Source organism: Acidovorax sp. JHL-3 (assembly GCF_000526295.1).
In the GTDB taxonomy this organism is placed as follows: Bacteria; Pseudomonadota; Gammaproteobacteria; order Burkholderiales; family Burkholderiaceae_C; genus Acidovorax; species Acidovorax defluvii.
The window spans coordinates 3,062,599-3,117,417 of record NZ_JAFU01000001.1 but is presented as its reverse complement, the minus strand read 5'-3'; the positions used below and the strand labels follow the sequence as shown (position 1 = coordinate 3,117,417).

58 protein-coding genes and 1 pseudogene (1 of these 59 only partly in view) are annotated in these 54,819 nt (G+C 63.1%); 30 read left to right on the top strand and 29 right to left on the bottom strand.

What is annotated here, in order from left to right; genetic code table 11:
* The first annotated feature begins 147 nt into the window (after positions 1-147).
* Both K226_RS0114540 and K226_RS19585 read left to right on the top strand, forming a co-directional pair.
* Positions 148-768: a class I SAM-dependent methyltransferase gene (locus K226_RS0114540; protein ID WP_024815519.1), complete on the top strand. Its 621-nt coding sequence runs from the start codon at positions 148-150 to the stop codon at positions 766-768.
* A 54-nt stretch (positions 769-822) separates the two neighbouring features.
* Positions 823-1,380: pseudogene (locus K226_RS19585) on the top strand (chromate transporter); the annotation flags it as partial.
* On the opposite strand, the gene K226_RS0114530 reads toward K226_RS19585, so the two are convergent.
* From K226_RS0114530 to K226_RS0114505, 6 genes are all read right to left on the bottom strand, one after another.
* Complete coding sequence (locus K226_RS0114530) at positions 1,350-4,514, bottom strand: efflux RND transporter permease subunit (protein ID WP_024815517.1); 3,165 nt, start codon at positions 4,512-4,514, stop codon at positions 1,350-1,352. The pseudogene K226_RS19585 and the gene K226_RS0114530 overlap by 31 nt on opposite strands.
* 11 nt (positions 4,515-4,525) lie before the next feature.
* On the bottom strand, positions 4,526-4,867 hold the full coding sequence (locus K226_RS0114525) for a P-II family nitrogen regulator (RefSeq protein WP_024815516.1): 342 nt from the start codon (positions 4,865-4,867) through the stop codon (positions 4,526-4,528).
* 14 nt (positions 4,868-4,881) lie between these two features.
* The gene (locus K226_RS0114520) at positions 4,882-6,405 is read right to left on the bottom strand and encodes an efflux RND transporter periplasmic adaptor subunit (RefSeq protein WP_024815515.1); all 1,524 of its coding nucleotides are present in this window, start codon (positions 6,403-6,405) and stop codon (positions 4,882-4,884) included.
* Between the two features lie 16 nt (positions 6,406-6,421).
* A complete protein-coding gene (locus K226_RS0114515; protein ID WP_255346699.1) occupies positions 6,422-7,681 on the bottom strand; it encodes a TolC family protein in 1,260 nt (419 codons plus the stop codon).
* 107 nt (positions 7,682-7,788) lie between these two features.
* Complete coding sequence (locus K226_RS0114510) at positions 7,789-8,187, bottom strand: hypothetical protein (RefSeq protein ID WP_024815513.1); 399 nt, start codon at positions 8,185-8,187, stop codon at positions 7,789-7,791.
* 41 nt (positions 8,188-8,228) lie between these two features.
* On the bottom strand, positions 8,229-8,564 hold the full coding sequence (locus K226_RS0114505; protein WP_024815512.1) for a hypothetical protein: 336 nt from the start codon (positions 8,562-8,564) through the stop codon (positions 8,229-8,231).
* A 157-nt stretch (positions 8,565-8,721) separates the two neighbouring features.
* On the opposite strand from K226_RS0114505, the gene K226_RS0114500 reads away from it, so the two are divergent.
* From K226_RS0114500 to K226_RS0114490, 3 genes are all read left to right on the top strand, one after another.
* A complete protein-coding gene (locus tag K226_RS0114500; RefSeq protein ID WP_024815511.1) occupies positions 8,722-9,408 on the top strand; it encodes a heavy metal response regulator transcription factor in 687 nt (228 codons plus the stop codon).
* Positions 9,405-10,739, top strand: coding sequence for a heavy metal sensor histidine kinase (locus tag K226_RS0114495; protein WP_035241113.1), 1,335 nt, complete (start codon positions 9,405-9,407; stop codon positions 10,737-10,739). Before K226_RS0114500 ends, K226_RS0114495 begins: the two co-directional genes overlap by 4 nt.
* Before the next feature lie 420 nt (positions 10,740-11,159).
* A complete protein-coding gene (locus K226_RS0114490; RefSeq protein ID WP_024815509.1) occupies positions 11,160-11,510 on the top strand; it encodes a DUF4148 domain-containing protein in 351 nt (116 codons plus the stop codon).
* A 67-nt stretch (positions 11,511-11,577) separates the two neighbouring features.
* Here the strand turns inward: K226_RS0114490 and K226_RS0114485 are convergent, their stop codons facing one another.
* The 9 genes from K226_RS0114485 to K226_RS0114440 form a co-directional block, all read right to left on the bottom strand.
* Entirely contained in the window at positions 11,578-13,563 is a 1,986-nt protein-coding gene (locus K226_RS0114485; RefSeq protein WP_024815508.1) for a relaxase/mobilization nuclease and DUF3363 domain-containing protein, read from the bottom strand.
* A 446-nt stretch (positions 13,564-14,009) separates the two neighbouring features.
* On the bottom strand, positions 14,010-14,609 hold the full coding sequence (locus K226_RS0114480) for a S26 family signal peptidase (RefSeq protein ID WP_024815507.1): 600 nt from the start codon (positions 14,607-14,609) through the stop codon (positions 14,010-14,012).
* Positions 14,606-15,151 (bottom strand): DUF2840 domain-containing protein, encoded by a 546-nt coding sequence (locus K226_RS0114475; protein ID WP_024815506.1) that lies wholly within the window; start codon positions 15,149-15,151, stop codon positions 14,606-14,608. The genes K226_RS0114480 and K226_RS0114475 overlap by 4 nt, the downstream gene beginning before the upstream one ends.
* The gene (locus K226_RS0114470; protein WP_024815505.1) at positions 15,148-15,420 is read right to left on the bottom strand and encodes a hypothetical protein; all 273 of its coding nucleotides are present in this window, start codon (positions 15,418-15,420) and stop codon (positions 15,148-15,150) included. The genes K226_RS0114475 and K226_RS0114470 overlap by 4 nt, the downstream gene beginning before the upstream one ends.
* Complete coding sequence (gene parA / locus K226_RS0114465) at positions 15,417-16,055, bottom strand: ParA family partition ATPase (RefSeq protein ID WP_024815504.1); 639 nt, start codon at positions 16,053-16,055, stop codon at positions 15,417-15,419. Before parA ends, K226_RS0114470 begins: the two co-directional genes overlap by 4 nt.
* Positions 16,056-16,308: 253 nt before the next feature.
* Positions 16,309-17,166: a replication initiator protein A gene (locus K226_RS0114455; RefSeq protein WP_024815503.1), complete on the bottom strand. Its 858-nt coding sequence runs from the start codon at positions 17,164-17,166 to the stop codon at positions 16,309-16,311.
* Between the two features lie 26 nt (positions 17,167-17,192).
* Positions 17,193-17,474: an AlpA family transcriptional regulator gene (locus tag K226_RS0114450; RefSeq protein ID WP_024815502.1), complete on the bottom strand. Its 282-nt coding sequence runs from the start codon at positions 17,472-17,474 to the stop codon at positions 17,193-17,195.
* Between the two features lie 83 nt (positions 17,475-17,557).
* Positions 17,558-18,319, bottom strand: a complete 762-nt coding sequence (locus tag K226_RS0114445) for a DUF2285 domain-containing protein (RefSeq protein WP_024815501.1) — start codon at positions 18,317-18,319, stop codon at positions 17,558-17,560.
* A gap of 338 nt (positions 18,320-18,657) precedes the next feature.
* A complete protein-coding gene (locus K226_RS0114440) occupies positions 18,658-19,005 on the bottom strand; it encodes a DUF2958 domain-containing protein (protein ID WP_024815500.1) in 348 nt (115 codons plus the stop codon).
* Between the two features lie 218 nt (positions 19,006-19,223).
* Here K226_RS0114440 and K226_RS0114435 point away from each other — a divergent pair, with 218 nt between their 5' ends.
* Complete coding sequence (locus K226_RS0114435) at positions 19,224-19,517, top strand: helix-turn-helix domain-containing protein (protein WP_024815499.1); 294 nt, start codon at positions 19,224-19,226, stop codon at positions 19,515-19,517.
* A gap of 367 nt (positions 19,518-19,884) precedes the next feature.
* Here the strand turns inward: K226_RS0114435 and K226_RS0114430 are convergent, their stop codons facing one another.
* Positions 19,885-20,199 carry a DUF736 domain-containing protein gene (locus K226_RS0114430; RefSeq protein WP_024815498.1) on the bottom strand — a complete coding sequence of 105 codons (315 nt, stop codon included), beginning with the start codon at positions 20,197-20,199 and terminating at the stop codon, positions 19,885-19,887.
* A 1,012-nt stretch (positions 20,200-21,211) separates the two neighbouring features.
* Positions 21,212-21,637 carry an Hg(II)-responsive transcriptional regulator gene (gene merR, locus K226_RS0114420; protein ID WP_024815497.1) on the bottom strand — a complete coding sequence of 142 codons (426 nt, stop codon included), beginning with the start codon at positions 21,635-21,637 and terminating at the stop codon, positions 21,212-21,214.
* A gap of 71 nt (positions 21,638-21,708) precedes the next feature.
* On the opposite strand from merR (K226_RS0114420), the gene merT reads away from it, so the two are divergent.
* The 3 genes from merT to merA all read left to right on the top strand — a co-directional run bounded on the left by merT (position 21,709) and on the right by merA (position 24,107).
* On the top strand, positions 21,709-22,059 hold the full coding sequence (gene merT, locus K226_RS0114415) for a mercuric ion transporter MerT (protein ID WP_024815496.1): 351 nt from the start codon (positions 21,709-21,711) through the stop codon (positions 22,057-22,059).
* Between the two features lie 15 nt (positions 22,060-22,074).
* Entirely contained in the window at positions 22,075-22,350 is a 276-nt protein-coding gene (gene merP / locus K226_RS0114410) for a mercury resistance system periplasmic binding protein MerP (RefSeq protein WP_024815495.1), read from the top strand.
* 71 nt (positions 22,351-22,421) lie between these two features.
* Positions 22,422-24,107: a mercury(II) reductase gene (merA, locus tag K226_RS0114405; RefSeq protein WP_024815494.1), complete on the top strand. Its 1,686-nt coding sequence runs from the start codon at positions 22,422-22,424 to the stop codon at positions 24,105-24,107.
* A gap of 49 nt (positions 24,108-24,156) precedes the next feature.
* On the opposite strand, the gene K226_RS18990 is transcribed toward merA, so the two are convergent.
* Positions 24,157-24,516: a mercuric ion transporter MerT gene (locus tag K226_RS18990; protein WP_155886553.1), complete on the bottom strand. Its 360-nt coding sequence runs from the start codon at positions 24,514-24,516 to the stop codon at positions 24,157-24,159.
* 64 nt (positions 24,517-24,580) lie between these two features.
* Here K226_RS18990 and merR (K226_RS0114395) point away from each other — a divergent pair, with 64 nt between their 5' ends.
* From merR (K226_RS0114395) to K226_RS0114380, 4 genes are all read left to right on the top strand, one after another.
* Positions 24,581-25,003 carry an Hg(II)-responsive transcriptional regulator gene (gene merR / locus K226_RS0114395; RefSeq protein WP_024815492.1) on the top strand — a complete coding sequence of 141 codons (423 nt, stop codon included), beginning with the start codon at positions 24,581-24,583 and terminating at the stop codon, positions 25,001-25,003.
* Positions 25,004-25,117: 114 nt separating this feature from the next.
* Positions 25,118-25,723 (top strand): disulfide bond formation protein B, encoded by a 606-nt coding sequence (locus tag K226_RS0114390; protein ID WP_238324232.1) that lies wholly within the window; start codon positions 25,118-25,120, stop codon positions 25,721-25,723.
* A 29-nt stretch (positions 25,724-25,752) separates the two neighbouring features.
* Positions 25,753-26,376, top strand: coding sequence for a thioredoxin domain-containing protein (locus tag K226_RS0114385; protein WP_162150981.1), 624 nt, complete (start codon positions 25,753-25,755; stop codon positions 26,374-26,376).
* 48 nt (positions 26,377-26,424) lie between these two features.
* The gene (locus K226_RS0114380; protein WP_081739387.1) at positions 26,425-28,596 is read left to right on the top strand and encodes a protein-disulfide reductase DsbD; all 2,172 of its coding nucleotides are present in this window, start codon (positions 26,425-26,427) and stop codon (positions 28,594-28,596) included.
* Between the two features lie 592 nt (positions 28,597-29,188).
* Here the strand turns inward: K226_RS0114380 and fdxA are convergent.
* From fdxA to K226_RS0114365, 3 genes are read right to left on the bottom strand one after another with little or no spacing between them, the layout of a single operon-like run.
* Positions 29,189-29,536 (bottom strand): ferredoxin FdxA, encoded by a 348-nt coding sequence (gene fdxA / locus K226_RS0114375; RefSeq protein ID WP_024815488.1) that lies wholly within the window; start codon positions 29,534-29,536, stop codon positions 29,189-29,191.
* Between the two features lie 59 nt (positions 29,537-29,595).
* The gene (locus K226_RS0114370; RefSeq protein WP_369795472.1) at positions 29,596-30,069 is read right to left on the bottom strand and encodes a TlpA family protein disulfide reductase; all 474 of its coding nucleotides are present in this window, start codon (positions 30,067-30,069) and stop codon (positions 29,596-29,598) included.
* A 35-nt stretch (positions 30,070-30,104) separates the two neighbouring features.
* Positions 30,105-30,506 (bottom strand): DUF3703 domain-containing protein, encoded by a 402-nt coding sequence (locus K226_RS0114365; RefSeq protein ID WP_024815486.1) that lies wholly within the window; start codon positions 30,504-30,506, stop codon positions 30,105-30,107.
* 243 nt (positions 30,507-30,749) lie between these two features.
* On the opposite strand from K226_RS0114365, the gene nadE reads away from it, so the two are divergent.
* A complete protein-coding gene (nadE, locus tag K226_RS0114360) occupies positions 30,750-31,568 on the top strand; it encodes an ammonia-dependent NAD(+) synthetase (RefSeq protein ID WP_024815485.1) in 819 nt (272 codons plus the stop codon).
* Positions 31,569-31,624: 56 nt separating this feature from the next.
* Here the strand turns inward: nadE and lpdA are convergent, their stop codons facing one another.
* Positions 31,625-33,070, bottom strand: a complete 1,446-nt coding sequence (gene lpdA, locus K226_RS0114355; RefSeq protein WP_024815484.1) for a dihydrolipoyl dehydrogenase — start codon at positions 33,068-33,070, stop codon at positions 31,625-31,627.
* A gap of 174 nt (positions 33,071-33,244) precedes the next feature.
* On the opposite strand from lpdA, the gene K226_RS0114350 reads away from it, so the two are divergent.
* The 13 genes from K226_RS0114350 (at position 33,245) to K226_RS0114290 (ending at position 45,727) form a co-directional block, all read left to right on the top strand.
* Positions 33,245-33,880, top strand: coding sequence for a thiol:disulfide interchange protein DsbA/DsbL (locus K226_RS0114350; RefSeq protein ID WP_024815483.1), 636 nt, complete (start codon positions 33,245-33,247; stop codon positions 33,878-33,880).
* Positions 33,881-33,909: 29 nt separating this feature from the next.
* Positions 33,910-34,536, top strand: a complete 627-nt coding sequence (locus K226_RS0114345; protein WP_051463544.1) for a cation transporter — start codon at positions 33,910-33,912, stop codon at positions 34,534-34,536.
* Entirely contained in the window at positions 34,533-35,855 is a 1,323-nt protein-coding gene (ccsB, locus tag K226_RS0114340) for a c-type cytochrome biogenesis protein CcsB (RefSeq protein WP_024815481.1), read from the top strand. Before K226_RS0114345 ends, ccsB begins: the two co-directional genes overlap by 4 nt.
* 473 nt (positions 35,856-36,328) lie before the next feature.
* Entirely contained in the window at positions 36,329-39,103 is a 2,775-nt protein-coding gene (locus K226_RS0114335; protein ID WP_024815480.1) for a heavy metal translocating P-type ATPase, read from the top strand.
* A gap of 5 nt (positions 39,104-39,108) precedes the next feature.
* Entirely contained in the window at positions 39,109-39,717 is a 609-nt protein-coding gene (locus K226_RS0114330) for a phosphatase PAP2 family protein (protein WP_051463491.1), read from the top strand.
* Between the two features lie 87 nt (positions 39,718-39,804).
* Positions 39,805-41,028, top strand: a complete 1,224-nt coding sequence (locus K226_RS18985; RefSeq protein ID WP_081739386.1) for a TRAP transporter large permease subunit — start codon at positions 39,805-39,807, stop codon at positions 41,026-41,028.
* A complete protein-coding gene (gene lspA, locus K226_RS0114320; protein ID WP_024815478.1) occupies positions 41,025-41,522 on the top strand; it encodes a signal peptidase II in 498 nt (165 codons plus the stop codon). The genes K226_RS18985 and lspA overlap by 4 nt, the downstream gene beginning before the upstream one ends.
* 95 nt (positions 41,523-41,617) lie before the next feature.
* Positions 41,618-42,193 (top strand): SCO family protein, encoded by a 576-nt coding sequence (locus K226_RS0114315; protein ID WP_081739426.1) that lies wholly within the window; start codon positions 41,618-41,620, stop codon positions 42,191-42,193.
* Positions 42,193-42,798 (top strand): TlpA disulfide reductase family protein, encoded by a 606-nt coding sequence (locus K226_RS0114310; RefSeq protein WP_024815476.1) that lies wholly within the window; start codon positions 42,193-42,195, stop codon positions 42,796-42,798. Before K226_RS0114315 ends, K226_RS0114310 begins: the two co-directional genes overlap by 1 nt.
* Before the next feature lie 116 nt (positions 42,799-42,914).
* Positions 42,915-43,478: an MAPEG family protein gene (locus K226_RS0114305; RefSeq protein WP_024815475.1), complete on the top strand. Its 564-nt coding sequence runs from the start codon at positions 42,915-42,917 to the stop codon at positions 43,476-43,478.
* 95 nt (positions 43,479-43,573) lie between these two features.
* The gene (cadR, locus tag K226_RS0114300) at positions 43,574-44,047 is read left to right on the top strand and encodes a Cd(II)/Pb(II)-responsive transcriptional regulator (RefSeq protein WP_024815474.1); all 474 of its coding nucleotides are present in this window, start codon (positions 43,574-43,576) and stop codon (positions 44,045-44,047) included.
* The gene (locus K226_RS0114295) at positions 44,044-44,781 is read left to right on the top strand and encodes a helix-turn-helix transcriptional regulator (protein WP_024815473.1); all 738 of its coding nucleotides are present in this window, start codon (positions 44,044-44,046) and stop codon (positions 44,779-44,781) included. The genes cadR and K226_RS0114295 overlap by 4 nt, the downstream gene beginning before the upstream one ends.
* A gap of 64 nt (positions 44,782-44,845) precedes the next feature.
* Complete coding sequence (locus tag K226_RS0114290) at positions 44,846-45,727, top strand: sterol desaturase family protein (RefSeq protein WP_024815472.1); 882 nt, start codon at positions 44,846-44,848, stop codon at positions 45,725-45,727.
* Positions 45,728-46,415: 688 nt separating this feature from the next.
* On the opposite strand, the gene K226_RS0114285 is transcribed toward K226_RS0114290, so the two are convergent.
* From K226_RS0114285 to K226_RS0114275, 3 genes are all read right to left on the bottom strand, one after another.
* Complete coding sequence (locus K226_RS0114285; RefSeq protein WP_024815471.1) at positions 46,416-46,625, bottom strand: hypothetical protein; 210 nt, start codon at positions 46,623-46,625, stop codon at positions 46,416-46,418.
* A 63-nt stretch (positions 46,626-46,688) separates the two neighbouring features.
* Entirely contained in the window at positions 46,689-48,761 is a 2,073-nt protein-coding gene (locus tag K226_RS0114280; protein ID WP_024815470.1) for a ParB/RepB/Spo0J family partition protein, read from the bottom strand.
* Between the two features lie 68 nt (positions 48,762-48,829).
* Positions 48,830-49,657, bottom strand: coding sequence for a DUF932 domain-containing protein (locus K226_RS0114275; protein WP_024815469.1), 828 nt, complete (start codon positions 49,655-49,657; stop codon positions 48,830-48,832).
* Between the two features lie 1,061 nt (positions 49,658-50,718).
* On the opposite strand from K226_RS0114275, the gene K226_RS19570 reads away from it, so the two are divergent.
* Complete coding sequence (locus tag K226_RS19570) at positions 50,719-50,904, top strand: abortive infection family protein (protein WP_081739385.1); 186 nt, start codon at positions 50,719-50,721, stop codon at positions 50,902-50,904.
* 44 nt (positions 50,905-50,948) lie between these two features.
* On the opposite strand, the gene K226_RS0114270 is transcribed toward K226_RS19570, so the two are convergent.
* From K226_RS0114270 to K226_RS0114260, 3 genes are read right to left on the bottom strand one after another with little or no spacing between them, the layout of a single operon-like run.
* On the bottom strand, positions 50,949-51,290 hold the full coding sequence (locus K226_RS0114270; RefSeq protein WP_024815468.1) for an addiction module antidote protein: 342 nt from the start codon (positions 51,288-51,290) through the stop codon (positions 50,949-50,951).
* A complete protein-coding gene (locus tag K226_RS0114265; RefSeq protein WP_024815467.1) occupies positions 51,287-51,610 on the bottom strand; it encodes a type II toxin-antitoxin system RelE/ParE family toxin in 324 nt (107 codons plus the stop codon). The genes K226_RS0114270 and K226_RS0114265 overlap by 4 nt, the downstream gene beginning before the upstream one ends.
* Before the next feature lie 51 nt (positions 51,611-51,661).
* Positions 51,662-52,999 carry a site-specific integrase gene (locus K226_RS0114260; protein ID WP_024815466.1) on the bottom strand — a complete coding sequence of 446 codons (1,338 nt, stop codon included), beginning with the start codon at positions 52,997-52,999 and terminating at the stop codon, positions 51,662-51,664.
* Positions 53,000-53,249: 250 nt separating this feature from the next.
* Between K226_RS0114260 and K226_RS0114255 the strand changes: the two genes are divergently transcribed.
* Together K226_RS0114255 and K226_RS0114250 are read left to right on the top strand one after the other, a co-directional pair.
* The gene (locus K226_RS0114255; RefSeq protein ID WP_024815465.1) at positions 53,250-53,885 is read left to right on the top strand and encodes a DUF6806 family protein; all 636 of its coding nucleotides are present in this window, start codon (positions 53,250-53,252) and stop codon (positions 53,883-53,885) included.
* A gap of 73 nt (positions 53,886-53,958) precedes the next feature.
* The gene (locus tag K226_RS0114250; protein ID WP_024815464.1) at positions 53,959-54,477 is read left to right on the top strand and encodes a M48 family metallopeptidase; all 519 of its coding nucleotides are present in this window, start codon (positions 53,959-53,961) and stop codon (positions 54,475-54,477) included.
* A 62-nt stretch (positions 54,478-54,539) separates the two neighbouring features.
* On the opposite strand, the gene murI is transcribed toward K226_RS0114250, so the two are convergent.
* Positions 54,540-54,819, bottom strand: the end of a protein-coding gene (gene murI, locus K226_RS0114245) for a glutamate racemase (protein WP_024815463.1). It continues 581 nt past the right edge of the window; 280 of the gene's 861 nt are visible here — the last part of the coding sequence; the start codon falls outside the window, past its right edge; it ends in the stop codon at positions 54,540-54,542.

The following is a 54,819-nucleotide window of genomic DNA, read 5'->3' as shown; positions in this document are numbered from 1 at the left end:
ACAGATTGCTCGCACGCCTGCGAGAGAACAGTAGCGGCATCCCAAGGCATGCAAGCATTTCTTGCTTCGCGAGGTAAGCTTCACCTCCTGACCCATAGCAATCAATGCCAGTCGTAGTTTCACTACCTTCTCGGAGAGCAGCCCATCATGAGCACTCAAACCCATTGGGAATTGGTCTACGGAACCAAATCACCGGAAACGGTGAGTTGGTATGCACCGCATCTCCTGCAGTCCCTGCAGTATGTCCGCACGGCTGCTGGTTCTAAGCAGGCGTCCATCATCGACGTGGGCGGGGGCGAGTCCACGCTGGTCGATGACCTCCTGACCGATGGCTACGGGAACATCACGGTTCTGGATCTGTCCCACACGGCGCTGGAGGTCACGCAACAACGCCTGGGGCCCAAGGCCGCCGATGTAGCTTGGCTGGCGGCGGACATTCTGGAGGTGGAGTTGCCTGCGGCTTCGGTGGATGTGTGGCACGACCGCGCGGTGTTCCACTTTCTGACCACTGACGAGCAGCGTGAGCGCTACGTGGCGCAGGTGGTGCATGCCCTGAGGCCCGGTGGGTTTGCCATTGTTGGCACCTTCGGGCCACAGGGGCCTGAGAAGTGCAGCGGCCTGGCCGTTTCACGCTATGCGCCCCAGGAACTGCACGGCAAGTTCGGAGTACCCTTCGAGCTGATCGAAAGCCATACCGAGATCCACACCACCCCTTGGGGCGCACCGCAGCAGTTTGTCTACTGCTTCTGCCGCCACCACGCGCAGTAGGCGCCATCAGGCCCTGAGATCGCCACGCATCGCGCGTACCGTTTGATCGTCCTTATGTCACTCGATATTGCCCCGGATACCAGCCTTTCCGTACAGGCAGCGACTCGTGGCAGATGCCTGGAAGTCTTTCGGGCCTTCCGGAAACTGGGGTTGACCTCCTTCGGCTGGCCAGTAGCACACCTTGGCTATTTCCGCGCCGAGTTCGTCGAGCGCAGGCAATGGCTTGATGAGAAGAGCTATTCCGACCTAGTGGCTCAGTGCCAGTTCCTGCCAGGGCCCGCGAGCAGCCAGATCGGGATCGCGCACTGGGCCTGGGGCACGCTGGCAGGCTGGGTGGCGTTGGTGGCATGGATAGACTCCACCTTGCCGCCGGCCATCGTGCTCATCCTGCTTGCTTTTGGGATGGCCTGATGGTCCGAGTTCGCTAATTCGGGCGCAGTCCATGGCCTGAAGGTGGCCGCAGTTGCTGTCGTCGCGCAGGCAGTGTGGGGTATGGGCAAATCCCTGTGTCCAGATCGTTTGCGCGCCGGGATGGCAGCTGCTGCAGCCCTGATCATGTTGGCGATTCACTCTACCGTGGGTCAGGCCGCCGCAATGGCTCCCGGCGCTTTACGGTTGGCCTTTTCGCGACGGCGATGCGCCATGCCATAGAGCATGGGAAGTACCAGCAGCGTCAATGCGGTGGAGGACAAAATGCCCCCGATCACCACCGTAGCCAGCGGCCGCTGCACTTCTGCACCCGTTCCGACAGCAATGGCCATGGGTACGAAACCCAGGGACGCCACCAGCGCGGTCATGAGTACAGGTCGCAGTCGCGTCAACGACCCCTCGCGGATGGCCGAATCCAGTGTCATTCCGTCCTCTCGCAGGCTTCGGATGTAGGAAATCATCACAAGTCCGTTAAGCACGGCGACACCGGACAAGGCGATGAAGCCCACCCCTGCAGAGATTGACAGAGGGATGTCACGCAACCACAGCGCTACAACGCCACCGGTAAGGGCGAACGGTATGCCGGTGAACACCAGCAAGCCATCCTTGGCATTGCCGAACATCACAAACAGCAAGGTGAACACCAGCAGCAATGCGACAGGTACGACAATCTGCAGCCGCTTGGAGGCAGACTGGAGTTGCTCGAACGTGCCGCCCCATTGCGTCCAGTAGCCGCTCGGTATTTCCACCTGCTGTGCCAGCTTGGTCTGGGCCTCGGCCACGAAGCTGCCGATGTCCCGTCCGCGCACGTTTGCAGTCACCACTACACGCCGTTTGCCATCTTCGCGGCTGATCTGGTTGGGACCAGGCGCAGAGATGATGGCAGCCACGTCCGACAGGCGGACAAAGCCGCGTGTACTGGAGCCTTCAGCGACCGGCAGGCGGACCGGGAGACGCTCAATGGCTTCGATGTCGCTGCGAAGAATGTCAGGCAGGCGCACCAGAATGTCGAATTGGCGATCGCCTTCAAAGACGCGCCCAGCCTCCTGCCCACCCAGAGCGGCGGACACGCTGTCCTGTACATCGGCCACGTTCAGGCCGAGGCGAGCGGTACCTTCCCGGTCGATCTTGATGGTCAGCATCGGCAGCCCGGTGGTCTGCTCCACCTTGACGTCCGCAGCACCTGCGATGCCTTCAAGCACCTGGGAGATCCGTTCGGCGCTTTCGTTCATCTGGTCCATATCATCGCCAAACACCTTGACCGCCACATCGCTGCGCACGCCGGAGATGAGTTCATTGAAGCGCATCTGGATCGGCTGTGTGAACTCGTAGTTGTTGCCCGGCACTTTGGCGACCGCTGCCTGCATTGCTGCGACGAGGTCTGCCTTGGTCCGCTTCGGATCCGGCCACTGGTCGCGCGGCTTGAGCATGACGAAGTTGTCGGCCACGTTGGGCGGCATGGGGTCCGTTGCAATCTCGGCGGTTCCGAGCTTCGCAAACACCGCATCCACCTCGGGAAACTCCTTGATCGTCTTTTCCAGCTGAATCTGCATGCCAATGGCCTGCGTCAGGCTGGTCCCCGGGATGCGAAGTGCGTGCAACGCAACATCACCTTCATCCAGATTGGGGACGAACTCGCTGCCCATGCGTGTCACCAGCAGCCCGGACAGTAGGACGCAGGCCGCTGCTGCCGTGAGCACCAGTGGCTTTCTGTCCATCACCCAGTCGAAGGTGGGTGCATATCCGCGCTTGGCCCAGAGCATCAACCGACTTTCGGTTTCGCTCACCTTGGAGCCGATGAAAAGCGCGACCGCAGCAGGAATGAACGTGACCGACAGGATCATGGCGCCCAGCAGTGCAATGACCACCGTGAAGGCCATGGGGTGGAACATCTTGCCTTCCACCCCGGTGAGCGCAAAGATGGGGAGGTAGACCACCATGATGATGAGCTGACCGAACATCAACGCCCGCCGAGATTCCTTGGCAGCGGAAAACACTTCGTGGAATCGCTCGTTGCGTGTCAGAGGCCTGCCTGCGGCGGCCTGCGCGTGCGAGAGCCGCCGTATGCAGTTCTCGACGATTACCACTGCACCGTCGATGATGATGCCAAAATCCAGCGCCCCTAAACTCATCAGGTTGGCGCTGACCTTGTTGCTCACCATCCCGGTGAACGTGAACAACATCGCCAGGGGGATCACCAGCGCGGTGATGATGGCTGCTCGGATGTTCCCCAAGAAAAGGAACAGGATCGCGATCACCAGCAACGCACCTTCCAGCAGGTTCTTCTTGACGGTCGCAATGGCTTTGTCCACCAACACGGTACGGTCGTACACCGTCTTGGCAATGACCCCCTTGGGCAGGCTCTTGTTGATCGCCTTGAGACGCTGGTCCACCGCTGTGGACACGTCGCGGCTGTTTTCACCGATCAGCATGAAGACGGTACCGAGAACAACCTCCTGGCCGTTCTCGGTGGCCGCTCCAGTGCGCAGCTCCTTGCCCAGGATGACATCCGCGACATCACGGATACGGACAGGCACACCCTTGGTGGTTGCGATCACCACGTTCTGGATGTCTCCTATTGAACTCACCTGGCCCGGCGCACGTATCAGGTATTGCTCGCCACTGCGCTCGATATAGCCTGCGCCCACGTTGGCGTTGTTGCGCTCCAATGCAGTGACCAGGTCTGCGATCGTCAGTCCGTGAGCCACCAGCTTGTCTGGCCACGGTGCCACCTGGAACTCCTTGGCATACCCGCCGATGGTGTTGATTTCGGTGACACCCGGAACGGTGCGCAGTTGCGGTTTGATGATCCAGTCCTGGATCTCCCTCAGATCCATGGGGGTGTATTCGCCGCCATTGGGCTTGCGCGCACCCGGCTCGGCTTCAACCGTCCACATGTAGATTTCGCCCAGGCCGGTGGAAATGGGTCCCAGCGAAGGCGTCAGCCCTGCAGGGAGTCGGCCACGCGCTTCCTGAATGCGCTCGCTCACCAACTGGCGCGCGAAATACAGATCGGTCCCCTCCTTGAAGACGACGGTCACCTGCGACAAGCCGTAACGTGAGATGGAGCGTGTCTGCTCCAGCTTGGGCAGGCCCGCCATGGCGGTCTCGATGGGAAAGGTGACGCGCTGCTCCGATTCCAGCGGTGAATAGCCGGGGGCCTCGGTATTAATCTGTACCTGCACATTGGTAATGTCTGGTACAGCGTCGATGGGGAGCTTCTGGTAGCTGAAAACGCCGAGCGCGGCCATTCCCAGAACCGCCAGGAGCACAAGCCATCGCTGATCGATGGCAAAGCGGATGATGCGTTCAAACATCGTGGTGTCCCTTAGAGCGCGGCATCGGCGCGTTCACCCGTGCGAGTGCGCACGACATCGATGAGTTCGACCACGCCAATCACGCCGTCGCCGCTCTGGCCCGTACGTGCCGCATTGGCAATGGCGTCCACAATTCCTGGGGCGTCTGCGTCCTTGCAAAAGACGATTAGCACCAGCTCTTGGTGGCTATCGGGATTCCACTCATCGTTGTCGAAACGGTGGTTTTGACCGTGGCCTCGCGCATGACCCTGCGCCGAAAATACTGTGAACCCCGGGAGATGGGGTAGCGCGTGCAGTGCCGCTTCCACGGCGTCAAGGCGGTGCGGCCGGATGATGGCGGTGATCTGTTTCATGTGCATCTCCTTCATCAGTGGTCGTGGCTGGCGCCGGCTTTGCCCAGCTCAGCTTTGACAACGAAACTATTGGTGGCTGCGTAGCGGTCTCCGGCCTTGAGGCCACCTTTCACTTCCACCATGCGACCGTCGCTGCGTCCCAGCTCCAGGGGCCGCGCCTCCAGGCTCTCGCCATAGCGGCCGAACACCACCTTCCAGTCGCGCAGGTCCTGCACCGCCTGCACGGAAACCGCAACCGGCACTTCCTTCTCTTCCAGCAGCACTTCCACCGTGACGGGCAGGCCGGGCCTCCACAGCCCCTTGGGATTGGGCAGCGTGGTGCGTACCATCGCGCTGCGCGTTTGCTCGCCGACGAGGGCGCTGATGTAGTTCACCCTGCTCGTAGCCGTGGCTTCGAATGCATTGGCCCGCACGTGTGTTGGCTGGCCCACGGCCACCCCTCCGAGGTCCTGGACAGACACCGGAGCCTCCACCCAGACAGAAGCCAAGTCCGATACCGTGAAGACAGCACTGTCCTCCTTGACGGCTTCGCCCAGCGAGATGCGCTTCTCTGTCACGACGCCGTCAATGGGTGAGCGCAACTCGTACCGCGCGAGACTACCGCTTGCCGCTGCGCCGCCCAGGGACGCTGACTTGCTCTGTGCGCTCTGCACGGCAATTGCCGCTTCCTGCATCGCGGACCGGGCGCTGAGCATGTCCTGCTCAGCGGTGATTTTTTCTTCCCAGAGCTTCTTCTCGCGTTCGTAGGTAATCCGTGCGAGGGACAGGCGCTGCTGTGCGGCCAGCAACTCGGCGCGCTGGTCTGCCAGCACCTGGCTGCTGAGAACGGCCATCACCTGGCCTTTGAGCACCGTATCTCCCGCACTGACCAGTACCTGCTCAACGAGCCCGGCCAGGCGCGGGACGATCTGCACGGTCCGGTCGCTGTTGTATTTGACCTCGCCCAGGAGGCGCAGGGTGGTACCGATCTTGGCTGGGCCTGCCACTCCCAGTTCCACGCCTGCTGATTTGAGCTGATCGTCCGACATAGCAATCCGAGCCTCCACCTGCCCGTAGCCCAGCTCGTGGGTTTTTCCTGCATAGGTGGCAGCAACCTTGATCTCGAACGAGTGGGGTTCTTCCACCACTGCGTCTCCAAGCAGGTAGTCCTTCTCTTTGCGGAACGTGAAGGCCTGCGGGGACTGCCCAAGCCGCAGCAAGTTCAGCTGGATCTGGCTTTGGGCGGGATCGATGGGTTTGCCGCCCAGGTAGGTGTACAGCCGAAACTGAGGCTCGACCCCAGTCTCGAAGATGGTGACTTCTACGGCGTAGGCACCGGATTTCAGGAGCTTTCCTCCGTGGGGGCCCTTCGCGGGCTTTTCGGCTTCGGCGTGCTTGTCGTCATCCTTGTGTGCCTCGCCAGTTTCTGCTTCCTGGTGGCCGTGCTCGTCACCACCACTGGAACTCTTCTTTCCGCTGACGATGAAGACCCCGAGAACGAGGGTAACGATCAGGACGGCCGCGATGGCCAGCCATTGCTTCTTGGGTTTGGTGTTCATGAATGTGCTCCAGAGTTCAACGCGCACGGGTCAGCGCGTCAGTTCCCAAAATTCGGTTGAGTTCAGCGTTTGCGCGATGGGCCTCGGCAAGGGCTTTCAAGTACTGACTGCGCGCCTGGAGCAATGTGCGCTGGGCGTCCAGGGCTTCCAAGAAACTGAACTTGCCCAGCTCGAACCCCTTGGTGGCCGCGTCATAGGCAGACTGGGCGCCTGGAACAACATCCGCCGCGAGCGACTGTGCTTCCGCGCGGGCACTGGACAGGCGTTCTCGCGCCTGGATCGCCTCACTTTCCAGCTGCACGCGCGTGGATGCGAGTTCCAAGCGCGCTTTGTCTTCGCGCTTGAGGGCTTCCAGGATGTTGCCTTCGTTGCGATCGAACAAGGGCAGGGGGATCGACAGCCCGATGACCGCCTGGGTACGGCCTTGCTCCTGATCGCGTTTGGCGCCCAGGCTGACCGTGATGTCCGAGATGCGCCGCGCGTTCTCCACGGCGGTAAGTGCCTTGCGGCGTCGAACCTCCATTTCTGCGCGCTGCAGCGCGGGGGATCGATCAAGCTGTGCCTGAAACCCCTCATAGTTCTGGATCGGAGGCAAATCGTCGAGCCGCCCCTCCAGCACAAGGGGCCCCAGGGGACTGCCCATCGCGCTGGCAAGACGCGCACGGGCGGCACTGGATTCCGAGCGTACTTGCGCCAGCTCGATGCGCACATTGGCCTCGGAAACGTTGGCCTTGGTTTCTTCGACGGGAGACAATTTGCCCGCCTTCACGCGCTGCGATGTCGCCAGGCTTGACCTCTGGGACAGCTCCAGCGCCGTCTCGGACAGACGCAAGCGCTCCTGGATGATGAGCACGTCAAAGAATGCCGTCACCACCGCTGCGGCAATGGCATGGCGGCGCGCAGACAGGTCTGCCCGGGCTAGCTCGGCGGCACTCTCGACCGCCGTCATGCGCGCCTGCCGCTTCCCGCCCAGTTCAATCGGCTGATTGATCTGCACCGTGGTCGTACGCGATGGGCTTTTGGTGCCCTCCTGCGTGAACGCCAGTTCGGGATTGGGGCGCGCACGGGCCTGCAGGCTCGCACCGCCAAGCGCATCCACTTCTGCATTGGCAACGGCCAGTTCGGGATGGTGCGCCAGCGCCTGCTCTACAGCCTTCCGCAAAGAGAGTTGCCCTACGCCCAAGCTCGACCGCTCAGGTGCTTGGGCTGCTGGAGGTGCAGATAAAGGGGGTGTGCCCTGGGCAAATGCCACGGGCACAAGAAAGGCCGCGCCCATGAACGGCAACAAAAGGTATCGCATCGAATTCTCCGCTGATCACTGAAACAGGAGGAATTCGGCGAGATGGCGGGCGGCGCTCGCCCCCTTGCTAGGTCAAGAAGCGTTTAAACGTGCCCAAGTCCTTCCCGCCGAAGAAATTCGGCGAGAACCTTAGGGGGGCGTTCGAGTCCTAGCGCGGTTGCTGTGGCGAAATCTACGCTCAACTCAGGTGGGGATGCGGATGCCGTGCCTACGATGAACGGCTGCAAGAAGAGTGAGGGGAATGGGTAGACGCCCGGCAGATGGTGGTGATCCACGTTCACTGTGCCACTGCGGTTTTCTGCATCAAGGGAGGCGTGATTGGTCTCTGGCTCGGCGGGTGCCACTTCCACGTGTTCCGCCTCGTGGTGGCCCCAATGAGACGAGCCTTCCAAAGGTTCATGCATGCAGGTAGCTGCCACCGCGCTCCAGGAAAACTGGAAGGGCAGCAGCACCATCAGGCAAATGAGGAAGGCGCGGCGCATCAGGGCAAGTGTACCTGTCGGCGATCACTGCATTTCAATGTTCAGCCGCCTGCGCCGTACATTTCCTGCAAGCGCTGCCTTTCGGCAGCGGACATGCTCAAGTACTCTTGCTGGACTTGGTTACGGGTTTTGGCTGGGCCAGTTGCCTCGACGGGCAGAGCACCGCCTCGCTGGAGGATTGCCAGCGTGCCATCCTTGCGGGCGACGGCTGCTGACTGAAACACATCGTCCCGAGACATCGAACTCTGGAAATGGTCGGTATAGGTGGTAAATCTCACTTCGCCATTTGCGGGATGGTAGAAGGAAGATGCGGATGCGAGGCCCGGAGCCGCGATGGCAAAGGCGATCAGGGAAACGAGAGGTTTGCGGATGATCATGGTATTGGCCCTTGATTGAGGTGAGCCATCGGCGACTTGCGTAGGCGATGCCTTACGACATGCGGCGAACTTTAAAAGTTTCATCGCGACAAGGCGCCAACAGCCAAATGACAAATTCGTAATCTACGAGTTCCCCTCATTCTTCGAAAATGGATCCATGAAAATTCTTCTCATTGAAGACGAGGTCAAACTCGCCGAGTACCTTCGCAAGGGCCTCGGCGAGGTTGGCTACGTGGTGGACGTAGCCCACAACGGCGTGGATGGTTTGCACATGGCGCTCGAAGGCGCGCACGACCTGCTGGTGCTGGACGCGATGCTCCCGGGGATCGATGGCTTCAGCCTCCTCTCCGCTTTTCGGAAATCCAGACAGACACCCGTCTTGATGCTGACGGCCCGGATCAGCGTTGAGGACCGGGTGCTGGGACTACAAACAGGTGCGGACGATTACCTGGTAAAACCCTTCGCGTTTTCGGAACTGAACGCACGTATTCAGGTGCTGCTCAGGCGTACCCATGGAGCGCACGATGCGGTAGAGCCTACACAACTGCGCCTTTCCGATCTCGAACTCGACCTAGTGCGGCGCAAGGCATCCCGCGGCGGTCAGCGGCTGGATCTGACTGCCAAGGAGTTTCTGCTACTCACGCTCTTTCTGCGAAGGAAAAGCGAAGTGTTGTCTCGCACCGAGATTGCTGAGCAGGTGTGGGACATGCACTTCGACAGCGAAACCAACGTAGTGGAGGTCGCAATTCGTCGCTTGCGAGGCAAAATAGATAAGCCCTTTAACACTGCGCTGCTTCACACTATCCGGGGTATGGGCTACATCATGGAAGAACGCAACGGATGAAGGTATTGGACCAACATCGCTCGTTGCGTCAGCGGCTATCCTGGTGGCTGGCGCTGCAGAGTTTTGCCGGATTGGGGTTGGTCTGTCTGGCCGTCTACCTAGTGACGGAGTTCAACTTTCGCGACCGCCAAGAGGAAACGCTGGCGCAAAAGGAGAACGTCATCCGGCATCTTCTGGCGGGTGGCAAGGAGCACCGAGATGCGGAGGACCTTACTCACAAACTCGACGACTTTCTGGTAGGGCACGGAGATCTTTCACTCGAAGTATTGCAGTCCGACGGAGTCGTGCTTTTCATACACACTCGGAATCAGAACGCGCATACGGTGCTGCGCCATCGGCAATTCGAGGTAGAGCGAGTCGATGGCTTGGCGTCAAGGGTATTGCGCGTGCAACTGTCGCTGGACATACAAACTGACAACCAATTGCTGCATCGGCTCGCAGTCACTTTGCTCGTAGCTGCGATCGGAGGCGCGATCGTGGTTTCGCTTGGGGGGGTTTCTCTGGTCAACCTCGGGCTGGCGCCGGTGCGAAGGCTGGCCAGTCAAACACGCGCACTGTCTGCGGGCAGCCTGCATCAGCGGCTCGATGGCGGGGAGCAACCCCTTGAACTCGTGCCACTGATCGACCAGTTCAATGCGCTTCTGGCACGCATAGAGAAGGCATATTCGCAGATGGAGGGCTTCAACGCAGATGTGGCGCACGAGTTGTGCACGCCGTTGGCCACGCTGATTGCCAACAATGAACTGGCACTCAGGCACCTCCACCAAGCTGACATGCAGGAGGTCATTGCATCTAATCTAGAGGAACTGCATCGCCTGACCGGCATCGTCAAGGACATGTTGTTTCTGTCCCAGGCGGATCGAGGCGTGGGTGCACGCCGCGCACCAGTACCAAGCCTTGCGTCTGTAGCTGCAGATGTGTTGGACTACCACGAGGCGTCTCTGGCCGAGGCAAGACTCACGGCCGAAGTGGTTGGTGACGCGCAAGGTGCCTTCGACTCACCACTGCTGCGTCGTGCGTTGTCAAACTTGCTGGGAAACGCCACGCAGTACGCGAGAGAGGGTTCGATCGTTCAGGTTGGTTTCAAGACCATTGGTGAGGACCGCGTGCTCATCACCGTCACCAATTGCGGCGACACCATTGATCCGGAAATACTTCCCCATTTTTTCGATCGATTCTTTCGCGCCGATCCCGCTCGCAGCCATGGGCAAAGCAACCATGGCCTAGGCTTGGCCATCGTCGGTGCGATCGCCCGCATGCACCATGGCAAGCCAGTCGCATGGTCAGAGTGCGGGGTGACAAGTGTGGGAGTGGAGATCCGCGCCCAGTAATGTCGGTTATAGAGTGGCATCTCGTGATGCAATGGATCAGGACGTCAAGAAGTCTGTCATATGGCGAGAGCGTTAGATGGCGGGGTTGAGCCTCGGATGCTGCTCCTCCCACCAGAAGAACAAAACGGCACCAGATATCAGCATCGCAACGATGACAAACCAGAAGGCACTTTCGGCAGGTTCGCGCCGATCCGCTGGTGACTTCTGTCTACTCGTGTGGTCGGTCCTACATCCTCCGCATTGGCCCCCCCGCGCAGGTCCACCAAATCGCGCTCCAGTTCGCGCCGCTCCATGATAAAAATGTCATCGGACTGTCTAGATTCTGTTGGGGTGCGCTCCCTACGATGAACACATCTCCTCAACGCCCAAGCAAGGCATGAGAGATGCAAGTTTTATTCACTATCGCTAGGAGCTTCAACCATGATCCAAAAACGCCTCTCCCTTTCTTCCATGATTGCCGCCGCGGCCGCAGTGGTTACCCTGAGCCTTCCAGGGATTGCTTCGGCAGCGTACGAGCATCCCGCCAACAACGAAAAGGGCGTAATCGTTCACCCGGAACACTTCAAGAGCGATAAAACCCGTGCTCAAGTCAAAACAGAAGCCGAGGCTGCCATGCGGCAAGGCCTCCTTTCTTACGGCGAAAGCAACTACCCTATCCGCACACCTGATGCGGCAGGTCCAGGCAAGACGCGTGAGCAAGTAGTCAACGAGTTGCGGAACGAGTCACCTGCCGAACGCGACGCGCGTCTGCGTCTCTACTACCCGGGTTGATTGCCCACGTTTGGGGTGCGGAAAATTGCTTGGAATCCATTCTGTGGGATTGTTGACGTTGGCCTGACTAACCTCGGGACAGCCCAGGCCGCCGTCCAATTTCCCATGACACCCCGCCGCCGCGCACCGTCGCGGCGAGCTGCTGTCCCAGCCGCTGCTCGATCACTGGCTTCCACGGCACCAGGCTGAATCCCATGCCGTCATCGAGCATGGCGTAGCGCCCACTGGCGAGCATGACGTTGCGCCGATAGATGCCGGCCACTCGGTGGCCATCGGCCACGGGGCGATGCTCCAGGCCGGTATCAGCCGCTATGTCCTGCGCGGCCTGCACCACTTCCCGATTACGCAGCGTCGTCAGCAGATTGCGCACCAGAATCACACGCTGGCCGCGCTTCTCGGCCAGTCCTTGTTCGGCCAGGAAGTCGGCACGTTTCTGTAGCGCCTCCTTGACCTCGCTGCCAAATCCCAAATCGCCCAATCCCTTGCCCCCACCGATCAACTGCTGGTCCAGCCAGGTGGCGCCGATCACGCGGGCCTGCCGCTCGATGGGCAGGTGCGACTTCAGTTCCACCGCCACGCCGCCCAGGCGCTGTGCGTCGTACTGCCGTCCACGCTCGGGCAGATCGTCGGGCACCTTCCATAGCCCCTCGGCCACGCGCTCCACGATGCCGGCGCGGCGCAGGGCTTCCAGCCTTCGGACATGGGCCGCGACTACCTCCTGCGGGTCGCGCCCAGCTTGGGTCTGGCCCTGTGCAATCGCCAGATGATGGTCGGTGCGGTACAGGCCATCGCTTGCCAGCGCAGCGATGTTGTGATCCGCCGTCCGCACCTTGGCGGAACCGCGTAGTTCCACCACCGCGCCGGTCGGGTAGTTGCCGGGTTCGTCGCGGGCATTGAGCCCGACATAGTGCGCCTTGCCGTCCACGCCGTCGATGACCAGATAGCTCCGGTCTCGCAGCTCGTCGGCCAGCCCCTTGGCGGCCACGCGGCCAATGATGGTGCGGCCGTCGTCGCCCGGCTCAAACACCGCCAGTTCTCGCGGCTGGCCGCTCATCGCCCGCTGCATCGTTCGGATAATGTCGTCGCGCTCACCCAGGGCGCGCAAGGTTTTCTCGGCATCGGCATGGATGGCCCAGGTGCCGGGCTGTACCTCGTCGGCCAGGCCCAGGCGCTGCAAGCGTTGCAGGCGGCCGATCAGCAGCAGGCGCTGACGTTGCAGCTTCGGTTCGTTGAAGCGTCCGACCCGCACACGGCCATCGTCGCCAGTCTCGCGTTTCAGCGTGCGATCCAGGCTCGTCCACCGCTCTTGCTCCACCTCGCGCTGCAAGGTCTGCTGGATCTCCAGCTCGGTACGTGGCCCCAGCCATTCGGTCGCCAACTCGGCGGCACGATGGCGGAAACCATCGGCGATGTAGTCGCCCGCGATGATGAGGTCTTTGCCAGTGTCGTCGCGCCCGCGCACGATCAGGTGGGTGTGCGGGTTGTTGGTGTTCCAGTGATCGACAGCCACCCAATCCAGCCGCGTGCCCAGGTCGGCTTCCATGCGGTTCATCAGGTGGCGCGTGTACGTCCGAAGATCATCCAGTTCGGCGCCATCCTCGGGCGACACGATGAACCGGAAATGGTGCCGGTCATCGGCGCAGCGTTCCTTGAATGCCTCCAGATCAGCTTCATCGACCTGCGGCCCGTAGGCTTGGCCTCGCTCGCCATCGCGGCCCGCGCCATCGCGCTCGATGTAGCGCAGGTGCTTGGTGAGTGATCGGGGACTGGCCTGACGCTGGTTGACCAGCAAGGTTTTGATGTTCACGCGCCGCGACATTGGCGTCAGCTTCGCCCCGGCGAAGCGCGCCGCAGTATGGCCGCGCCCCAGGCGCGAGCCGGGACGCTGGCCGACGTGCTTTCCAGTGCCGCCGGTCGATGCCGGGCGACGCATTGAGGACTTGCCGCCACTGGTCTTGCCGACCTGCTTGAGCACCTTGGAAACAAAGCCCTGGCCCCGGTTCTTCGGAGCACTGGGGCGGATGCGGAAATCGTCATCGCGGCGGTTGCTCATGGCTGTTCCTTGGATAGCTGGGGCGTGTCCGGTAGTGCAAAGCACGCGGACATGCCCGTATCGGCGCGGGCCTCGCGCCCCAGGCGGCACGGCGGCGAAGCCGCGCCGTGCCGTCCAACCCCCACGTGCAGGCTGGCTTTGCGGGCGACGAAGTGCCGCCCCCTTTTGTCTTGCCTTCCGCCTTTGCCTCCCGCTTTCGCTCCCGGCAGCGGCGGCCCGGTGGCGCTGCGCTGCTTGCAGCCAGCCCGCCGGTGAACGCGGCCAGGGCCGCAGCCCGGCGCGTTCAAGGCAAGACGCCTGCACGGTGGACGGCTGCGCCGGATGCAGCGCGAAGTGCAATGCGAACGCATTTGCACTGCACGCGCGGCGACACGGCAGAAGCCACTGAAATGACATGCCCGATGGCACGATGCAATGCACGCCTGCGTGCAGCGAATCGGCAGCCATCATGGGCGGGACTCCAGCCAGACCGGACGTGCAATGCCGATCACGGCGGATGCGCTGACCGGCCCGAAATACCGGCTGTCGAACGACGCCGGGTTGGTCGCGCTGAGCAGGAACAACTCGCCAGGCCGAAGCCGCAGGCACTGCGGCCAGGATGGCAGCGTGCGGCCCAGCCGGTCGGCAGCCAGAACGGCGGCCACCGGCACGCCGTCGATCCAGATTAGCGCATCGACGATGCAAACGTGTTGCGGCGCGACCGCGCCCACGCGCTTGAGCAGCGGAACGCGCGTCGGCAGGTAGCCGCGCTGTGCAGCAAGCGCGGCGGCATCGGGCGGCAGCCGGGCCAAGACGATGCTGCCCACGGACAACGGACGTGGCAGCGAGGCGGCGTGATGGTCGAGCGGATCGACGCGATACCAGCCGACCGCCACGCTGTCGGACGGGTTGTAGATCAGGCGCGGCAGCGGCGACACGAAGGACGCCCAGGCCAGCGCGGCGAGGCCACAGGCGGACAGCGCAGCCAGCACGATGCGAACGCGCAGGCGCGAGCGAGGATGCGGCGCGGCTTCTGCGGAATGTACGGCGGTGGAATGAGCCGTCATGGCAGCGCCCTCCCGGCCAGCCAGGCAGCGTGCCGCTCGGCGCTGTAATCGGGCAGCGGCAAGCGTGCCGCGAGCCGGTTGCCCAGCGTGCGCCAGTACGCGGGTGATGCGGCAGCAGGCGCGATGCCCAGCGCCTCGATGGCGTCGATGCGCTCCAGCACGGCGCGCACCGCGCTGTCGCCCTCGGCGTGCAGCAACAGGCGTGCGCCGGGCTGCACACCGGGAATGCGCTGCGCCGCATCCAAGGGCGTGCAAGCCTGCATCACCATGAGCTGCCAGCGAATCGTGCCGTAGTCGTTGGCCTGCCAGCGGATGCGGCAGAACATGGCGTCGGGCACGAATACGGCGACGCTCCGCCAGCGGTCGTACCGCAGAGTGCGCGCCGGCTCGCCAAAGCGCAGATAGAGCTTGAAGCGGTGCTCAAGGAAGGCCAGCGAAACGCGCGTCAGCGGCGTTGAGGCAGGCCGGCCCGTGAGCGCAATGAGTGACGGCGACGGTGCTGCCGTGGCTGCGGTAGCAAAAGGCAAAGCAGATGCGTTCATGGCATGTTCTCCGGGAATTCCCGCTCCAGCAGTGCGCGCAACAGGTCGGCCACCGTCACGCCCTGCGTGAAAGCCGATACCTTGATGCGCGAGCGCATGGCGGGCGTGATGTCCAGGGTCAGGCGGGCGGTGTAGAGATCGCCTTTCTGGAGGTCTTCGGCGCTGCCTTGGCGAATCCACGCCTCGACGTGCGGATTCGCAGGCGGACGCGCGCCGATGCCAACGCGCTTGCCAGAGCGTTTGCTGTTGGATGCGGGCTTCGCTGTCATGACGGCCACCGCAGCAGCTCATCCACCAGCGCGGCGATCTCGCGCGCGGCGGCGCTGTCCGGCGCCGTCTCGCGTGCGACCCGGCCGGCGGCCACGCTGTCGGCGAACACGATGCGCTGGCGCACTTCCGAGCGCAGTGCAGGAAGCGGCTGCTCGGCCAGCGCACCGCGTGCTTCGCGTCCGATCACCGTGGTGCTGACGCGCCGGTTGATGACGAAGGCTGCTGCTAGCTGCGGCCGGAACACCTGCGCCTCCCGAATCAGCGCCACCATCTCGGCGCTAGCCCAGAGGTCGTAGGGACTGGGCTGTACGGGGATAAGCACGCGCTCGGCCGCCAGCAACGCGGAGCGCGCCAAAGCGGCGATCCTGGGCGGCCCATCAATGACGACGTGATCGGCCCGTCTGGCGAATTCTGAGGCTTCCTGATGCAGGGTTTCGCGTGCCAGGCCCACGGCGCTGAACAACCTTGGCAAGCCTTGCTGGCTTCGGCGCTGCGTCCAGTCCAGCGCGGAGCCTTGCGGATCGGCATCCAGCAGGATGACCGATTGCCCGCGCATCGCCAGCTCTCCGGCGATGTGGGTGGCGAGTGTGGTCTTGCCCACGCCACCTTTCTGGTTGAGCAAAGCGACGATCATGGCGCGGCCCTCCAAGCTGGAAAGCTGGGCGTTTGCTGCTGCGTTTGTGGCCGCGTGGTGGTTGTCCACCGCAGCGGCGCTTTCCTACTAAAAGTTAGAGAATCTAAGTTAGGAAAGTTAAGAGAGACCGAAACCGGCGCCGTTATTGGCTTTGCAGCCGATTTTGTTGCCTGATAGCACGAGGATTTGTTGCCTGATAGCACGATACCTCTGTTGCCTGATAGCACGAGTCCGTCCACAGGCTTTGCCGCAGTTATCCCCGTGCCGTCTGCAGCACGGGCCGGAACGTCAGCAGTGGCGAGGAAATGCCCGAGACATGCTCGATGCCCAACTGGTAACCCGGCAAGGCTTGCCGCGCCACCAGCGCGCGCAGGTCGGCAGCGAAGTCGTAGTACCGCGCCACGCTGCCGGATTTGCGGTACAGGTGCTGGAAATCGAATTGCCAGCCGCCCGGCTGCTTGCCCCCGTGCTTCCTCACCAGCCGGTACAGCCATCGCTCGATGCCCCCCGTCAGCCGGAAATACGCCGGGTCGATGGTCAGCACCAAGGCGGCATCCATGACGCCAGCAAAGAACCAGTCCGGCAGGATCAGTTCGAGGCCCAGCGGTGTACCGCGAGCATCGGCCAGTTCCTTCCACTCGTTGATCCACGAGAAACGGTGCAGGCGCCTTCCCGTGGTCTCGCGGATGGACGTTGCCACTGTGGTCGATTGCAGCCGATCCAGCGCGGCCTTGAGGCGCTGATAGTCGCGCAGCGAGGTGCCGCGCCCGATGAAGCGCAGGATCTCGTAAGGCGTGGCCTGCATCAGCCGCGACGGGCGCAAGCCCGCATCGCGCGCTTCTACGATCTGGCTGGCGGCCCAGATCAGGATGTCGGCATCCCAAATCGTGGCGATGCCATGCTCTTGCGTGCCCTCCACGCGAATCGTGACGTTCGCTGCCCTGAAGTCGATCGGCGCTGTGCGCCGCGACTTCGCCAGCGAGAAGAACGGAAAGGCCATCAAGTCCTGGCTGTCGCGCGGCGCCATGTCGCCCGGCAAGGCGCGGAACAGGTCGAGCTGTTCGCGCTCCTGCGATGGTCGCTGCCGCGCTGGCAGCGAGGGGCTGGACATGGCGAAGGCCACCCGCGCGCCGGCGATCAGCGCGCACGGCTGTCCGCCGAGTGCTGCTCGGCGTACTCGGGATCGGACGTGCTCTCGAAGCTGCGTTCTGCGGCCCAGGCATCGAGGTCTGCCACGGCGTACATGACGCGCCGGCCGAACTTGCGAAAGCGCGGGCCGCCGCCGATCACGCGCTGTTTTTCCAGCGTGCGCGGCGACAAGCGGAGGTAGTCGGCGGCTTCGTCGTTGGTCAGGTAGCGTTGGGGCTGCGCAGCAGCGGTCGAGGGTGCGGCGGCAGGCCGCAGGGGAGCAGGACGCATGGTGAAAACCTCCATCGGTGTCAAAGCTCCGGCCACACAGCGCAACCGGATGGAGGCAGTCTCAGAAAACGAAGCTCTCTTGCTCAGGGTCGTTTTGCGTCCCCTGCAAAACGACCCTTCTCAAGCGGCGGCAGTTGTGCTAGGCGGCGGTAGCCGCCACGCATCAACGCCTCGCCGCGATGCACCAGGCGGCGCACCTTGGAGCGCAGGCCGCCGTCGCTATACCAATCGGCCACGGCATCCTCACCGAACAGCCCTTCGCCCACCTCGCGCAAGGACGCGCCCGTGAGGGTCGCGTCGAGCGCCTGCAAGGTGTGCAGTTCCAGCAGCGCGGCCGGCGTTGGTCTGGGCTTGGCATCGGCCAGAGCCGCATCGGGCGCATGGCTGCGCGCAGGCGCAGCAGCACCGTCGCGATGGGCATAGACCACGGCCATGCCGTCTTCCAGGCCAGGGGCCAGCACGAAGCGCAGGCAATGGCCTGGGCTGCGCGCGATCAGCGCCAGCCCCTTGCCGTCGTGGATCAGTTGCTTGTGGCCAGGGATGTGCCAGAACGCGAAAGCCACGGCATCGGGCGGCGGGTCTGCATCCGGGTAAAGCTGCGCCACGGCCGCATGGCCGGGCAGCCAGGCCGGTTGTGCGTCCCGCGCATCCAGGGCCGGGTCTTCCAGCAGGCGCAAGCCCCAGCGATGCGCGGCATCGGGGCGGCGCGCACGGCGCAGCCAGTCGAGCCGGTAATCGGGATGCCTGCGCAGGTACTCCCAGGCCAGTGCGAGGGCATCCAGACCCAGGACATAAAGGTAAGCGGCGGTGGGATACCAGTGCGCGAGATGATGAGGATCGACCATGACGCAAGCTCCTGTCGAAGATCAGGAACGTCGTCACGGGCGTTCAACACAGGGCTATCGCAGACGACCAATTGCCATCAGAATCGGGGCGAGCTGTAACATTGAGTGTCAAGACCGATTGGCTCCGGTGCATTGCGAAATTCGTCCGAATACGACGACCGCGCAATCCCAAAGCGTCACGCGGCACAGAACACCGTGCCGCAACCCGCATGAAAGATCGTGACTGTTTTAGTCACAGATGCACAGGTTTGATGCAAGAGTGCGGATTCAGACCGGCCAGGTCTGATGCCAGACTGAAATAGTCTCAATGCGCCCGGCTTGGCCGGGGCGCGAACGGTTCAATCGACGATGGAACCGTTCTCCTGGGCCAGCCGCAAATATTCCGACAGCGAGCGCACCGCCTGGAAATACCGATCCCGCATCACGGGCTGCTGGCGCGGCCCGACGATGGAGGCCAGATCGGACAGCTTCACCTGGCCCAGCTCGGGCATGCTGATTCCCAGGTCGATCAGGCCGTAGGCCGTGTCCCCATCAGCGGGATCAAGCGCGACCAGCAGCCAGGTGGCGTGCGCATCGGGCGTGAACAGCCGCACCACGGGCAGCGGGTCAACATCCTGACCTTCAGCGCGGGCTTGGCCGTGGGCCAGCAACTGCCTGCGCTCGTCCTCGGTGATGAGTTGATTCATGGTGGTGATCCCTTCGTCGGTGCACGGATCCGCCAAAGCGTGAAGGCGCCAAACCGCATCGGTGGAAGTCAGGAAAGACACGAATGTGGTTCTGCGGTTCTGCCGGAAGACACAGATGCGGATTTACTGATTTCCGTAAAAGCACAAAACGAGCCCTATAGATTGTAGTCCTATAGGACGCAATCGAATGTCATCTTAGGTTTAGGGAGAAACCTGAGGTGGAGGCAAAGCACTCATTAGCAACAGCATTGAAAACAGTCCGCAAGGCGCGCGGTCTGAGCCAGGAAGCATTTTCCGACGTCTCCAGCCGCACGTACATGAGTTCGCTGGAGCGCGACCTCAAAAGCCCGACCCTGAACAAGCTGGCCGAGCTGTGCGAGGTCATGCAGGTGCATCCCGTCACGCTGCTGGCGCTGGCCTACGCGGGCAAGAGCCCGCAGCGGGCCGAGCAGCTTCTGACTCAGGTGCGGCAGGAGTTGGAGGCGATGTTGAAGACAAGCGACGTATCGTAGCGCGCCTGGCCGATCCGGCACAGGCCGGTTCGGCGGTCTTGCAGGGGCGCCAAGCACAGCGCGGCGGGGATGGGTCTGGCGCCGATCCCCCGGAGGCAAGCGAAGCGCGCAGCGCCGCAGGCGCGAAGCCGCGGGAGGGATTGCAGCCGAATGGCCGTGACGGCGAAGACGGCACGGGGCGCAGCCCGAAAAGCCCGGTGGCGCATGGCGCCGACCCGCCCTGCATTTGCCTCTGCGAACTCAAGCTATGGTCTTGCCGAGAGGTCGAATCATCCCGAAACAGCTATTTGAAGGTCACACCTTCCTGGCTGTCGAAATGGCACAGCAGCACAACGCCCCGCCGCAGTGGGCGGGGCGCTGGCGGCCGTCAGGCCGCCAGGGGCTTGTTGCGCGACCAGATCAGCGTGTGCGTGCCGTCCTCTTCCTCGATCAGGCGGGCATAGACCGTTGCCGGGAACGAAGGATCGTCGAGGGTCACGGACACGTAGGGCCGCTCGGCCTTGCTGACTTTCTTCCACGCCGCGCCGATGTCGAAGCCCGCCGCCTGCACGCGGTAGTCGGGGGCGTGTTCGTTGTCCCCCTTGTCGTTGGGAACCAGCTTGGCCTTGACGTTGAGCGTCAGGGTACGCAGCGTGCCGGTGAAGCCGTCTTTGTCTGCGGTGAAGGTGCCGATATTGGCCATGATGAATCTCCTTACGGTTGAACAAGGTTCGCGCCCATCGCGTCCTTGTTGTGATCCGACCGGCGGGGGACGGGCTGGCTGCACCGCTTGCGGTCGCAACGCAGTGGAGAACCGGAAGGCGAAAAGAATTTGTCCCGCGAGGAATCTGCGCAGCAGAGGGGAAATTGTTTTCGCCGGACGGTTGCAGCCACGAAGCCCGAGGCGCAGCCGCGCCCCCGCCAGGATTCACAACGAGACAAGGACGCCTTGGGCCGAACCACATCCGAAAGGAGACATGGCCGGCTCGGCATCCCCGCACGAAGGCTTCTCCGGTTCGTGCCCTGATGCAGGCCAGGTCAACCGCCCAACGACAGGCGAGAACGCCCCTGCCGCACTCTGCGGTGCTGGTCTTGAGCCGTGGCGTGGAAGCTGCATAGCAATGCCGGGCGGTGTGTCCGTGAACCATCCTTCGTGACGCGAAGGGCAAGAACCGTCAGCGTCGAGGACGGCACGCATTCGCACAACCTGCCGCAGCAAGCTATGGCGTGTTTGCCGCGCCCCGCCCATCGCGGCGGGGCGCGGCGCTGGCCGGGCCGATCCGGCGATGCCGGTTCGGCTCTCTTGAAGGGGCGCCAAGCATCGCGCGGCGGGGATAGCCCGCAGGGCTTTCCCCTGGAGGCAAGCAAAGCGCGCAGCGCCGCAGGCGCGTAGGTGCGTGAGGGACTGGAGCCGAATGGCCGTGACGACAAAGGCGGCACGGGGCGTAGCCCGGAAAGCCCGGCGGCGCATTGCGCCGACACGCCCAGGCCGTTCAATGCGCCATCAAAGACAACCTACAGATGCGACTTGAGCCAGAACCACATTGCCGCTCCCATGGCCAGCCACAGAGGCACGATCAGCACGGCCCCGAATCGGCTTCGCGGTTTGGCACCTTCCGCCCGCATCCATTCATCGGCCAGAAGACGGCATGGCACCAGCACTTCGGACGGTAGCAACTTGACGGGGTCTGCTCACGAAACGGAAAAATCGTACGCTAAGGCATAGCCGGGCTTGCACCCCCCTGTAGCGACGCAATCAACGGGCAGGAAACATTTCCCTGCCGCAGATGGCAGGCGCGCACAAGTTCGGACAGCACCGACTCCATACGTGCCAAGTCGGCCATCTTCTCGCGTACGTCCTTAAGCTTGTGTTCCGCCAGTCTACTGGCTTGCTCACAGTGGGCGCCGTCGTCCAATCTGAGTAATTCGGCGATTTCATCCAGGCTAAAGCCCAACCGCTGGGCCGATTTCACAAACCGCACCCGCATCACATCCGCCTCGCCATAGCGACGAATGCTGCCGTAAGGCTTGTCCGGCTCCGGTAGCAGGCCCTTGCGCTGATAGAACCGGATGGTCTCCACGTTGACCCCGGCTGCCTTGGCGAAAACGCCAATGGTCAGATTCTCAAAAATAGTTTGCATATCGCTTGACTCCGTACATGACTACGGAAGTAAGGTTACGCTATCCATTCCAAACTCAAAAGGACAAACGCATGTCGGAACCACAGTACGGGCGCGGGGCGCTCGTCACCGGCGGGTTAGCCGCCATTCTTGCCTCGGCTTGCTGCCTGGGGCCGCTGGTTCTGATCGCCTTGGGGTTCAGCGGAGCATGGATCGGCAACCTGACGATCCTAGAACCCTATCGCCCCATCTTCATCGGCGTGGCGCTGGTGGCGCTTTTCTTCGCTTGGCGGCGCATCTACCGCCCGGCGCAAGCCTGCAAACCAGGGGATGTGTGCGCGATTCCCCAGGTGCGAGCGACTTACAAGCTCATTTTCTGGGTCGTGGCTGCGCTGGTGCTGGTCGCGCTCGGATTTCCCTACGTCATGCCATTTTTCTATTGATCACAGGAGTTCGCCATGAAAAAACTGTTTGCCTCCCTCGCCCTCGTTGCCGCTGTTGCACCCGTGTGGGCCGCTACCCAGACCGTCGCGCTATCCGTACCGGGCATGACCTGCTCCACCTGCCCGATCACCGTCGAGAGGGCGATTTCCAAGGTCGAAGGCGTCAGTAAAGTTGACGTGACCTTCGAGAAACGCGAAGCGGTCGTCACCTTCGATAATGCCAAGACCAGCGTGCAGAAGCTGACTAAGGCAACCGAGGACGCGGGCTATCCGTCCAGCATCAAGCAGTGAGCGACTGCAAACGGCACCGCAGTACATCTGACGCCATTGTCTGGTGCCACAAACGGTAAAGGATCTATTGCATGACCCATCTAAAAATCACCGGCATGACCTGCGACTCGTGCGCAGTGCACGTCAAGGAAGCCTTGGAGAAGGTGCCTGGCGTGCAGTCTGCCGTTGTGTCCTACGCCAAGGGCGCGGCCCAGCTCGACCTTGACCCCGGTACCGCATCAGACGCACTGACTGCCGTCGTGGCCGGACTCGGCTACAGGGCGACGCTCGCTGATACCTCATCGACGGACAACCGCACCGGACTGCACGACAAGGTACGCGGCTGGATGGGAACCGCCGATAAGGGCAGCGACGGCGAGCGCCAGTTGCATATCGCCGTCATCGGCAGCGGCGGCGCTGCAATGGCGGCGGCGCTGAAGGCCGTCGAGCAAGGCGCAAAGGTCACGCTGATCGAGCGCGGCACCATCGGCGGCACTTGCGTCAATGTCGGCTGCGTACCGTCCAAGATCATGATCCGCGCCGCCCACATCGCCCATTTACGCCGTGAAAGCCCGTTCGACGGCGGGGTCGCAGCAACTGTGCCTGCGATTGATCGCAGGAAGCTAGTGGCCCAACAGCAGGCCCGCGTCGATGAACTGCGCCACGCCAAGTACGAAGGCATCCTGGACGGCAACCCGGCCATCACTGTGCTGCACGGTGAAGCGCGTTTCAAGGACAACCAGAGCCTTGTCGTCCGTTTGAACGATGGCGGCGAACACGTGGTGGCGTTCGACCAGTGCCTGCTCGCCACGGGTGCCAGCCCGGCCGTGCCGCCGATTCCAGGCTTGAAAGAGTCGCCCTACTGGACTTCGACCGAGGCCCTGGTCAGCGACGCTATTCCCGAACGCCTGGCCGTGATCGGATCGTCGGTAGTGGCGCTGGAACTGGCGCAAGCCTTCGCCCGGCTGGGCAGCCAGGTCACGATCCTGGCGCGCAGCACGCTGTTCTTCCGCGAGGACCCTGCCATCGGCGAGGCCATTACGGCCGCCTTCCGTGCCGAAGGAATCAAGGTACTGGAACACACGCAAGCCAGCCAAATCACCCATGTGGACGGCGAATTCGTACTGACCACGGGACACGGTGAACTGCGTGCCGACAAGCTGCTGGTCGCTACCGGCCGGACGCCAAACACGCGCAGCCTGGCATTGGAAGCGGCGGGGGTAGCCGTCAATGCGCAAGGGGCCATCGTCATCGACAAAGGCATGCACACCAGTACGCCACACATTTATGCCGCTGGCGACTGCACTGACCAGCCGCAATTCGTCTATGTGGCAGCGGCCGCCGGTACCCGTGCGGCGATCAATATGACAGGCGGGGATGCTGCCATCAATCTGACCGCGATGCCGACGGTGGTGTTCACCGACCCGCAGGTCGCCACCGTGGGCTACAGCGAGGCAGAAGCGCATCACGACGGGATCGAGACCGACAGCCGCACCTTGACCTTGGACAACGTGCCGCGTGCGCTTGCCAACTTCGACACACGCGGCTTTATCAAGCTGGTCATCGAGGAAGGTAGCGGACGGCTCATCGGCGTACAGGCGGTGGCCCCGGAAGCGGGCGAGCTGATCCAGACGGCGGTGCTCGCCATCCGCAACCGCATGACGGTGCAGGAACTGGCTGACCAGTTATTCCCCTACCTGACGATGGTCGAAGGACTGAAGCTCGCGGCGCAAACCTTCAGCAAGGACGTGAAGCAGCTTTCGTGCTGCGCCGGGTGAAGAAAAGGAGGTGTTCAATGAACACCTCCTCGGCATGTCAATCATCGTGCTAGATTGGCACGACAAGGCTTAGCGTACGATTTTTTCCGTTTCGTGAGCTGCCCCCTTGACGGTCAACCAGATCAGCAAGGGCAAAGAGGAGCTTGTAGGCCAGATTGACGCGCGGGACGGCGCAGACCTGGTCCGGCGCGCACGCGACAGGGCGCCAGATCTGCCGCCAGGCATAGAACAGTGCCGCCACTGAAGCGGCCACGAAGATCGGCTGATAGGGCGCGAGTCCTGCAAGGTTGCTGATCCACGCGCCCGAGATCCCTACTAGCACCAGCACCAGAGGACCCAGACAGCACGCCGAAGCCAACAAAGCGGCGAGCCCGCCGGCAATGAGTGCCCGGCCCCCGGACCGGGGCATGCGAGTGACAAGCTCCTTGTTCATGGACTAAGCTTACCTCCGTACCAAAGTACGGAGTCAAGTCATGTCCAGCCCGGCCGATTTCCTCACCATTGGCGCCTTGGCCAATGCCGCCTCGGTCAACGTTGAAACCATCCGCTTCTACCAGCGCAAGGGTTTGGTGCCCGAGCCCGATCGCCCCGTGGGCGGCATCAGACGGTATGCCGGAAGTGATCTGGCTCGCGTCGCCTTCATCAAGTCCGCGCAACGGCTGGGCTTCAGCCTTGACGAGATCGCCGAGCTCCTCGCACTCGAGGATGGTTCGAGTTGCGCCAAGGCCCGGATGAAAGCGCAGGAGAAGCTGGTAGACGTCCGCGCGAAGCTGATCGATCTGCAACGGATCGAGCGCGTGTTGAACAACTTGATCGGCCAGTGCGAAAAAGCGAAAGGCAAGGTTCGTTGTCCGCTGATCGCAGCGCTCCACGTTCCTGCTGGGGTGCCAGGCTAAAGCGCGCCAACTCGCCACTTACTTTGGGCGACGCCTGCGAGCGCTCTAACGCATCGCTGTAGAGCACAATTGATGCGGGCGGCGCTTGACCCTGAACCGACTTTAATGTGTCAAATGGGCGCTCACAACGAAACAGCCATTTTTATCAGCCTGATCTCCGTTCTGTTGTTGGGCGCTGTGACGCTCGGAGCCATAGCGTATTTGCTGGCAAGGCCTTTCCCTCCACGGCTTGAATCAAGCCTATGCAATCCCCCCATGCCAATTAGTCTTTCAGACCCCCCTCCTCGCCGCACCAACATTCCATCGCCGCAGTGGTCCCTCTTGCTGATGGCTTTCTTGGTTGCGTTCGTCGCGACCCTCGGCAGCCTGTTCTTCAGCGAAATCATGAAGCTGGAGCCGTGCGTGCTGTGCTGGTATCAGCGCATCGCAATGTTCCCTCTGGTGCCAATCCTCGCCATCGGGCTCTACTCGCAAGATTCAGGAGGCATCAAATACGCCATGCCGCTGGCGGGCGCGGGATGGCTTGCGGCGTTCTACCACTGGCTGCTGTACTCGGGCTACATCCCAAAAGGCCTGCAGCCGTGCGGTAAGGGCCCGTCCTGCGCCGAGGTCAGCCTGGAATTGGGCGGCCTGGTCACCATCCCAATGCTCTCGCTGGCTTCCTTCAGCATCATCATTATTTTGTTGCTACTGGCGACCAGGAAAGGTGGGTCCCAATGAACCGGCAGCGAATTCTTCTGATTTCGGCCATGGCCGTGATCCTGCTGTTCGGCTTGGGCGTGTACCTGTACGACCGGATGGAGGACGAACGGCTTGGCGAACTCGCCCGCCAAAGTGACTCGGTGTTCAATCGCCCGCATTCACCGACGTATGGCTCGGCACAGGCCAAGGTCCGGATCGTCGAGTTCTTTGATCCGGCCTGCGAGACTTGCAGGGCTTTCTATCCTCTGGTGAAAGATATCGTGGACAGCAACCCCGGCAAGGTTCAACTGGTCGTGCGGTACACGCCGTTCCATGCCGGCGCCGACACGGCTGTCAAAGTGCTCGAGGCGGCCCGGCTTCAAGGTCTTTTCTGGCCGGTGAACCGCGCCTTGCTGAACGCACAACGGACCTGGGGCGCTGACCACGACCCCCGGCCCGATCTGATTTGGTCCATCGTGGACGGCACCGGACTGAACCTCAGGAAAGCCCGCGAGGACGCCGGCTCGGCTGAGGTCCTTGCCAACATCGAACAGGACATGGCCGATGCCAAGATCCTGAATGTCACCCGCACGCCAGGATTTTTCGTCAACGGAAAGCCGTTGAAGGATTTTGGCGATGAACAGCTCAAAGCCCTGGTCAATCGGGAGCTCAAAGCGGCCTACCCGCAGTGAGTGAGATGGGAAACTTTGACGCTGCCGACCGGCTCCCGAGAGAAATCCATGATCGCAAACATTGAATCCGTTGCCCAAAGTGCGCCCTTGGCCGTCGCGCGACTGGCCTGTGCCGTCCTCCTGATCTTCGGCAGTGCATTCGCTCTGCGGGTTGAAGCGCAACCGCTCAAAAGCGTGGTCACGACCGAGCGCGCGCGGGCCGAGTTGCTGGCCCATGCGCCCGAAGGCGTCGAGCCCGGCAAGGCGTTGTGGGTCGGACTGCAACTGGCCCACCAGCCCGAGTGGCACACATACTGGAAGAACTCCGGCGACTCCGGCCTCCCCACCCAGTTGACGTGGACGCTACCGCCGGGCGTGGAGGCTGGCGAGATTGCCTGGCCGATACCGAAGAAGTACCCGATCGGAAATCTGGCTAACTACGGCTACAGCGGCACGGTACTTTTGCCCGTGCCACTCACCGTCACGCCGCAGTTCAAGCCTTCGCTCCTGGGCGGTGACTTGGAAATCAAGCTGAAGGCGCAGTGGCTGATATGCCGGCAGGAGTGCGTCCCCGAAGAGGGCGAATTCGCACTCAAGATTCCCGCGCGCAGTGCCACAGCCCTGTACGCGAATGTCTTCAATGCCAGCTTCCAGGCACAACCCCGCCCGCTCCCCGGCGCCGGGACGGTTCGGATCGACGGCAAAATGCTCAAGGTCAGCGTGCCCGGTTTGCCGGCTGAGGCGCAGGGCAAGGTGCTTGGATTCTTCCCGGAGACGAAGGAGGTGATCGAGACTGCGGCGCCGGTCACGCAATCCTGGGACGGCAAGGTCTGGAACGCCGTTGTGCCCTTGTCAGCCCAGCGCAGCGAGAGCCCGGCGCTGATGCCTTTGGTGCTGACCCTGGGAGACAAGGGTTGGCGCACGGAGGCCCAAGTCATAGGCCAATGGCCGCAGGTGGCCGCCGCACCCGGCGTGTCCCCCGCGCTGGAGGAGGCGTTGCGGCGCAACAGCCTGAGCCAGCCAGCATCTGCTATGTCTCTTACCTTCGCGGCAGCGCTCCTGGGTGCTCTGCTGGGCGGCCTGATTCTCAACCTCATGCCCTGTGTTTTCCCCGTGCTGGCGATCAAGGTGATGAGCTTCGCGCGCCATGCCGACGATAGGCGCGGCCATCGCGTCAGCGGGCTGGCGTTTTCGGCTGGCGTGGTCGTGTCGTTCGTGTTGCTCGGCGCCCTCCTGGTCGGCCTGCGCGCGGCGGGCCAGCAGCTTGGGTGGGGCTTTCAGCTGCAGACCCCGCTCGTGGTCGCCACGCTGGCGGCGCTATTCACGGTGATCGGACTTAATCTCGCCGGAGTATTCGAGTTCGGCGCCTTCCTGCCGAACAAGCTGGCAACCCTGGAGAGCAGGCATCCAGTGGTCAACTCATTCTTGTCGGGAGTGCTGGCCGTGGCGATCGCATCGCCGTGTACCGCGCCATTCATGGGTGCTTCTCTCGGCCTAGCTGTCACGCTGCCGACGCCGCAGGCCTTGCTCGTGTTCGCCGCCCTCGGCTTCGGCATGGCCTTGCCCTACCTTGCCGCCGGCTGGATTCCCGCCGTGGCCAAGTTACTGCCTAGGCCAGGCCCATGGATGGCGACACTGCGCCAGTTCATGGCCTTTCCGATGTTCGCAACAGTGACCTGGCTGCTGTGGGTACTGGGCCAACAAAGCGGAATCGATGGGGCAGCTTCGCTGTTGGTGCTGCTGGTCGCCATGAGCATGGTGATCTGGTCCCTCACGCTGATCGGGCGTTCGCGGCGCATCGTGGGTGGCATTTCATTCGTCGTGCTCGCGCTGCTGATGTGGCACGCGGGTCAGAACATCACAGCAGTCGATGCCCGGCCGGCCACGGCTGCTGCCAGCGAAGGTTCCTGGCAAGCCTGGGAGCCGGGACGCGTTGAGCAAATCCTGGCAACCGGTCGCCCTGTGTTTGTCGACTTCACCGCGGCCTGGTGCGTCACTTGCCAGTACAACAAGAAGACCACGTTGGCCAACCCAGCGGTGATGGCTGACCTGTCAGCCAAGAACGTCGCGTTGGTGCGGGCCGATTGGACACGGCGCGACCCGGCCATCACCGCCGCCCTTGGCCAGTTGGGCCGGAATGGCGTGCCGCTGTATGTGCTTTATCAAAACGGCAGGCCGCCGGTAGTGCTGTCCGAGATTTTGAGCGTGGATGAGGTGCGCTCAGCCGTCGCGTCGCTCTGACATCCCGCTCGCGAACGCGGCCAATATCGACATGGGCCTTTGGCGGATGCAAGTGGCATGCAGAGTTTTGTGAAGCATGCTTGCCAGCACTCAAAGCAAAGAAGACGAGCCATGGGACTTTTGCGCCGGCGAAAGGTCACCTTCTTCGGGTGTCACGTTCGCAGGTCGCCAACTTCGTCGCCACAGACTATGGCTATTGAGCTCCAAAATGAGCACGTAAGGCGATCTTTAACGAATTGACGTTGATCGAATTCTGATCAACTCCTAAGCAGTGCTGCTCAATTGCGCTGACGCATTCTTCAACAACCATCTGAGCAAACTTGTCCAGATTTAGCTCGCTCCAGGTTTCGCTCTGTCCCGAGCAGTTATCGCTATGTTGCTTGAACTCCGTAGCTTGGGCTGCGAGCGCCTTGACTCGTTGACCCGTAGGCACAGTTGTTTGCATTGATGCCCTTAAGTATTCTTGAATGCCAGAACGAAGACTGGCTCGGAGCAATTCCTCTTTTTGAAGCTCGCCATTGTAGGCATTGCGGTTTGGAGAGGCTGGCAGTGGCGATAAGCGATGTACCGCCGTCGTATGTCAGCAGCACCGTCAGCCGCCGGCAGGCCACTTTCGCTCCAGCATTTCCCTCTTGTTGGCTTTGCCATTCCAAATATCGGCATCCGGCAATGGAAGGACCGTGCGAACGATGGGGCGCCAACCGGGCGCTTGAGCGAGTTCGGCGTTCAGTTTTATGAAATCATGCTGCCCCGGCGGCACATCGTCCTCACCGAAGATCGCATCTGCCGGACACTCCGGAATGCAGACGCCGCAGTCGATACATTCGTCCGGCGCGATGACCAGCATGTTGGGGCCTTCGCGGAAGCAATCTACAGGACACACGTCCACGCAGTCCGTGTATTTGCATCGGATGCAGTTTTCAGTGACCACGTGCGTCATAGGATCAGGATGAACGACTTTGCACCGCCCTCGGTGCGAATCATGGGGTCGGACCGCGCTCAGGTCTCGGCAAGCAATTCTTCGATCAGCTTGTCAAGTTCGTCAAAGTTCGGCTTGCCAACGTACCGCTTGACGATATTGCCGCGCTTGTTCACAACGAAGGTCGTCGGTGTAACCTTCACGTCCCCCCAGGCCTTTGCCGCAGCACCGGTGTTGTCCAGGGCAACAGCGAACGGCAGCTTGCGGGTGCTGGCGAAATTGACGACATAGCTCGGCGGGTCGTAGCTCATGGCGACAGCAAGGGTCTCGTAGCCGCGTGAACGGTACTTCTCATGAGCCCGCACAATCATCGGCATCTCTGCCACGCAGGTGGCGCAGCTCGTGGCCCAGAAGTTGACCAACGTGACCTTCCCGCGAAAGTCATTGGCCGTTCTCAAGGATCCATCGAGAAGAACGAACGTCGCTTCCGGTGCCTTGCTGGAGCTTGTGCTGTAAAGCAGCGCGGTGCCAAGCAGTACCGCAGAGGCGGCCATCGTGGCGATGAATATTTTCATTTTCATTTTTGAACTCAGTCTGCCGGTCTTGGGGGCGACGATGGCACCCCGACCGCTTCGCGGGCTTCTTCAATGAGCCGGCGCAATGGCATAGCCACTGGCATGGGCTCAAAGGCACTGACCGTGGCCCTTCCGACGTTGCCCAATGGGAGCCTGCCCGTCCCATTTCCCAGGGGCACCAGCAGGAGCCGCAACACTTGGCCGGCAGCCTCCGGCCAGTCACGTTCAGCCGCAGCGAGTCGAAGCATCATCAGGTGACTGTGCAGATGCAGGCCCAGGCGCTGCTGTCCCATGATGTGTGCTGCCATCAGCCATGGCCAGCGCTGCTCGGGACTTTGGTCTGTGCTGCGCCCGAACTGGCGGATGAGGTATGCGTACGTTTCGCTGTCGTCAGGAACGATTGCTTGTTGATGCATGCTTCTGCCTCTTTCGTGCGGGGTACGATCACAGATTAGAAACCCTGCAGCGACTCCAATGTCAAGCGCTGCTCAACTCAGGCTCGGCATTTCCATGAAGATGGCGGCTATCGTGGGGGTCACTTTGGGCCCCAATGCCGCGACGACAACAGTCCCAATCAATCCAAAACAGAAAGCTAAGCCGCTTTGGCCCCGGTTGAAGCGCCAGTGCGATTCTTCATCAAATTTCACTCAGGAGTACCCATGCAACTCGACCGGACCGCCATTGCACGCGAACTTGGCGTGAGATCCCATTTCGACGTCAAAGCGGAGGCCGAGCGCCGCATCGACTTTCTTCTCACGTACCTCATCCGGTCCCAGCTGGCTTGCTTCGTCCTCGGCATCAGCGGAGGAGTCGATTCGACGGTGGCGGGCCGCCTATGCCAGCTCGCCGTCGCAAAAGCTCGCTCCCAAGGAGCATCCGCCAGGTTCGTCGCGATGCGCCTGCCCTATGGATTGCAAGCCGACGAGCAGGATGCGCAGCGGGCCTTGGCGTTCATCGAGCCTGACGAGGTCCTTGCCGTGAACATCCAGCCGGCGACCGATGCCATGCTGGCGAGCCTGAAGGCGTCGGGACACGCGTTCGAGCATGCTTCGCAGGAAGATTTCGTCCTCGGCAACATCAAGGCGCGACAACGGATGATCGCGCAGTACGCGGTCGCGGGGGCACGGCGCGGCCTGGTCGTCGGCACCGACCATGCGGCCGAAGCCCTCATGGGTTTCTTCACCAAGTTCGGGGACGGCGCGTGTGACCTGGCGCCACTCTCGGGATTGACGAAAGGGCGCGTTCGCGAGCTCGCGTCGCACCTAGGTGCACCGGCCGAGCTCGTCAGCAAAGTTCCAACCGCCGATCTGGAGACTCTGCGTCCCCAGCTTCCCGACGAGTCGGCGTTCGGCGTCAGCTACGCCGAGATTGACGCATTCCTGGAAGGCCGGCCCGTGTCCGAAAGCACGGTGTCCATCATTGAACGGCTCTACCTCGCCAGCCGCCACAAGCGCGGGCTGCCTGTGCAACCGGAATAGTCGCCTCTGGGATCCAGGACGGCGGTGCCTTTGAGCGCTGCGCATGGCCGAGAACTTCACAGGTTGAGCGCTCCGGTGCCGATGGCCAGCGAAGCTTCGCGCATGGCCTCGTAGAGCGTCGGATGGGCGTGCGATATTCGGCCGATGTCCTCGGCCGAGGCCTTGAACTCGATGGCCATCGTCGCCTCCCCGATCATCTCTGAGGCATGCGTGCTGATGATGTGAACGCCCAGCACGGCATCCGTCTTCTGGTCGGCCAGGACCTTCACGAATCCGGAGGTGTCGCCGTTTCCGAGTGCGCGGCCGTTGGCGGTGAACGGAAATTTGCCCGTCCGGTAAGCAATGCCGGCATCCTTCAATTCCTGCTCGGTGCGACCGACCCAGGCCACCTCGGGACTGGTGTAGATGATCGACGGGATGGCGTCGTAGTTGACGTGCCCCGCCTGCCCCGCGATGCACTCCATCACCATCACACCCTCGTCTTCAGCCTTGTGAGCCAGCATGGGCCCCCGCACGACGTCGCCAATCGCATAAACGCCGTCGACCGACGTGCGGCACTGCGCGTCCACGTCCACGAAGCCGCGTTGGGTTGTCTTCACGCCAAGAGTCTCCAATCCGAGACCTGAGGTCGTTGGGACTCGGCCCACTGCGACCACCAGCTTGTCACAAGCCACGGAATGGGCTGTGCCTTGTGCTTCCACATAGGCGAGGCTCAGCGATCCGTCGCTCGCCCGCTCGAGGCCCGTCACCCGCGCGCCAAAGTGAAAATCCATGCCCTGCGCCATGAGCAACTTGAGCATCTCGCGCGCCACGTCCGCATCGCACATGGGCAACAACTGCGGCAGCGCCTCGACCACAGTGACCTGCGCACCCAGCCTGCGCCAGACCGATCCCAATTCAAGCCCGATCACGCCGGCCCCGATGATCGCCATGCGGCTCGGAACCGAGCGCAGGTCCAGCGCGCCCGCGTTGTCGCAAACGTCCACGTTGTCCACTTCTATGCCGGGCAACTGGCGCGGGAGGGACCCGGTTGCGATCACCAGGTTGCGAGCGGTCACCTCTTCAATCGAGCCGGATCGGGAGATGGACACCCTGAAGCCGCCCTCTGCCCGCCCGAGGATCGTCGCCCGGCCCTTCAGATAGGCAACCTTGTTCTTTCGGAACAGGTATTCGATGCCTTGCGCCATCTTGGTGACGATCGCGTCCTTGCGCGCGATCATTGCCGGCACGTCCATCGTGGCGCCCGCGACGCGCATGCCGTGCGCGTTGGCGTGCTTCTGGATCTTCTCGAATTCTTCGCTCGACGACAGCAGCGCCTTCGAGGGGATGCAGCCGACGTTCAGGCAGGTTCCGCCCGGGCGCGGTTCTCCTTTCGGATCCGCGTAGGGATTGGCCTCCACGCATGCGACCTTCAGGCCGAGCTGGCCGGCCCGGATCGATGCGATGTAGCCGCCGGAGCCGGCGCCGATGACGAGTACGTCGAGAGATTGTTGTTGGGCCATCTGCGGATAACGCCGTTGTGGAAGTTCTTCTGGAGGGGCATTCTAGGCAGCGCCCGCTCCAGCCGACCCAATCTCCCCATTGTCGAGCAGCGAGCGAGTCGCATCGCTTGACCTTGTACCGACTACATGGTTTCTAATCGATGGCCCTATGCCTTCAGCATCCTCCAGATCCTCATGAAACGAAGACTTTTAACCGCATCTCTTTTTGGTCCCTTGGTCGCATGGAAGATGCCTGCGTTTGCGCAGGATCGTCCCGTGGAAGGCCGTAGCTATCTGGTCCTGCAGTCTCGGCAACCCACGCGCGATGCGGGCAAGGTGGAGGTGCTGGAATTCTTCGCCTACAGCTGCGGGCACTGCAACGCCTTCGAACCCATGATCGACGCGTGGCAGAAAAAGCTGCCGCGCGACGTTCTGTTCCGCCGCATCCCGGTGGCCTTTCGGGAGGACCTCGTGATCCACCAGAAGCTGTATTTTGCGATCGAGGCGATGGGCCTCGTAGAGCAGTTGCACCCCAAAGTCTTCGCGGCCATCCATGCGGAACGCAAGAAGCTGGATACGCCCGATCAAATCGGGGCCTTCGTTGCGGCCAATGGCGTGGACCGTGTGCGGTTCCTGCAATTGCTGGACTCCTTCGGCATCGTGGCGAAGGTCAAGCAGGCTACCGCGCTGGCGACCGGCTACGCCATCGAAGGCACGCCGTCGATCGGTGTGAATGGCCGCTGGCTCACATCCGGCTCGCTGGCCGGATCGAATTCCAAGTCTCTCTCCGTGGCTGAGTACCTGCTGGAACTGGCGCGCAAGGGCGGATAGTGAACGACGACGATGACGAATTTGCCGCGATGGACCTCGCGTCCAGCAACGCGCAGGACCGCAGGATCCTGTGGTACGTGCTGCTGATCAACCTGGCGCAAAGCGCGCTCGGAATGGGCGTGGGTGTGTGGGCGTCCTCGACCGCGCTGATTGGCGCGGCGCTGGACAACCTGGCGGATGCGTCGGTCTATGCGGTGGGCATCTACGCGGTCGGCCGCAGCGTGCGCGCCAAGGTGGCGGCGGCCCGGTTGTCCGGGTGGCTGCTGATCGGCCTGTCGATCCTGTTGGTCGGCGAGGTGATGCGCAGGTTCATGGGTTCGGAAGCACCGATCGGGCCGGCCATGATGGTGATGGCAGGGGTGAACGCGGCGATCAACGTGTACTGCCTGCGCTTGCTCAAGCGCCACAAGGGCGAAGACGTCAACTTCAAGGCGTCCGCCATCTTCACGAGCAACGACTCGATCGTGAACATGGCGATCCTTGCCAGCGGAATTCTCGTTCTGTGGTTGGGATCGAACGTGCCGGACCTCATCCTGGGCATCGTTTCGGCCCTGTTTGCGGCCAACGGCGGCAGGGAAATCCTCGAGCACGCCCGCAAGGCTTCACGCAAGCCAACTGCTCCCTCCTCTGAACAAAACACGCGCAGCACCGAATGAACAGTACGACCCAGACCTACACCCTCACCCTTAATGAGGGCTTCTTCGCGCGTCGCAACGCCCTCGATTGGCTGTTCGCCGCCTTCGTCGCCGCTGGAGGAGCCTATGCGCTTGCCGTGTATGCGGCCCACATGGACGTTTACGAAAAGGCGATCCTCTTGCTGTCGGCGCCGGCTTTGATCTGGCTGGGCTGGTTCTGGCGGCCGCTGCGCGCACTCATCGCCGGCGTCGCAATCATTTCGGTGCTGGCAGCCGTGGCCTACCAGGGCGACTTGCAGCGCGCCGAGTCGGTCTTCTGGCTCAAGTACTTCTTTTCGAGCCAATCAGCAATCCTGTGGATGAGCCTGCTTTTCTTCATGAGCACGGCTTTCTACTGGGGCGGCATGCTCTCCGCGCGCGCCGTCGGATTCGATCGGCTCGGGACGGGTCTCGCCTGGGCAGCCGTGACCATGGCCCTCATCGGGACGATGGTGCGCTGGTACGAGAGCCACCTGATGGGACCGGACATCGGCCACATCCCGGTGAGCAACCTCTACGAAGTGTTCGTTCTGTTCAGCTGGATGACAGCGGCGTTCTACCTGTATTTTGAGGACCGGTACGAAACCCGCGCGCTCGGCGGTTTTGCGATGCTGATTGTCAGTGCGGCGGTGGGATTCCTGCTGTGGTACACGCTCGTGCGCGAGCAGCACGAGATCCAGCCCTTGGTGCCGGCGCTGCAAAGCTGGTGGATGAAGGTTCATGTGCCGGCCAATTTTGTCGGATACGGCACTTTCGCCCTGGCAGCGATGGTGGCGTTCGCCTACCTGATCAAGCAGCAGGCCGGCGAGACTCGCTGGTACAAGCTCGCCCCTCTCTGGCTGCTGGGCACCGCGCTCTGCCTGGAGCCGCTCGTCTTCCGGCGCGGTGCGGAGACCGGCGGGGCCTTCTGGACGGTCTACTTCGGCGTGTCTTCCCTGATCATCGCCTGCATCCTGCTGGCGCGGCAACGCATCGCCTCGCGGCTTCCCGCCCTCGAGGTGCTCGATGACGTCATGTACAAGGCCATTGCCGTCGGGTTTGCCTTCTTCACGGTGGCCACGGTATTGGGTGCCTTGTGGGCCGCTGAAGCCTGGGGTGGCTACTGGAGCTGGGACCCGAAGGAGACATGGGCGCTGATCGTCTGGCTGAACTATGCGGCGTGGCTGCACATGCGCCTGATCAAGGGGCTGCGCGGCAACGTTTCGGCGTGGTGGGCCCTGGTGGGCCTTGCGGTGACCACCTTCGCATTTCTGGGCGTGAACATGTTCCTGTCCGGGCTCCATAGCTACGGGACGCTGTGATCCTGGGGTGACGCGCCGAGGCCGGAGCTGCGGCGAAACGCGGCTGAACCTGTGCGGTTGCGTCCGAGGCGACTGACCCACGGAGCCCGCTTGACCCTGAAGCGACTATAAGGTGTATCGTGCCCTCATCTAGAAAAGTGGAGAGTCAAGCGATGGATTCCAGCAGCACAAAATCGTGCGGTACCGCCGCATGTGAATCACTGGCCAACGAGCCCCTGGTGGGCGCGGGACGGCCAGCGACCGACACCGTCTTCTACATCGAGAAGATGGATTGCCCGAGCGAAGAGCGCCAGATCCGGCAGCGCGTGGGCCAGATTGCGGGGGTCGAGGCACTCGGGTTCGACCTGCAGCAGCATCGACTGACCGTGACGCACCGGCTCGACGACATGTCACCCGTGACCGCGGCGCTCGTCGAGCTCGGACTGCCCGGGCGGCAAGAAGAAACGCGCACCGAAGCTTTCCACGTTCCGCGCATGGACTGCAAGAACGAAGTCGCGCAGATCCGCGCGCGCCTCGGACAGATCGCCGGCGTCGAGGACTTGCACTTCGACCTCGCGCAGCGTGTCCTAACGGTCGAGCACCGCTTGCCCGATTCGGTTGCGGTCATCGATGCGCTCGCAGCCCTGGGCATGCCCGCGACGCCGCGCCAGGCAGTTGAACTGCCGATCCGATCCACCTTCCATGTGCCGAAGATGGATTGCCGCAATGAGGAGCGGCAGGTGCGCGAGCGCTTGCAAGGCATGGCCGGCATCGAGGAACTGGAATTCGACCTGCCGCAGCGCCGACTGACCGTCGTCCACCGGCTGCCGGACACGGCCGCAGTTGTCCGGGCCCTGACGGAGATTGGCATGCCGCCGGCGGACGCGCAGCTACCGGCGGCAACGCCCGGTGGGACCGCAGCTGCGACTTTGCGCACCGACACGTTCCGCATCGAAAAGATGGACTGCCCCACGGAAGAGGGCCTGATCCGCAAGCGGCTGGGTTCGCTCGACGGGATCGACGGCCTCGATTTCAATTTGATGCAGCGAAAGCTGACCGTGCAGCACACCTTGCCGTCGACCGAGACGATCGTTACTGCACTGAAGGACATCGGCTTGCCGCCGGCGGAGGCAGTAGCATCCGTCCCCGGCGGTGCGCAGCGCAGCGTCTACCGGATCGAGAACATGGACTGCCCGACGGAAGAAGGCCTGATCCGCGACAAGCTGCAGCACATGCCGGGGGTCCAGTCCCTGGACTTCAACCTGATGCAGCGCAAGCTGACGGTGTCGCACACGGTTCTGGCCGCCGACCTGGAGTCCGCCTTGCATTCGATCGGCATGAAGGCCGTGCCGGATGCAGGCGACGCCAACATCGAGGAATCCGCCAGACCCTCCGTGAGCAAGCGGCAGTGGGGCTTGATGGCCGTGGCCGGGGTGAGCGCCGGCGTGGCCGAAGCCGTCGCGTTCAGCACGGGGAATGATTCCGCCTGGCCGGTGATCGGCCTCGCGCTGGTGTCCATCGCCACCGGCGGCTGGCCCACCTACAAGAAGGGCTGGCTCGCGCTCAGGAGCGGCATCCTCAACATCAACGCGCTGATGTCCATTGCGGTGACCGGTGCGATCCTCATCGGCCAGTGGCCCGAAGCGGCGATGGTGATGTTCCTGTTCGCACTGGCCGAGGTGATCGAGGTGCTGTCGCTGGACCGGGCCCGCAATGCGATCCGGGGTCTGCTGGCGATGGCGCCGGAGCAGGCCACCGTGCAGCAACCCGATGGCAGCTGGCTGGAGGTGCCCGCCAAAACAGTGGCCGTGGGGCAGCTCGTTCGCATCCGGCCGGGAGAGCGCATCCCGCTGGACGGCATCCTGGAAAGCGGCCAGTCGGCGGTCAACCAGGCGCCCATCACGGGCGAGAGTATCCCGGTGGCCAAAGCCGCTGGCGATACGGTATTCGCCGGAACGATCAACGAGACCGGCTCCTTCGTCTATCGCGTGACGGCCGAGGCCACGCACTCCACGCTCGCGCGCATCATCAAGGCGGTCGAAGAGGCCCAGGGAAGCCGCGCGCCCACCCAGCGCTTCATCGACCAGTTCTCCAAGGTGTACACGCCGGCGGTCTTTGCGGTGGCCTTGGCCGTCATGCTGGTGCCGCCCCTTTTCCTCGGTGGCGCCTGGATGGACTGGATCTATAAGGCGCTGGTGCTCCTGGTCATCGCCTGTCCCTGCGCCTTGGTCATCTCCACGCCGGTGACGGTGGTGAGCGGCCTGGCCGCGGCGGCGCGGCGAGGAATCCTGATCAAGGGGGGCGCGTACCTGGAACAGGGCCGCCTGCTCAAGTCGCTCGCGCTGGACAAGACGGGAACGATCACGCAGGGCAAGCCGGTCGTCACCGACGTCGTGACCCTCGGGTCCGGTGAGAACCATGCATTGCGCCTAGCGGCCAGCCTGGCCGCGCGCTCCGACCATCCTGTCTCGGGCGCTGTCGCCACCTACTGGCGCGAAAAGCATGGTCAGGCGCTCGGTGAAGCAGACGATTTCGAGTCGCTCACCGGACGGGGGGTCAAGGGCCGCGTAGGCGGGCAGTGGTACTACCTCGGCAGCCACAGGCTGCTGCAGGAACTGGGGATCGGCAGCGCGCCCGCCGAAGCCGCGCTGAAGAAGCTCGAGGGGGAGGGCAAGACCGCCATCGCCATAGCCAGCCAAAACGAGGCTTTGGCGGTCATCGGGGTGGCGGACACCGTCCGCGACTCCAGCCGGGAGGCGATCCGCGAACTGCACGCCCTGGGCGTGCGCACGGTCATGCTGACCGGCGATAACCAGCAGACGGCCAGCGTGATCGCCCGCGACGTGGGCATCGACGACGCGCGCGGCGGACTGCTGCCGCAAGACAAGCTCACGGCCATCGACGCCGAGCTTGCAGCGCATGGCACTGTGGGCATGGTCGGCGATGGCATCAACGACGCGCCGGCGTTGGCCAAGTCCAGCATCGGCTTCGCGATGGGAGCGGCGGGCACCGACACCGCGATCGAGACGGCCGATGTGGCGCTGATGGACGACGACCTGCGCAAAATCCCGCAGTTCATCCGGCTTAGCCGCAAGACGGGAGCCATCCTGAAGCAGAACATCGTGCTGGCGCTGGGCATCAAGGCCGTCTTCCTGGTGCTGGCATTGACGGGCACGGCGACCCTTTGGATGGCAGTGTTCGCGGACATGGGAGCGAGCCTGCTGGTGGTGTTCAACGGCCTGCGGCTGCTGAAAACGCGCGACGCGTGACCCATATGGGCGCTGGCGACATGGGACTACTGCGGCACTGGGTGTACGACTGGGGCGGCCTCAACACCCAACTGATGCTGTGGATCAACCGATCCATGTCGACGGACTGGATCGGCTTGGCTCGTGCTCTGTCCGCGATCGGCAGCTATTGGGGGGCGCCAGTCATGGGCCTGCTTCTGCTGGCCTGGCAGGCCGTGAAGCGTTCCGAACCTGCTGCGCTGGCACCGTTCCGCTTTGGGATCGGCGTCCTGGTCGCCATGCTCCTGGCCTGGACGGCAAAAGTTGGGCTTGCGCTTTCGCGCCCGTCGGACCTCTACGCGAACGATATGGCTTGGGTGCTTGGCGAACCGGACAGCCTTTATGCGTTTCCGAGCGGCCATGCTGTTTACACGGCAGCCGTCGTCGCCTGCCTCTGGCCGCTCGGTTCCTGGCCGTTCCGACTGCTTCTGCTCGCACTCGCGGCAGCCGTCGGCTGGTCCCGCGTGGCACTGGGGGCGCATTTCCCGGCGGATGTTGTTGCCGGCTTCCTGCTTGGCGGCGCTTGCGTTGTAGCGACCTATGGATGGGCCGTGTCGTTGAAGCGCGCCGCTGACGAGTGGCGGGCCACGCGATGACGTTCGCCGCAGCCCTGCGCCTTGCTGGCCGCATCGACTCCGTCAATCGCCAAATGGCGTTCGTGGTGCGCTGGGGCCTGCTGGCCAATGCCGTCCTCATCGCCGGCAATGCGTTCAGCCGCAAGCTGTTGGGCGTCGCATCTTCGAGCATGTACGACGTGCACCCTCCTGGCCCTCGGCCGCCTGTTCCGCAAGCAGCCCGGCGGCTTGCTGGTGGCCACCCTGATCGTGGGCTCGATGCTGTCCGCCATCACTGGGTTCGTGTCGGCCTCGGTCATCGCCATGGGCCTGATCGCGCTGCCGACGATGCTCAAGGCGGGTTATGACCCCAAGCTTGCCACCGGCTCGATCGCGGCCGCCGGCACGCTGGCGCAGATGCTGCCGCCCAGCCTGGTGCTCATCGTGCTGGCCGAGCAGATGGAGGTACCGCTGGTGGAGATATTCCACGCAGCCCTGCTGCCCAGCGCGATGCTGGTCGGGCTGTACCTGGTGTACGTCGTCGCGGCAACCCGATGGCGCCCCGGTCTGGCGCCGCCCTTGATGGAAGCCGCCAGCGCATCCGTGAGCGCATGGAAGGAGGCCGCTGTGGCGGCTGGCGTGCCGTTGGCGCTCATCCTGGCCGTCCTGGCGTCGATCTTTTTCGGCGTCGCCACCCCGACCGAAGGCGGTGCGGTGGGCGTCTGCGCCGCGTTGCTGATCGGGCTGGCAAAGCGCCGCCTGAGCCGCCAGCGGCTGGCCGAAGCGCTCACCAACGCAGGTGTTCTGTGCTCCAGCGTGATTTTCCTGCTGCTGGGTGCCTCCTTCTTCATGCTCGTGTTTCGCGGTTTCAACGGGCAGGCCTGGATCGAACAACTCTTCGGCCACCTGCCGCAGGGACAGCTGCCATTCTTGCTGTTCGTGTGCATCGGCATCTTCCTGCTCGGATTCTTCCTCGACTTCTTCGAGATCGCTTTCATCGTCGTGCCCCTGATCGCGCCGGTGGCCCGCAAGCTCGGCATCGACATGGTCTGGTTCACCGTCATCGTGGCGGTGGTGCTGCAAACCTCTTTCATGCACCCGCCCTTCGGCATCGCGCTGTACAACCTGCGCAGCGTGGCACCCCCGTCGGTTCGCACGTCCGAAATTTACCTCGGCGCCATCCCTTTCCTGGTGCTGCAGATGGCAATGGTGGGCATCCTGGTGGCGTTCCCTGGGATTGCCAGCACGCCACCACCGGCGGCCACGCTGACCGACAAACAAGTCGAGGACGCGTTGAAAGCGCCGCCCGAACCGGAGCCCGAAACGCCCACGGACCCCATTCCCACTAAATGAACATGCATCCACATCGACAAGCTCCCTGGTTCTCGCTCGCCTTCGCCGTCTTCGCCGCCGACCAGGCCGCCAAAAGCACCATCGACGCCATCACGCCCCTGGGCTGGTCCCATCCGGTCACGTCCTTTTTCAACCTGGTCCATGTGCTGAACCCGGGCGCTGCCTTCAGTTTCCTTGCCGGCGCCGGCGGGTGGCAGCGCTGGTTCTTTCTGGCCATCGCGGTCGTGGCTTCCGTCTGGTTGATCTGGATGTTGCGGCAACCTCGGCCACGCAGCGAATCGCTGGCCTTCAGTCTGATCCTGGGAGGCGCGCTGGGAAACGCCTTCGATCGTGCCCTGCGCGGCCATGTCATCGACTACCTGGATTTTCACTTCGCCGGCTGGCACTGGCCGGCGTTCAATGTGGCAGACATCGCCATCACCGTGGGCGCGGCTTGCTTGGTGCTGGCGTCCTTTGCCGGGGCGAGGCAACCGCAAACTCGAGAGAAGGCATGAGCAAATCCAGTGCTCGCAAACTTCGCCGGATGTCGAGCGGGCCGCAGGACGCCAAGGTGGAGCGCCGGCGCCTCGCGCTGGTGTTCGGGATCTTCATGCTGCTTGCCGCGCCGACCGTATTTCTTGTGCAGTCCAGGTCCTATCCCACTGCCAGCCCATTCAAGCTGATCGACATCACCGGCGCTGGTTATGCGGGCGACTTCCTTTTGCCCGATCACAATGGCGTGACACGCAGCCTCAAGGACTTCAACGGCGAAGTTGCCGTCGTGTTCTTCGGCTTCACGCAGTGCCCGGACGTCTGCCCGACCACATTGACCGAAGTTGTGCAGGCCAGGAAGCTGATGGGCTCGGACGGGGCCAAGCTGAAGGCAATCTTCGTGACCGTTGACCCGGAGCGCGATACCTTCCCGGTGCTAAAGACCTACATGGCCAATTTCGATCCCGCCTTCGTGGCGTTGCGGCCAGACCCGGGCCAGCTTCAACAGTTGGCAAAAGAATTCAAGCTCCACATCCGCAAGAATCCGGGGCAGTCGCCTACCTCGTACACGATGGACCATACGGCGGCCAGCTTCGTCTATGACCCGCGGGGCCGACTGCGTTTGTATGCGCGGTATGGCGCTGGAGCCGAGGCATTGGCCCACGATGCCAAGTTGCTTTTGAATGGCGCGTGATGCACGCGCCGCTTGATGAATCCATACGCCCACGCGGCCGGCGCTGGCTCCTTGCGGTGGGCCTGTCGGCTGCTGCGGGGCTGGGCGTGTTCGCATACTTCCACTCCAACAGGCCGCCCGGGGGAGCAAGCACGAGCGCTCTGCCGCTCGTCATGCGCGCGCAGCCTGTCCCTCTTCCGAACCTCAGGGTACTGGATGGCACGGGCCGACCGGTCGATCTCGCAAGCTTCAAGGGCAAGATGGTTCTGCTGAATATCTGGGCCACGTGGTGCCCTCCGTGCCGTCAGGAGATGCCTTCGTTGGATCGGCTGCAGGCGCAACTTGGCGGTGGCGACTTTCAGGTCGTCGCGCTCTCGGTGGACGCAGGCGCCAAGGCATTGGATCGGGTCAAATCCTTCTATGCGTCGGAGGGAATCAAGCATCTGGCCGTCTACCTGGACGCGGATGCGGCCGCGATCTTCACGCTCAAGGCCGGCGGCGTGCCCACAACCTTATTGCTGGACCGGCAAGGCCGCGAACTGGGTCGCATGAGCGGAACGGCGGAATGGGACAGCCCGCAGATCGTCAAGGCTCTGCAGGCGCTGCTGGGCGCGCAGGCCAAGTGATGGTCCGAATGGCGCCGCAATGGTAAGCGGCCAACTCAGCGATTGCCGCCCGGGCTGCTGCGGGTCTTTCTGTAGATCGGGCGCATCGGCTGACGGATTCAACTGCGGGAGCTGGAATGACACCGTACAAATTGACAGAAGACGAACTCCGACAGGAGCAGCGCATGGTACATCGGTGCAGTGGCGCCGCGGCAGTCGTTTGTGCAGTGATGTACGGGCTTGCCTACCTGTTTCTGCCGCGCGTGCTGCACTTCCCGGACGACCTTGATTCCGCATTGACATTCTGGGCCGGTGCCATCCTTTTCATTGTCCTTTGGGTCATGGTCGGCATCGGCTTGGTCTCGCGTGGCAGGCGGCTTTCCGCGCAGGACATTCGCGGATCCGCCTATGGTCCACCAAGCCCGCGAATCGCGGTGTATGCCGCCTTCCTGCAGAACACGCTGGAGCAGGCCACTGTCACCATCCTCTTGCTGTTGGCTGTCCTTCTGCTGCTGAGAGGCGAAGCAATGCCGTTTGTTGGCGCATCCGTGATTCTCTTCGCCGTGGGCCGCGTGGCGTTCCTGCGGGGATACCCGGGCGGCGCGGGTACGCGCGCGTTCGGCATGGCCCTGACTGCCCTTCCGAGCGTGGTGGCCTTCGTCGTGGCGGCAGGCTCGGTGATTGCACGCGTCTTGCGATGAACAAGCCGGGTTTATCGGCGCTGCCACTGGCGACGCCAAACTCTACAGGGACTTCAAGGTTCGGCGCTACACTTCGGGCTTGGAAGGGCCAACCCATGAAGATCGGCGAACTCGCGAAAGCAACTCAGACGCAGGCGGAAACCATCCGCTTCTACGAGCGCGAGGGCCTGTTGAAGGAGCCTCCTCGCAGCGACGGAAACTACCGCCTCTACGGGAGGGAGCACCTGGAGCGGCTCGCCTTCATCCGGCACTGCCGCTCCCTCGACATGACGCTCGATGAGATCCGCGCTCTGCTGCTCTTCCAGGACGCGCCCCGGGAGGACTGTCATGCCGTCAACGAGGTCCTGGACGAGCACATCGAGCACGTGGCACAGCGCATCCGCGACCTGAGGGAATTGCAGAAAGAGCTCAAGTCGCTTCGAGAGCAATGCGATGGAGTGGCGGCCGAGTGCGGCATCCTGGATGGCCTGAAGCAAGTCACCGTCCGAAAGTCCACGGGCCAAGGGGTGCACTCGGTCGGGCACCGGCGGCCCCCGCAGGGACCGCGTAGCCCAAAGCCAGCGCATTGAAGCCGTTCGATCCGGCCGGCCTCGCTTGGGCTGGGCGCGCTTGGATCGCCCCCGGGATAGGCGTGTTCCGTGGAAGCGTCGGCGCACACGACTGGCACCAGCACCTTGCCCACCAGATCACGGTGGGCCTGGAAGGGGCCGTCGAGGTGGAGACCCCGGCCGGTCGCCTGCGAGGTCGGGCACTGGTGATTCCGGCCGGGATGCGCCACAGGCTGAGCGGAGGCGCGGTGCTCTCGATTTACCTGGATGCCCTCGCGCCTGAGGCGACGGCGCTGCGATTGCGGCCTCAACAGGCCGCTCTGGCGCTCGATCCCGACTTGGCGCGGCGGCTGCTGGACTTCTCGAGCGCAGACGATCTGACGACCGTTCAAGTCATCTTCCGGTCGGACCCGCCGCGTGTTGCCGACACGCGGCTCGAAGCGGTCGTGCGGGAACTTCGTGCCTGCAGGGGAGAGACCGACAGGCGCAGCCTGGCGGCGATGGTTCATGTTTCGCCGGAGCGCTTTTCACACTGGTTCGTGGAGCAGACCGGCCTGCCCCTTCGCAGCTACCTGAAGTGGGTGCGCCTGATCGAGTCACTGCGACAGCTCGCGGCGGGAGGCAGTCTCACCGAGGCAGCCCATCTGGGCGGGTTCTCCGACTCAGCCCATCTGAGCCGGACGTTCCGGGCCATGTTGGGGAGCAGCCCGGCAAACCTGCTGAAACAAGTCGCGCTTTCCGGCGCGATCGACTGATTCGTTCAAGCCGCAAGCCCGGCGCGCCTCTATCGTCGGCACATACCAGAACCAAGGTACCGACATGAAGCAGCTCGCACAATCAATCCTCCGCTGGGGTAGCTATCCGCTGGTATTTGGCGGATCGACCCTGGCCATCGTCTACACGGCCTATGCCGGCATGGCGTATTGGCCCATGGTGCCCGCAATCTCGCTTGCCGGCGTGCTGGCCGTTGCGGTCCTGGAGCGATTCCGGCCCTTCCGCGCGGCCTGGCTCGCGGACCACGGCGATACCAACACCGACATCGCCCACACCGTTGTCAACCTCGCGGTCATCCAGCTGACCGCCATGTGGATCGCCAGGCTGGGCGACTTCGTGCCGCCAGAGTGGCGCCTGTTTCCCGTGCAGTGGCCCTTGTGGAGCCAGCTGCTGCTCGTGGCGGCCGTGTTCGACATCGGTCTCTATGCCGTGCACCGCGTCAGTCATGCCGTGCCCTGGCTTTGGCGCCTGCATGCGCCGCACCACAGTGCCGAGCGGCTGTACTGGCTCAACGGCGAGCGGCGGCATCCCTTGCATGCCGCACTAATGGCGGCGCCCGGATTGACCGTCCTGTTCGCGATGGGCACTCCCTCGGAGCTTGTCGCGGCCTGGCTGGCGATTCTGGTCGTTCACCTGACTTTCCAGCACTCCAACCTGGACTACAGGGTGGGACCCATGCGACATGTGATTGGGGTTGCCGAGACGCATCGTTGGCACCACAAGCGGGACTTCGAAGACGCGCAGGTGAACTTCGGCGAGTTCTTCATGATCTGGGACAGGGCGCTGGGGACCTACTTCGACAGCAGGGACCAGTTGGGCGATGCGGCGGTGGGCCTGCGAGAAAAGGACTACCCGCGGGACTACTGGAGCCAGCTGCTGCATCCGCTCAAGCGCGCGGCTGCTGCCAATGTCACCTCACAGAAGTAACGCGATGGAGTGGCGGGTTGGTCCCGGTGCGCTTCTTCGGTCGGCCGTGCCGCCAGGGGTCGTCGGGGCTTGGCATCCAGCCCAAACAGTCGATGCGGGCATCATGCGGACTTTTCTCCGCAACTCCTGCTCCAACATCTCGGTGCGCGGAGTAGGCCGGTCAGTGGGCCCTTTACATCGCCTTTCTGATGTTGAAACGCGGGCAGGGTTTTCCCGCGCCTCAAACCGCTAGGATTTGCACCGAAACCGAAATCACCCCAACTGCCCCTTGATACGGCGGACACGGGCGATCAGTTTGTCTTTCTGGCGGGAGGTGTGGGGCATGGCGGCAAGCAATCAATATAGCTTAGGGGACTATATTATCTTGAACTCACCAAAACCACTACCTGAACTCAAGCGCCTGCGCGTCGAATGCCGTCGAGCAGGCGCTTTTGAGGCAACACGGCATCGTGTGATGCCGCATGGCGTTCCGCCCGGGGCGGCATGTTCCCGGTGCTGGAACCGGCCAGCGCCCGAAGGCATCGCGTACCACAGCGATGCCGTTAACGCCGTCGCCTGAGCACAGCGAAGACGGCGGCGTTCTGATGGGGGCTGATTGCCTTCAACACCGGGCGCGGCCACTGCCGCGCCCGGTTTTTTGACCCCGCCGGCCCCAGGTCGAATGAACTGGGGCCGGTGCTGATCGCGGCTATTCCTTCGTCTCGATGAGCCACCACACGGCACGCGGCAAAGTGCGGCCCGTGATGGGATGAATGTCCGTGAGGTCGGCGTGGGCCGTCCAGCCCGAAGGCGGGCGGTAGCCGCGCACGTCGCCATCGCCATGCCAGCGGCGGCCGCGCACCGTGCCAGTTGCATAGATCGCCGCCAAGCGCGGGCGGGTTGTTGTGGTGCGGATCATGAGCGGTTCTCCTTGAAAGGCAAGCGCCCCGGTCGAAGCCGGGGCGCTTGCCTTCGGCGCAGATCAAGCGGCCAATGCCTCGACGGGTTCATCCGCCACGGTGGCGGTTTCTTTCGCGTCGTCCTGCTGTGCATCCTGTGGGCCTTCCTCGGGTGCATCCTCCTGCGTGTCTTCGGCCTTGAAGATGGCGGGCATCCAGCCCGTGCCATTGGCCAGCCGTTCGGCTTCGCTGGCAATATCGGCCTTCTTCAGCTTCGCCAGCCGGTTGACGGAATCCGGTGCAAACGCGCCCACGGCATCCAGAATCACGGACTTGGAAACATGCTTGAAGTAGCCTTCTGCGCTCGGCTGCCACCATGCGGCCATGTCGAGGCCCACGGCCTGCGCCAGTTTCGCACCGGGCTGGTGCGGCGTGGCACGCGGCGTCACCACGTCCACCGTGGAAGCCACGCACACGGCCAGCAGCTTCACCAGTTCGCCTTGCTCCATCACCAGCAGCGCGGCGAACAGTTCGGCGCTGCCCTCGGGCAGCTTGCCGCCCCATGCCTGCTGCAATTCGCGCAGCGCCACGGCGGCAGGCGATTCCGGCCAGTCCGGGGCCATGCCTTCCAGCCGATCTTGCACCGTGAGGCGCACGCCCAGCGGCAGGTCGTGCCCGTAGTGGCTGCCCTGCAGGACGGTTTGCACCATGCCATGCACCACAGCGGCCAGCGCGGCTTGGGGATGCCGGGCGACTTCGATTTGCAGCGCGGCGGTGCGGTGCGCGCTCAAGCGCTGCGCCAACCGGTCGGACATGGCGGGGGCTTGCGCTTCGTCTGCCGTGTCGCCTTCGTCGTCGCTCTCGGCATCCTCGCCGCTGAACCCTTGGCGCAGCCTTTCCAGCGTGCGCAGTGCCTTGGCCTCGGCCTCGCGCAGCAGCCCGCGATGAATCACGGCTTCGCCGTTGCGGTCAATGGTGACGATGGCCCCGGCTGCGGCCTTCACGCTCGGGGCGTACCCCTGCAAGCCATCTTCCAGCGCCTGCAATTGCTCGCCCAGGACTTCGCCTTCCTCCTGCAAGGCTTCGGCCTTGTCCTCGTCCTCGGCTTCCATCGCGGTATCGAGGGCTTCGGCTACCTCCCGCATCTTGGCTTGCAGCTTCTCGATGCGCAGGGCATCGCGCTTGCCCGGTTCGCGGCGCTCCCTCGGGGCACGCTGGAAGGCTTGGAGGTCGGCATACGTGGCGGCGGGTGCTGCATCCACCCATGCCCATCCTTCGGCCGTCACCTCGGCGGCGATGCACGCCAGCTTGTCTCGCGCTAGCCGTTCCAGCAAGGCCGCATCGTTGAGGTACACCCCCGCATCGCCTTCCGCGAACAGGTCGCAGCGAATCCCGCCGCCTGCGGCTTCGTAGGTATCCAGCCCGACGAATCGCACCAGCGGATGCCTGTAAGCATCAGTCTCGCGTTCGGTGAGGCGTTCGCGCAGCGCAGACGGACTGCGCTGCCACTGCGGCGCATCGTAGAACGCGGCGTCTTGCGAAGCATGATCGTCAGTGATGGAAAGCGCCATGAGTTGGTCGAGCGTGACGGCATCGGCCCGGTAGTCGGCCATCAAGCGTGGCGAAACATTCGCCAGCTTCAAGCGCCGCTGCACCACCAGCGGCGTGACGGAAAAATCCGCTGCAATGTCTTCGATGGGCCGGCCTTCGGCCACCAGCGCCGCGAAGGCTTCAAACTGGTCTGCCGGGTGCATGGCTTCGCGCTGCACGTTCTCGGTGAGGCTGGCCGTGCGGGCCGTACCATCGGCCACCAGCAGGCAAGGCACCTCCCAATCCTTGGCGAGGCGGTGCTTCTTCGCCAGCAGCTTCAACGCGGCCAGCCTGCGGCCACCGGCCACCACTTCGTAATGCTCGCCATCGGCAGCGGGAATCACGATGAGGTTTTGCAGCAGGCCCACGCGCTGGATGCTCGCGGCCAGTTCGGGAATGGACATGCGCGGGGTCTTGCGCACGTTGCGGCCCGTGGGGCGCAGCACCAGCTGCGACAGCGGAACCAGAATCATGTTCTTGCTCGGGTCGGCGGCTTGCAGCATGTTGACGGCGGTAGTGGATGCGGTATTGACGGCGCTGGTTTCGGCATGGGTAACGGCGTTCATGATGGACTCCAATCAAATGAAACAGACAGGGAATGGAGGGGAAACCGCCCCTCCGGCGGGGGAACGGGTCAGGCTTTGAGGGCGCGCATGCCATCGGCCAGCAGCCACAGGGCGCGGTTCAGGCGAATGTCGGAATCGATGCCCTGCACGGGCCGGGTCTGCTGCCTGCGGCCATTGGCGGCGCGGCCAGACAATCCGCCCTTCGCGAGGTTTTCTTGGGTGCGGTTAAAGACGGACCACAAATCGGGGCGGCGATCCTCGAAGCGGCGCGGCATCAGAATCTGAGATTCGGTGATAGGCGCAGGCTTGTTCGGGTCGTTGTACTTCAAAGCCAGCGCAGCACGGGCGAACACTTCGGATTCGCCATCGTCCAAGGTGATGCCGCGCATGAGATTGCGGGATTCCTTCACCCGCTCGAAGCCGCTCAACACCTCGTAAGCGCCTGCTATGACGTGCCCGGCCACGTTGCCTTTGTGGGGCACGCGCACATCGGCCACGGTGTCACCGCACACCAGCCCATTGCTGCACACGAAACGGAACATTCCGGCCAGCATCTGATAGCTGCTGGTGCCATCGTGCGAGTTCAGCAGCACGATTTCGTTAGCCTCCGCACCGTTGATCTGGCTGGCGTGGCGCAGACGCAGCATGTGTTTGGTGTGCTCGCGCTTGCCTTCATCGCGCACGCGGGTTTGCGTCACCATGAAGGGCTGGAAGCCTTCCTTGCGAAGCTCGGTCAGCACGGCGGCCGTGGGGATGTAGCTGTACCGCTCGGAGCGGCTTTGGTGCGGGGCGTCCGCGAAGATGGACGGGGCCACGCTGCGAATCTGGTCATCCGACAGCGGGTAGTCGCTGCGCAGCGCGGGGGAATGGGAAGCGAAACGGGTTGCAAGCATGATCTTTCTCCTGACAAAGTTGGTTGTTGAAGAAGCCGCACACCGGATTCCTAGATTCGGAGCCCAGCCTTTCGGCTGTTTGGTGCGGTCGGCACGAAGAACCCGGTTGGCCTCGTTGCCACCGTCTTTCCTGAGTTCATCGCCCGCGACGAAAGGGAGCCCGCGGTCGTGTGCCGTCAAGGAGGCAAGCGCAGGGTTGGTGCGGCCCGCAGGCGCAGCCGAGGACACGGCCCTGCGCGCCTTGACGGCACACGACCGCGGGCTACAGTCGCGAGCAAGGTGATGGAGTCAGGAAAGATGGCTGGACAGGCAACGGCCCGTTCCACCGCCGACCGCTCGGCAAGCGAAGCGCGCAGGCCCGAAGCTGGAAGCCGGGCCGCAGGCGTCAGCCGAGCAGCGCGAGGGAACGATGGAAGCCCGACAGGGGCGAGACGCCGAAGGTGGCTCGATGCGAAGCACGACAGCGCGATCGGCCATGTTTCTTGGCCGGGGACGCCCAGACTTCAAGGCTCGATGGACACCACGCCCAGGATAGACACCATGTTCCAGGCATTGGGAAGCTGGCTCCACGGCCTTTGCGGCTGCGGATTCCTGGCCGAGCCGGCGCAGCCGGTTCGGCGGCATCGAGGGGCGCCAAGCATCGCGCGGCGGGGATAGCCCGCAGGGCTTTCCCCTGGAGGCAAGCGAAGCGCGCAGCCCTTGACGGCGAGAACGCCGTGATACGGTGAAGGGAACAGCAAGACCGCCTACCCACCTCCAACAAAGGTATGGGTAGGCAAGCGCAGCGCGCAGGCCCGCCAGGGCCGCAGGCGTCAGGGATCAAAGCCGGATGGCCGCAACTCGGAGCGAGGTGCGGGGCAACGCCCGCGAGCCCGGCGGCGCACTGTGCCGGACGCACAGTTCGGCTCCCTTGGCTTATCCGTCTGTACTGTGTTGACGCGCGTCGGATCGAAGAATCTTTTTGTTACTATTATTGGAAACACTTCAATAGGTACTCGGGGCTTGGAGGACGAGGTACGGGGAACAGCGATGAAACGTCGCGGATCGTCGATGGGCTGTGATAGCTGGCTTGCCTTGCGTCCATCGTCGATGGCATTGGCGCTTACCGGACCCACATTGGGTCGGCACATGGGCGCGGCATTGAGCCGCCTAAAATCGTGGTGTCAGAAGCGCGCTTGGCGGTTCATGCATCGCACACCATTGTGATTTTCGTAATGGAGCGCTGGCTTGGCACGATGCGGCGCGTTTGAACGACCTGCGGCCATTATTTCTAATGAGCCGGCAGGCCGGTGGTTCAGGCGTGCGACACGATGGGCTCGGCCGGTGCAACGGACAAGCGCATACCGACCGCATGCAGCACGGCCAGCAAGGTCTTGAGCGTCGGGTTGCCTGTCGGCGACAGCGCCCGGTAGAGCGCTTCACGGGTGATGCCTGCTTCCTGAGCAACCGTCGCCAGTCCGCCGTAGGCCTCGGCCACGTCGCGCAGCGCGAGCAGGCCGACCGCACGATGCTCCGGGTTGTCCAGCTCTTCCAGTGCAGATTTCAGGTATTCGACCGCAAAACCTCGATCGGCACGCAGCTCGGCAATGGTGGCCTCGCTATGGGAGACCGAGGCGGCATGTTTGCGATTGCTCATGTATTTCTCCGTTTCCAGTCCAGCCAGTATTCCTTGGCCCGTTGAATGTCCGCATCCTGCGAGCGCTTGTCGCCGCCACACAGCAGGATGACCAGCGCCGCACCGTGCCGGCCGATGTACACGCGGTAGCCGGGGCCGATGTCCTCGCGCAGTTCCAGGACACCTTCGCCGACCGGCTTGATGTCGCCAAAGATGCCCAGGGACACCCGCCGGAAACGGATTTCCAGCTTGGCCCGAGCCCGTGCGTCCCGCAGATCGGCCAACCAATCGGTCAGCGGCACCGCACCATCTACACGTTGGTATCGCCGGACTTTAATCATGGCGCGGCCTCCATTGTAACTTATAAATCACAAACATCAAGGTGGCCACCTTCATGATGCAAGCTCGGCCGACGCATCGGTCGCGCGCTTGCTGCCGGGCGGGACTGCGCGCGTGCCGTCCTTGCGATGCCGAAATGGCTTGTAGACCGCGACCGGGCTCTTGGGCTCCTGTGCGATCGGAGCTGGAGGCGGAACGTCGATGGCTGGCGACGGCCGGGTTTCGATCACGACTTTGCGCCGGCTCGCCACCAGCTCGGCAGCTGCGCGAACGGGATCATCCTCGGTGTGCACGTACCGCATGAACATCGTGACCGTCTTGTGCGCGGTCAGTGCCATGCCGACTTTCACGGGGACGCCTGAGTTGGCGATGTCCGTCGCCGCGCGATGGCGGATGCCGTGCGTTCCGACATGGGGAACGCCGGCGCGATTGAGGACGCGCCGCCATGCCTGATAGTAGGAATTCGCGGTCAGCGATTTCTTGTGATTGAAGATCGACGGGCAGACATAGGGAGAATTCTCGTAGCGCGCCGCGGTTGACAAGAGCCGGTGCGCTTCCTCGCTCATGGGCTTGGACATGTCCCCAGTCTTGCTGTCCGGCCAGACCACGCGCTTGTTGGGCAGGTCGATCCAGTCCCACTCCAGCAACAGGATCTCCGACATGCGGGCAGCGAACTCGAACTGCAGCCGGATCGCCAGTGTCAGCGTCGGGTGCTCCAGTCCTTCGGCGTCGGCCTTTTCGAGATAGGCGAACAACAGCGCCATCTGCGCGTCAGTGATCAGGCGCGTCTTACCTTTCTCGGGGTACTTCGGAACGTGCCGGCAGGGATTGGAGCCATCGGGCCGGTAGCCCCACAGTTCGGCGAGGTTGAACATCTTGCGAATGCAGCCGAGCACCCGATTGGCCTGGATGGGCGACTTCTCCTTGCGCTTCATCAGCGCGGTTACATCCAGGCGGGTGACGTCCGCCACTTTCATGTTGCCGAAGGCCGGAATGATCGAGCGGTCGATCTGATGCTGGTACGAACGTTGGGTGCTCGGCTTGTTGCGGGTCTTGGAGTAGTCCTCCATGAACCGGGTACACAGTTCGGCAACGGTCGGCGCCTTGCGCGCCTCCGCCTTCTGGCCGCCGGGGTCGCCGCCACGGCGAACTTCGGCCAGCCAGTTTTGCGCGAGCGTGCGGGCTTGCTCGACGGTCAGTTCACCGAACAGCCCAAGCGACGGCTTGCGGCGCTCGCCAGCGTTGGTGCGATACTGCACCATGAACACCTTCCGGCCTGTGGGGGTCACCTTGCACAGGAAGCCCGGAACCAGCGTGTCGCGCAGTTCCACGTCAGTGGATTGAGGCTGCGCCGTATCGACCGTCGTTTTCGTCAGTTTGATCTTCGCCATGATTGCTCCTTGGAATTGCCCGATTTCCAGGAGCCAGGCAGGAGCCAAGCGAAAGGGAGCCGGGTCGATTTGCATCAAGCACCCGGGTATCATCAAGACAAGATGCCCCTATGAAAACCTGCCTCGGGGGGCTTGATCCAAGCCCGGAGTGCCTCGGTGCAGTACCGATTCTTCGGCTTAAAATCCGCCGCTTTCCTGAAAAGGGGCGTGCCGGTTCGACCCCGGCTCGGGGCACCACTACGATTCAATCATGTCAAGTTACAACGCTCCCTTTGAAATCCATGTCCACGGACAGGTCCAGTTGCGCGCCGATACCAGCTTTGAACAGCTCCAGGAGGCGCTCAAACCCCTGTGGAAATACGCCGGTGCCCGCTCGCTGGCCGATGGCGCGGCCAGTGCCTACGAAGAAGAGCCTGGAATCAAGTTCGATGCTCAGGAGCACATGCTGCAGATGTGCTGGACGGTGCGTGGCGACGACGATTTTCGCCAGTCGCTCGATGAAATGTGCATGAGCCTCAACGAGCTGGCCGAGTTGGGCGCCGCCATCGAGGTGACGTTTTACGACGCCGATTTCGATGAGGACGAGGAAGACGACGGCACCGAGTCGCGCGACGATTTTGTGATGCTGTTCGTGGGCCCTACGCCTGCGGCCATCATGCAGGTGCAGCGCGATTTGCTGGTGCAGGATGTGGTGAACATGATGGAGCGCCACTTTGATGGCGCCGAGCTCGGTGGCGTGGTGGCCGAGATCGACAAGTTGTTCACCCAGCGTTTCGACGCCCTGGTCAATTCGCTGGAAATTGGCAAGCCCCCGCGTGGATCGGGTGGGCCTGGCGGCTCGGGTGGCGGACACGGTGGCGGACGTCGCCCGCGCCACCTTCACTGAAAACGCGAGTTTTTGAGTTGCTGCGCCACCGGCCTGGCCCGGCTTGCTGCGCTGCGCGATTGACGGTGACTGGATGAAAACCGATCTGCCTTACCTGCGCACCTACCCCGAGTCGCTGCAAGACCAGGCCCGGCAACTGCTGGGCGAGGGGCAGCTGGGCCCTGTGTTGCTGCGCAAATACCCCCAGCCGCACGCGGTGCGCAGCGACAAGGCGTTGTATGACTACGCTGCAGAACTGAAGGCCCGACACCTGCGCAACGCAGGCACGGTGAACAAGGTGGTTTTTGACAGCAAGATCCATGTCGTGCGCCATGCGCTGGGGTTGCATACCTCGTTGTCGCGCGTGCAGGGCAACCGCCTGGCGGCCAAGCATGAGATTCGCGTTGCGGCCTTGTTCAAACAGGTTCCGGACGAGTTTTTGCGCATGATCGTGGTGCACGAACTGGCCCATTTGCGCGAGAAAGACCACGACAAGGCCTTCTACAAGCTGTGCGAGCACATGGAGCCGCAATACCACCAGTACGAGTTTGACGTGCGCCTTTACCTTACGCACCTCGAGCACGCTGGCGAGCGTCTGTGGGCGCCGGAATAGCTATCAATTAAATAGCTGCTCGCGCTATACCAGCAAGCGCTACAGCCTGATTTGATCTGTATTTACGGGATGGAGACAGTGGCGCAGCAGTCGGGTGGCAGCTGCAGCCAGCGTTCTGCGGCCGCCTGCAATGGTGCGAGTGCGCCGGTGGTGAGCAAGCGGATGGAGGCGGGCGCCTCGGCTATTGAATCTTCGGGGGTGAGCAGCGCATCCTTGTGCAGCAGGCGCCGCGTTTGCCGTGCCACCGGCTCGCCGGTTTCAATCAGCCGCACCTGCGGGCCAACGAGTGAGCGCAGCTCGTCCGCCACAAACACATAGTGCGTGCAGCCCAGCACCAGCGTG

Bases quoted from the DNA above. Each gene is read 5' to 3' on its own strand.
- K226_RS0114540 (WP_024815519.1), top strand. From the start codon at position 148: ATGAGCACTCAAACCCATTGGGAATTGGTCTACGGAACCAAATCACCG.
- K226_RS0114530 (WP_024815517.1), bottom strand. From the start codon at position 4,514: ATGTTTGAACGCATCATCCGCTTTGCCATCGATCAGCGATGGCTTGTG.
- K226_RS0114525 (WP_024815516.1), bottom strand. From the start codon at position 4,867: ATGAAACAGATCACCGCCATCATCCGGCCGCACCGCCTTGACGCCGTG.
- K226_RS0114520 (WP_024815515.1), bottom strand. From the start codon at position 6,405: ATGAACACCAAACCCAAGAAGCAATGGCTGGCCATCGCGGCCGTCCTG.
- K226_RS0114515 (WP_255346699.1), bottom strand. From the start codon at position 7,681: ATGGGCGCGGCCTTTCTTGTGCCCGTGGCATTTGCCCAGGGCACACCC.
- K226_RS0114510 (WP_024815513.1), bottom strand. From the start codon at position 8,187: ATGCGCCGCGCCTTCCTCATTTGCCTGATGGTGCTGCTGCCCTTCCAG.
- K226_RS0114505 (WP_024815512.1), bottom strand. From the start codon at position 8,564: ATGATCATCCGCAAACCTCTCGTTTCCCTGATCGCCTTTGCCATCGCG.
- K226_RS0114500 (WP_024815511.1), top strand. From the start codon at position 8,722: ATGAAAATTCTTCTCATTGAAGACGAGGTCAAACTCGCCGAGTACCTT.
- K226_RS0114495 (WP_035241113.1), top strand. From the start codon at position 9,405: ATGAAGGTATTGGACCAACATCGCTCGTTGCGTCAGCGGCTATCCTGG.
- K226_RS0114490 (WP_024815509.1), top strand. From the start codon at position 11,160: ATGATCCAAAAACGCCTCTCCCTTTCTTCCATGATTGCCGCCGCGGCC.
- K226_RS0114485 (WP_024815508.1), bottom strand. From the start codon at position 13,563: ATGAGCAACCGCCGCGATGACGATTTCCGCATCCGCCCCAGTGCTCCG.
- K226_RS0114480 (WP_024815507.1), bottom strand. From the start codon at position 14,609: ATGACGGCTCATTCCACCGCCGTACATTCCGCAGAAGCCGCGCCGCAT.
- K226_RS0114475 (WP_024815506.1), bottom strand. From the start codon at position 15,151: ATGAACGCATCTGCTTTGCCTTTTGCTACCGCAGCCACGGCAGCACCG.
- K226_RS0114470 (WP_024815505.1), bottom strand. From the start codon at position 15,420: ATGACAGCGAAGCCCGCATCCAACAGCAAACGCTCTGGCAAGCGCGTT.
- parA (WP_024815504.1), bottom strand. From the start codon at position 16,055: ATGATCGTCGCTTTGCTCAACCAGAAAGGTGGCGTGGGCAAGACCACA.
- K226_RS0114455 (WP_024815503.1), bottom strand. From the start codon at position 17,166: ATGTCCAGCCCCTCGCTGCCAGCGCGGCAGCGACCATCGCAGGAGCGC.
- K226_RS0114450 (WP_024815502.1), bottom strand. From the start codon at position 17,474: ATGCGTCCTGCTCCCCTGCGGCCTGCCGCCGCACCCTCGACCGCTGCT.
- K226_RS0114445 (WP_024815501.1), bottom strand. From the start codon at position 18,319: ATGGTCGATCCTCATCATCTCGCGCACTGGTATCCCACCGCCGCTTAC.
- K226_RS0114440 (WP_024815500.1), bottom strand. From the start codon at position 19,005: ATGAATCAACTCATCACCGAGGACGAGCGCAGGCAGTTGCTGGCCCAC.
- K226_RS0114430 (WP_024815498.1), bottom strand. From the start codon at position 20,199: ATGGCCAATATCGGCACCTTCACCGCAGACAAAGACGGCTTCACCGGC.
- merR (WP_024815497.1), bottom strand. From the start codon at position 21,637: ATGCAAACTATTTTTGAGAATCTGACCATTGGCGTTTTCGCCAAGGCA.
- merT (WP_024815496.1), top strand. From the start codon at position 21,709: ATGTCGGAACCACAGTACGGGCGCGGGGCGCTCGTCACCGGCGGGTTA.
- merP (WP_024815495.1), top strand. From the start codon at position 22,075: ATGAAAAAACTGTTTGCCTCCCTCGCCCTCGTTGCCGCTGTTGCACCC.
- merA (WP_024815494.1), top strand. From the start codon at position 22,422: ATGACCCATCTAAAAATCACCGGCATGACCTGCGACTCGTGCGCAGTG.
- K226_RS18990 (WP_155886553.1), bottom strand. From the start codon at position 24,516: ATGCCCCGGTCCGGGGGCCGGGCACTCATTGCCGGCGGGCTCGCCGCT.
- merR (WP_024815492.1), top strand. From the start codon at position 24,581: ATGTCCAGCCCGGCCGATTTCCTCACCATTGGCGCCTTGGCCAATGCC.
- K226_RS0114390 (WP_238324232.1), top strand. From the start codon at position 25,118: ATGGGCGCTCACAACGAAACAGCCATTTTTATCAGCCTGATCTCCGTT.
- K226_RS0114385 (WP_162150981.1), top strand. From the start codon at position 25,753: ATGGCCGTGATCCTGCTGTTCGGCTTGGGCGTGTACCTGTACGACCGG.
- K226_RS0114380 (WP_081739387.1), top strand. From the start codon at position 26,425: ATGATCGCAAACATTGAATCCGTTGCCCAAAGTGCGCCCTTGGCCGTC.
- fdxA (WP_024815488.1), bottom strand. From the start codon at position 29,536: ATGACGCACGTGGTCACTGAAAACTGCATCCGATGCAAATACACGGAC.
- K226_RS0114370 (WP_369795472.1), bottom strand. From the start codon at position 30,069: ATGGCCGCCTCTGCGGTACTGCTTGGCACCGCGCTGCTTTACAGCACA.
- K226_RS0114365 (WP_024815486.1), bottom strand. From the start codon at position 30,506: ATGCATCAACAAGCAATCGTTCCTGACGACAGCGAAACGTACGCATAC.
- nadE (WP_024815485.1), top strand. From the start codon at position 30,750: ATGCAACTCGACCGGACCGCCATTGCACGCGAACTTGGCGTGAGATCC.
- lpdA (WP_024815484.1), bottom strand. From the start codon at position 33,070: ATGGCCCAACAACAATCTCTCGACGTACTCGTCATCGGCGCCGGCTCC.
- K226_RS0114350 (WP_024815483.1), top strand. From the start codon at position 33,245: ATGAAACGAAGACTTTTAACCGCATCTCTTTTTGGTCCCTTGGTCGCA.
- K226_RS0114345 (WP_051463544.1), top strand. From the start codon at position 33,910: ATGGACCTCGCGTCCAGCAACGCGCAGGACCGCAGGATCCTGTGGTAC.
- ccsB (WP_024815481.1), top strand. From the start codon at position 34,533: ATGAACAGTACGACCCAGACCTACACCCTCACCCTTAATGAGGGCTTC.
- K226_RS0114335 (WP_024815480.1), top strand. From the start codon at position 36,329: ATGGACTGCAAGAACGAAGTCGCGCAGATCCGCGCGCGCCTCGGACAG.
- K226_RS0114330 (WP_051463491.1), top strand. From the start codon at position 39,109: ATGGGCGCTGGCGACATGGGACTACTGCGGCACTGGGTGTACGACTGG.
- K226_RS18985 (WP_081739386.1), top strand. From the start codon at position 39,805: ATGCCGTCCTCATCGCCGGCAATGCGTTCAGCCGCAAGCTGTTGGGCG.
- lspA (WP_024815478.1), top strand. From the start codon at position 41,025: ATGAACATGCATCCACATCGACAAGCTCCCTGGTTCTCGCTCGCCTTC.
- K226_RS0114315 (WP_081739426.1), top strand. From the start codon at position 41,618: ATGCTGCTTGCCGCGCCGACCGTATTTCTTGTGCAGTCCAGGTCCTAT.
- K226_RS0114310 (WP_024815476.1), top strand. From the start codon at position 42,193: ATGCACGCGCCGCTTGATGAATCCATACGCCCACGCGGCCGGCGCTGG.
- K226_RS0114305 (WP_024815475.1), top strand. From the start codon at position 42,915: ATGACACCGTACAAATTGACAGAAGACGAACTCCGACAGGAGCAGCGC.
- cadR (WP_024815474.1), top strand. From the start codon at position 43,574: ATGAAGATCGGCGAACTCGCGAAAGCAACTCAGACGCAGGCGGAAACC.
- K226_RS0114290 (WP_024815472.1), top strand. From the start codon at position 44,846: ATGAAGCAGCTCGCACAATCAATCCTCCGCTGGGGTAGCTATCCGCTG.
- K226_RS0114285 (WP_024815471.1), bottom strand. From the start codon at position 46,625: ATGATCCGCACCACAACAACCCGCCCGCGCTTGGCGGCGATCTATGCA.
- K226_RS0114280 (WP_024815470.1), bottom strand. From the start codon at position 48,761: ATGAACGCCGTTACCCATGCCGAAACCAGCGCCGTCAATACCGCATCC.
- K226_RS0114270 (WP_024815468.1), bottom strand. From the start codon at position 51,290: ATGAGCAATCGCAAACATGCCGCCTCGGTCTCCCATAGCGAGGCCACC.
- K226_RS0114265 (WP_024815467.1), bottom strand. From the start codon at position 51,610: ATGATTAAAGTCCGGCGATACCAACGTGTAGATGGTGCGGTGCCGCTG.
- K226_RS0114260 (WP_024815466.1), bottom strand. From the start codon at position 52,999: ATGGCGAAGATCAAACTGACGAAAACGACGGTCGATACGGCGCAGCCT.
- K226_RS0114255 (WP_024815465.1), top strand. From the start codon at position 53,250: ATGTCAAGTTACAACGCTCCCTTTGAAATCCATGTCCACGGACAGGTC.
- K226_RS0114250 (WP_024815464.1), top strand. From the start codon at position 53,959: ATGAAAACCGATCTGCCTTACCTGCGCACCTACCCCGAGTCGCTGCAA.